The following is a 57671-nucleotide window of genomic DNA, read 5'->3' as shown; positions in this document are numbered from 1 at the left end:
AGCCCTCGGCATCGAAGGCCCGCTGCACGGTGCCCTGCATCCGCACGTGGTCCTGCGGCGCGATGTCGTGGGCGCACACGAACACCTGCTGCAGCGCGTCGGGGATAAACGGCAGGCCCACCACGCTGCCGTGGTTCTCGCTGACGGCCTCGGTGACCTTGTCCCAGTCCCAGCCGCCGTCCTTCTGAACGCCGTCGGGGGCGGGGTAGGTTTCCAGCAGCTCCACGAACAGCGGGGCCAGCAGCGCCCGGTACTCGCTGCCGATCTTGCGCCAGATGAACGGCGAGAACACCGGCTCGATGCCGCTCGACACGCCCATCAGCATGGAGGTCGTACCGGTGGGGGCCACGGTCAGCACCGCCACATTGCGCCGGGGCGCGTGCGGCATCCTGTCCTCGTTGCGCGCAAACACCGGGTAGACGCCGCGCTCCTCGCCCAGACGCTCGCTCTCGGCAATCGCCTCCTCGCGCAGCGCCGACATGATCTCCATGATGGTCTCGCGGCCCGCCTCGTTGTCGTAGCGCAGGCCCAGCTTGATCAGGGCGTCGGCCAGCCCCATCACGCCCAGACCCAGGCGGCGCAGGTCCTGGCTGGCCACCCGGTTGTCTTCCAGCGCAAAGACATTCACGTCCAGCACGTCATCCAGAAAGCGGACGCAGGTGCGGACGTCGGCGCGGAAGGTGGCGTAGTCGAAGCTGCTGTTGTGAACGTAGGCCGCAAGGTTGATGGCCCCCAGGTCACAGGGTTCCCCGATGGTGAGGGGAATCTCGCCGCAGGGATTGGTGCTGCGAATCTCGTAGCGCTCGCCCAGGTTCTTCAGGGCTGAAAATTCGTTCACGCGGTCATTGAAGATCAGGCCGGGTTCGCCGGTGCTCCAGGCGTGCTGCGCGATCTGGTCCCACAGCCACGCGGCGGGAATGCCGCTCTGGGCACTCTTGCCTTTGCCCAGGGTATAGGTGGGGACGCCACGCGCGCCATCCTCAGCGCGGTCTGGCAACTCGGGGAACTGGCCGTCAAACGCCCCCTCCTGCGGGGCCAGGTAGTACTTGCCCGGCACCTCCTGCGCGTTCATGGCCCACACCCCGCCCGCCTGCAGGGTATCCCAGAACTTCTCGGTGATCAGGATGGAGATGTTGAAGGTGGAGATGTCGCCCTCGGACGCCTCGCGGTCCAGGTCCTTGGCGGTCAGGAAGTCCAGCACGTCGGCGTGCGCGATGGAGATGGTGGCCATGCCTGCGCCGCGCCGCGTGCCGCCCTGCCGGACCACGCGCAGCACCGGCGCGTACACGAAGCGCAGCGTATTGATCGGCCCCGCCTCCTCGGCCCCCCGGTTGGCCCACTCCAGGAAGTTGTCGAAGATCTCCATCAGGAAGCTGACCGGGCCGCTGCTGGTGCCGCCTGAACCCTTGATCGGCGCACCCTCGGCGCGCATTTCGGACAGGTCCAGACGCGGTTCCAGGCCCAGCTTGGCGTCCTCGGCCACCTTGCGGGCCGCGTCCACGATGCCGCCCATGTCGTCGGGGACGCTCTGCACGCCTTCGGGCAGCGCGCGCACGATCTGCACGCCGTTCTGCCGGGCCAAGGCCACCAGTTCCGGCGCAATCGCCTGACCGTAGACCACCCGCGTCCAGTTGCGCACTGCCACCGGCTGCTTGTCGCCGTCCGGCTGGGTGGGCGGGCGCATCAGGCCCTCGATGAAGTCGGTCACGTCGGGGTGGCTGGCCGCCATGTAGACCCAGCCGCGCACGCCTGCGTCGGGTCGGCTGCCCTCGGCGCGGGCGCGGTACACGTCCAGGTTCACGCCGTTGCCGCCGCCCACCTTGGTCACCAGCGCCAGTTTCCTGGCCACTTCCATCACGCCCTCGAACGAGGCCGGCTCATGCTCGGTGGCCCCCTGCACAAAGCAGTTCAGGACATTGCCGTGCTGCGTGCCCGCGCCGGCCAGCACGCGCCCGCCGGGGCAGAACTTCTTGTCGGCCATCAGGTCGTAGTATTTCTGCGCCCAGGACAGCCGCGCCTCGGGGGCCTCCGCACCCGCCACCCAGGTCGCGATTCGCCGGAACATGCCGCCGATGTCGCCGTCGCCGGACTGCAGGTACTGGCGCTTGGCGATGTGCTGGGCATTGTCGTCGAAGGTGGTCAGCGGCTGGGCAGGCAACAGTTGGGTGGGCAGGGTGGTCATGGCAGAACTCCTTGAAAGGGGGGCGGGGGGCGCGGGGCGGTCAGGCCTGAACGGCAACAAAGAGCCCCACCTCCGGGTCAGGGCGGCAGGTGGACGGGAAGGTGGAACCTCAGGTGAGTACGCGGTGGCCGGCTAGGGGTTGACTGTACCACTGCCCCCCGGTAGGTACAAGGGCTTGTACCTGTGTTCCAAATATTGTACAAGATGCGGCGTTTACGGTGTGCCGCAAACAGGGGCACACCGCCGCCTCCGCTGCCAGGATACAGCCAATTTCATGTGATCAGAGGCCAGAATGTCGGGGGTCAGCCTCCCGGCCGGCCGGCTGTCCTAGCCGTGTTCCTCAGCCTTGGCGTCCCGCTCCATCAGGCTGGCGACGCCCGTATCCGCCGTCCACTCGCCCGAGGCCACCCGCGCCACCGCCCGCACGATGGGCAGGTCATGGCCGTGCGCCGTGGCCCAGGCGTCCAGCAGGCCCGCCGTCCGCAGCCCCTCCACCACCTGCCCGCCCGGCGCAGGGTTCTGGCCACGCGCGATGGCCTCGCCTGCCGCGCGGTTGCGGCTGTGGCGGCTGGTGGCGGTGGCAACCAGGTCGCCCAGCCCGCTCAGGCCGTACACGGTGTCCTCCTGCGCGCCCAGGGCCAGCAGGTAACGACGCATCTCGCGCAGGCCCCGGGTGATTAGGGCGGCCTTGGCGTTGTCGCCCAGCTCCAGGCCGTCCACCAGCCCGGCAGCCAGGGCCATCACGTTCTTGAGAACGCCGCCCAGTTCCACGCCCACCTCGTCGCGGCTGGTGTACACGCGCAGGGCCGGGGACATCAGCGCCGCCTGCACCGCCAGGGCCAGGGCCGGGTCCGCGCTGGCCACCACCGTGGCCGCCGGCAGGCCGCGCCCGATCTCCTCGGCGTGGTTGGGGCCGCTCAGCACCGCCACCCGCGCAAAACCCAGTTCGCGGGCCAGATGCGTCAGCTGCCCGCCGTCCGGCGCGAGGCCCTTGGCGCACAGCACCACGCCCAGCCCACGCGGCAGCCCCTCCAGCAGCGGCGGTACGCCCACGCTGGGCACCACCACCAGGGCAAACTCGGCCCCGCTGACTGCCTCCTCCAGACTCGCCGTGACGCGCAGGCTGTCCGGCAGCGTCACGCCCGGCAGGTAGTCGGCATTCACGCGGGTCTGTTTCAGCTCGGCCACCAGCGCAGGTCGCCGCGCCCACAGCGTCACGTCCCGTCCGTTTCGCGCCGCCCCTACCGCCAGCGCCGTGCCCCAGCCGCCCGCCCCCAGCACCGGCAGGGCGCTCATGCCGGTGCTCCGTCCTCGCCCGCCGCCCACGCAAACACCCACACGCGCGGCACGTCCGGCATGGGCGGGGCGTAGTCCGGGTACTCCACGATCTCCCAGCGCCCGAAGCCCGCGGCCCGCAGCAGCTCTTCCAGATCGGCCGGGTCGTAGCCGCGCTCGCGGTGGGTTTCCACGAACTCGCGCAGCTCGCCGTCCTCTTCTATGCGGCAGAACGCCTGCACCACGCCCAGGTCTGCCGCCGCGTCGTGGTGGTGGGACCAGTGGTAATGCACCTCGCCGCCGCCCGGCAGCGGGGCCAGCCCCTCGATGGCGTCCCCTTCCCACAGCTCACGCACGCCCAGCCGGGTGTTCACGTCGAAGGCCAGCAGGCCGCCGGGCTTCAGGTGTGCCCGCGCCCGCGACAGGGCCGCCGTCAGATCTTTGGCGGTCAGCAGGTTGTTCAGGCTGTCGAAGACGCAGGTGATCAGGTCAAAACGCCCCGGCAGGGCGAAACTTCTCAGGTCGCCCGCCACGAAGGCCACGTCCGGCAGCCGGGACCGGGCCTCGCGCAGCATGTCCTCGCTGAAGTCCAGGCCGGTAACGTGCAGGCCCGCCGCCGCCAGCTCGCGCGTGAAGCCGCCGGTGCCGCAGGCTAGGTCCAGCGCCGCCGCCCCTTCCAGGGTCAGGCCGCCGTCACGCGCGTAGGTCAGCACGAAGTCGGCCCAGTGGTCGTACTCCACGTCGGCCATGATCGCGTCGTACACGGCGGCGAGGGCGGTAAACGGCGGGCGCTGCATGGGCCGGAGTATAGGCCGGACCTGCGCCGCGCATGCCCCTGCACCTCAAGGGTTCGTCAGCTTTCCCATCCAGATGCGTCTCCCATGAACCTCGCATGAGCCGAGCGGGAAGGCTTTCACCGTAGTCCTGCCGGGCCGTTACCGCTACGGTAGAAAGGTCAAGTCTGTAACACCCGCCCCTATTCACGGAGGTTCCCCCATGAACAAGCTTCTGCTGCCTCTAGCCCTCGGCACCCTCACCCTCAGCGCCTGCACCCTGGCCGGCAACCCCACCAAGAAGGACGTGACCGGGCAGTTGCGCGGCTTCTCGGCCAACCAGAACCTAGGGCTGGCCCTGGTGGGCTTCAACGACGGCAAGTACACCGCCGACGGCACCGAGAGCCAGCTGATCGACAAGTTCCTGACCGGCGGCTTTGTGCTGGACCTGCCCAGCAACGTGCCCTTCGGCACCTACCGCGTCATCGTGTTCCGCGACGCCAATAACAACAACCGCTACGACGCGGGCGACACCGTCCTGAGCAAGGACAACGGCAAGCGTCTGGCGCTGGCCCAGAACGACAACCAGTTCTTCGCCGGTACCAGGAAGGGCTGGAACCTCGTCAGCCCCGACGGCACCGTGCAGACCCTGGTACTGAACAACTACGATCTCGAAGCCCAGTAAACGTTTTTCAGTGAGTCAGAGCAGGGGGAGGCCACGCGCCTCCCTCTTTTTATGCCGTCAGCAGCCGTTCCAGGGCGTGCCGACGCGCCTCCAGCTCCGGCTCCGGCACCGCCGGCCCGCCCGGTTGGGCGTCCACGCCTCCCAGCGGCACCCAGCTGACGCAGCCCAGCAGATCAGGCGTCTCCTCCAGCACCAGCGGCGTGGGCAGGGGCCGCACCCGCAGCAGCAGCGCGTGAATCCACGGGCGGTTGCGGTAGTGGAAGCGGCGTTCGATGGCCCCGGCGTTCAGCCCTTGCAGCGGCTCCAGGCGCAGCGCCGCCTCCAGGGACGTCACCTTGTGCACGGCCACCACCTCGGCCAGGGCGGGCAGCACAATCTGGCCGGGGGCGGGGTCGGAGCGCAGCAGCGCCTGATGCTCCGGCTGGAGTTCCTGCGGGTTCTGGTGCAGGAAGGTGGGATACAGCAGGAACCGGCGGTGTTCCACCTCGAAGCCGTCGTGCGTTTCCATGATGCCGCCCTTGCGCAGCAGCAGTGACACGCGGCCCGTGGCGAGCAGCTGGCACTGCGCGTCCCATTCCTTGAGGGCGCTGAGGGGGGTGCGAGTGTGGGGCAGGGTCATGGACAGAGGGTAACGCGGACGCCAGGGAGAAATGCCCGCGCGCCCGGGCGGTCCTACTCGTCTTCCTCGTCGGGCAGCGGCAGGCGGACGCGGAAGGTGGCGCCGCCGCCGGGCGTGTCGATCACGTCGATGGTGCCCCCGTGCGAGGTCACGACCTGCTGGGCGATGGTCAGGCCCAGGCCCGCCGACCCGGCCTCCTTGCCCCGGAAGAACTTGTCGAAGATGCGCGGCTTGATGGCGTCCGGAACGCCGGGGCCACGGTCGACCACCCGGACCTCGACCTCGCCGGGTCGCAGGCTGCTTTCCAGATGCACCAGCTCCGGCGAGCCGCTGACCCGGATGGCGTTGGTCACCAGATTCATGAACACCTGGCTCAGGCGCACCGGGTCGCCCACGATCTCGGTGTCGGTGTTGCCCTGGTCGGCGCGCACGCCGTAGTCGCGGCCCACCTGCGCGATGACCTTGCCCAGGTTCATGAAGTGCATCTCGATGCCCTGCACCAGCTCCCCGCGCGACAGCTGCAACAGGTCATTGACCAGCCGGGTCATATTCTCGGCGACCCGCTGGGCATCCAGCAGCGTCTGGGAGCCGCCCGCCTCGCGCTCGGCGCGGCGCAGGTAGCCGTGCAACGCGGTGAGCGGGGTCCGCAACTCGTGGCTGGTCTCGGCCAGGAAGGTCTTTTGCATGTTCAGCGCCTCTTCCAGCTGCCGGGCCTGCACCTCCAGGCGCTGACTCTGGCGCTCGGCGGTGTTGCGCAGCCGCTCGACCTCGATCAATCGGGCCTGGAGGTCACGGTTGAGACTCAGGACCTCCTGCTCGGCGCGCTCCCGGCTGGAGCGGGCCTCGACCTCGGCCACCGCGCGGCGGATGGTGGGGGCCAGCCGGTCCAGGCGCTGCTTGAGAATGTAGTCGGTGACGCCCTGGCGCAGGGTGTCCACCGCCACCTCCTCGCCCAGCGCCCCGGTCACGATGATGAACGGCACCCGGGGCAGGTGGGTGCTGGCGGCGCGGTAGGCGCTCAGGCCGTCGTAGCTGGGCAGCGCGTAGTCGCTGAGGATCAGGTGGGGGGGGTTCTGCGTGATGGCGGCCAGGAATCCGGCCTCGTCCTCGACCCGGCTGACCTGCAGGGGCCACGGCAGCTCGCCGTCCAGGTGCATCACCACCAGCTCGTGGTCCAGCTCGCTGTCTTCCAGGTGCAGCACGTTCAGGGTCTCGCCGGGACCGGGAAAGCGGTAGCTGCCGCGCGGGACTGTGGCTGCTTCAGCCACCAGCGCGGGGTCTGCCTTTGCTGCACTGGCGATTTCCGGCCCAGCTGCATCCGGCCCAGTCACATTCAGCGCAGTGGTGTCCAGTGCGGCCATCTCCGGCCCGGTCAGGTCCGCGCCGGTCACGCCTGCTCCGCGGCGGTCTCGGGGGTGGGCGGCGCGGGCGGCCCGTCCAGCGGCAGGGTGATCCAGAACGAGGCCCACTCGCCGGGCCGGGCATCGGCCCCCACCCGGCCACCGTGACGGGTCACGATACGGCGGACGTTGGCGAGGCCGATGCCAATGCCCTCGAATTCATCGGCGCGGTGCAGACGTTGAAACACACCGAACAGTTTATCCAGGTATTCGGGATTAAAGCCCACGCCGTTGTCATGGACCGTTAACGTCACGTTCTGGGCGTCGGTCTGCACGCTCACGTCGATGACGGCGCGTTCACGGGTGCGGGTGTACTTGATGGCGTTGCTCAGCAGGTTGGTGACCACCAGTCCCAGCAGCGCGGGGTCACCCGGCACGTGCGGCAGGGTATCGGGCAGCGCGAGGGCGATGCTGCGGCCTTCACGGTCCGGTTCCAGCCCCTCCCAGCCCGCCTTGAACAGGGCGCGCAGGTCCACGTTCTCGCGGCGCATCTCCTGGCGCCCCATGCGTGAGAACTCCAGCAGATCGTCGATCAGCTGGCTCATGCGCCCCGCCGAGTCGGTGATGATGCTCAGGTAGCGCTGGCCCTTGGCGCTCAGCCCGGACGCGCCGCCCCCCTCCTGCACGCTGCGTGCCTGCTGGCTCAGCAGTTCCTTGCCCAGCAGGTCGCCAAAGCCCACGATGTGCCGCAGCGGCGTGCGCAGGTCGTGCGAGACGCTGTAGCTGAACGCCTCCAGCTCGCGGTTGGCGTGCTCCAGTTCCTCGGTGCGCCGCTGCACGCGGTCTTCCAGCGACAGGTTGAGGGCCTGCAACTCACGCTGGGCCAGCGCCACCCGCTGCTGCAACGCGTCGTGGTCCAGCGCGGCGGCAAAGCGCACGCTGATCTCCTGCGCCAGGTCGTGGTCGCGGCCAGTAAGTTCCTGGCGGTAGAACAGCCCCAGCACGCCGCACAGTCGCCCGCCTGCGCCCAGCAGCGGATACAGCAGCGCCCCGGTGGCGTTCACCGCATGCAGCAGCGGGTGCGAGGAGAGAAACAGCGGGTCCTCGCTGCTGATCACCTGTTCCAGCAGGCCGCCGAGAAAGGTCCGCATGTGCCCGGTCTGCCACGCCCGATGCAGCGAGGACGACGCCAGCAGTTCCGGCTGTCCGTCCTGAACGGACCACAGCGCCGCGCCCTCCGCGAAGCGCACCGTCATGCGGCCCAGGGCAGCCCGGTACATTGAGGCCCGGCCGGACGCGCCCAGCGCTGGAAGCGGCACGGACAGGGAGGACTGGGGCTGGGCGGTCTGGGTCTGGGAGGGCGACTGTGCGGCGTGCTGGGCCTGGACCTCAGGGCGGCGGGCAGCCAGATCCTCGGAAACGTCGGCCAGCAGGCGGGCCGCGGTTTCCTCGTAGACCGAGTCGTCCACGTCGGTGCTGGTGCCAACCCACTCGATCACCCGGCGCCGGGAGCCCTGGCCGTCCGGCTGGGCCGATGGGTCCAGCACCGGCAGGCCGCGCGTGACGAAGGTGCGGTACTGGCCTCCCGCCGACAGCAACCGGTGCTCGGCCTCGAAGGGCCGCCCGCTGCGGATGGCCGCCGACCAGCGCCGCTGGTAGTCGGCACGGTCGTCCGGGTGCAACAGGCCCAGGAACCCGTCGGAGGCCCGCTCCAGCCCCACGTACTCCTCCCAGCGCCGGTTGAAGGTGAGCGACTCGCCCTGGGGGTCGCTGCGCCACACGATCTGCGGCAGGCCCTCCAGCACGCTGCGGTAGCGTTCCTCATTGTGCCGTGCACGCCGCTCGGCGGTCAGGCGGTCATGAATGTCGGTGGCCGAGGTGACCCACTCCATGCTCTGTCCCTGGCCGGCAGCGGGGTCCTCCCCGGTGCGGATGGGCGACAGGCGCAGGGTAAACCAGCGTTCTACGCCGTCGCCCACCCGCAACTGCACCTCGGTCCGGGCGGTGTACTGCCCCACATCGCCGTGCTCGCGGACCTTACGCCACAGCCGCTCGAAGGCGGCGCGTCCCTCGGGCCTCATGCGGGCGCTCAGGTCGTCACTGCCCAGCAGTTCGCGGTGCTGGGTGTTGACGTAGGTGATCTGGCCCGCGTCGTCACTCACCTGCAGCACGTGTGGAATGGCGTCCAGTACGCCGCGGTAACGGCGTTCACCGCGCTGCAGCGCCTGCTCGGCGGCGATCCGCTCGCTGACGTCACGGATGACCTCCAGCAGCCCCAGTTGCTCGCCGCTGGCGTCCTGCACCACGCTGCGCTGGGCCTCGCCGGAAAACACGCTGCCGTCGGCGCGGCGGTACGGCGTGGTAAGCGCCTGGAAGGTCTGGCGTTCTTCCAGGCGCGTGTCCAGGTGCAGTGCCGAGAGGGGAAACCCGATCAGGGCCGAGGCCGGGTGGCCGAACTGCCGCTCCAGGGCACGGTTGACCAGCCGGATCTGCCCCTGCGTGTCGGTAAAGGCGGCGGCGTCCTGCATGGAGTGGAAGATGGCCTCGAACTCGGCGCGGGCCTGTTCCTGCCGCGCCCGCGCCTGCCCCAGCGACATGTTCAGCGCCTCGGCGCGCCTGCGGGCCTGCACCTGTGCCCCCACCAGCAGGTAGGCCAGCCCGGCGACCAGCAGCCCGGCCAGCATCACCAGCACCGGCACGCCCGCAGCGGCGTCCCGGCCAAAACTGCTCGGGGCGGTGTAGGCCACGGTCCAGGACTGCCCGGCCAGCTGCAGCGTCGCCTGATCCTGAAAGTACCCCGTTCCGCTGCCGCTGGGCTGCGTCAGCGTCTCTCCGGCCAGCCTGACGCCGACCAGCAGACGAGAGTCCAGCCCCGGCGGTCCCAGGTCGCTCAGGAACTGGTCCGCGCGCACCGCCATGTACACGAAGCCCTGCGGCTCGGCGGCCTGTCCACCTGCCGGGCCAGCCGGCCACACCGGCAGCATCAGCAGGAAGCCCCGCAGGGGCACGCCGCTTTCGTCCTTTTGCACCAGCGACACCCGGCCGCTGGCCTGCACGTCGGCCTCCGCCCGGGCCAGGTCCAGCGCGGCGCGGCGCACGGGTTCGCTGTACAGGTCAAAGCCCAACGCGGCCAGATTCTCGGCGTTGGGGGGCGCGATCACCGAGATCGGCACGCGGGGCCCCGCCGCCAGGGTGCCGCGCACTGCGTAGTCCGGGCGGACCGTCTGTCGCAGCCGCGCGGTCAGCGCCGCCGCATTGCCGTCCGGCAGCCAGGTGCCGAAGCCCAGCGCCTGCACACCGGGGTAGCGCCGTGCCAGATCGATGCCGTCCACGAAGCGGATAAATTCAGTCTCGTCCAGCAGGTCAGGGTGTACCTGCCAGGCTGCCCGCGCCGTGCGCAGCAGGCGGTCATAGTCGTTGACCCGGTCCTTGAGGGCCAGGGTATAGGCCAGGGTCTCGCGCTCGAAGCGGTCGCGCTGCTGCGCCTGCACGAAGCTGGAAATCACCAGTGAGGCTGTGAGCGACAGCAGCAGAATCAGCCCCAGCACCAGCAGCGGCGCTCGCCGCGAGAAGGGGGCGGGGGTCACGCCGGGGCGGGGCGGGGCGGAGGCGCTCAAGGGGCGTCCGCCGCAGCGTGCAGCGCCTCCAGAAACACCCGGACCGGCACGTCCGCCCCGGTCCATGCGGCAAAGGCCAGCCGCGCCTGGTGCGCCAGCATGCCCAGTCCGTTCTCGGCGCGCAGGCCCGCCCGCCGGGCGTCCCGCAGCAGACGGGTCTCGGCGGGCTGGTACACCATGTCGTAGACCAGGGCGCGGGGGTCCAGCGCCGGGAAGGTGGACAGGGGCGAGTCGTGCGGCGCGTCCAGCCCGGCGCTGCTGGCGTTCACCAGCAGGGTCACGGCGGCCCATGGCGCGGTCTCCGGCCACGCGGCCCGCCCGCCCAGTTCGGCGGCCAGCGCCTGGGCGCGGGCGTGGGTCCGGTTGACAATCAGCACCTCGCGGCCCGCCTGCCGTAGCGCGTACACCGCCGCCCGCGCCGCGCCGCCCGCGCCCAGCACCACGCTCAGGCCGCCGGTGGGGGCGTCGGCGTCGGCCAGTGCGGCCAGCAGACCGGGGGCGTCGGTGTTGTCGCCCCGCAGCTGGCCGTCCATGTGGACGATGGTGTTCACCGCCCCGATGGCCCGCGCCGCCGGGGTCAGGCTCTCCAGCAGGGCCACCGCAGATTCCTTGTGCGGCAGGCTCAGGTTGGCGCCCAGCACGCCAGGACGGCGCAGGTCCGCCACCGCCTGCGCCAGATCGGCGGCCCCGACGCGCCGGGCCGTGTAGTTCCCGTTCAGGCCGGCGTGGACAAAGGCGGCCCGGTGCATCTGCGGCGACAGCGAGTGCGCTGCCGGATCAGCAAATAGATAAGCGTGCTGGGCAGCAGCGTCGGGACAATCCGGCACGTTCACAGCTTTCAGTTTAGCCGCGCGCCATGACTGAACCGCCGCGCCGCAAACAGTGCGGCTTGAGGGTTTCCTCACATCTCCGTCAACTGGTCTGCCTGCCGTGGGCCGCTGACCTGGGACGGCAGGAGCTTTTGCGGCGCCGCGGGTTGGCAGGTGGCGGCCAGGACACTGTACCGGGGTCTGAGGCGGGCCGAATGTGCTGCAGGCCACGCCAGACCCGGCCCGCACTGCCGACAATGGGGGCATCCGAATGACCCTTCCTCTTTTCCCGCCTGCCGAAGCCGTCTTCGGGGGAGGGTGCGCCGTGCGTGAGCGCCACGCCGGCCCGTGTTGATCCAACCACAGGAGACGAGTGACTGACCAGCCACAGCCAGACCAGATTTCAGCCGCCCAGATTCCGGCAGACCAGAGGCCAGCCGGCCAGACCCTTCCCGCTGCGGCCAGCGCTGCGGTCACCCTGCAAGACCAGCGTGAAGCCCTGGCCCTGCTGGGCACGGGCGACGCGAACCTGCGCCGCATGCGCGAACTGACCCGCGCCAAGCTGGTGGCCCGCGGCGAGACCGTGACCATCACCGGCACTGAATCCGAGGTCCAGCAGGCCGAGCGCATGGTCCGCGACGCGCTGGACGTGGTGCGCGCCGGCGGAGAGCTGACCCCCGAGAGCCTGCTGCGGTCTGCCCGCATGAGCGGCGAGGGCCGCAGCCTGGCCGCCGAGACCCAGATGACCGGGCTGAGCCTGCCGCGCGGCCTCAAGCCCAAGACGCCGGGGCAGAAACTGTACCTGGAGCAGATCGCGGGCAGCGACATCACCTTCGGCGTCGGCCCGGCCGGGACCGGCAAGACCTACATGGCCGTGGCCATGGCGATTCAGGCGCTGAAGACCAAGGCGGTCAAGCGCATCATCCTGACCCGCCCGGCGGTGGAGGCCGGGGAGAAACTGGGCTTCTTGCCCGGCGACCTGCAGGCCAAGATCGATCCCTACCTGCGCCCGCTGTACGACGCCCTGCAGGACATGCTGGACCAGGACAAGTTCGAGGCCTACCTGACCAGCGGGGTGATCGAGATTGCGCCGCTGGCCTTCATGCGCGGGCGGACCCTGAACGACGCCTTTATCATTCTGGACGAGGCGCAGAACACCACCGGCGAGCAGATGAAGATGTTCCTGACCCGCATGGGCTTTTCCAGCAAGGTGGTGATCACCGGGGACGTCACCCAGATCGATCTGCCGCGCCACATCACCAGCGGGCTGGCGGTGGCCAAGCGCGTGCTGAGCCAGATCGAGGGCATCGCGTGGCACGAATTTACCGATGCGGACGTGGTTCGCCACCCACTGGTGGGCAAGATCATCCGGGCCTACGAGCAGGCCGAGAACGCCGAGGACGACAAACGCTCGGCCCGCCGGGGCGAGTTTGCCAGTATTCCGGAAGGCGAGGGCGATCCGCAGCCATAGCGCTGGGCAGGGGCTTATGGGGCGGGGCAGTGCAGATGGACGCGCTGCCCCGCCTCTTTGCGGCCCGCCTGCACTACCCTGGTGCGTGTGATCGACCTTCTGGCCCGCAAGACCCCGCCCCCTGGCCTGCGCCCCGCCGTGCGTGCGGGCCTGGAAGCGGCGATGGCCCACTTTGGTGTGCAGGAGCGTGAGGTGACACTGGTGCTGGTGGGCGACCGGACCATTCGCGCCCTGAAGCACGAACACTGGGGCGAGGACGCCGCCACCGACGTCCTGAGCTTTCCCACCTGGGAACCGGGCGATCCTTTCATGCCGCCGCACCTGGGCGACATCGTGATCAGCCTGGACACGGCGGCCCGGCAGGCGCTGGCGCGCGGTCACAGCCTGACCCGCGAGGTCACCCTGCTGGCCAGCCACGGCCTGACGCATCTGGTGGGCCATGACCACCCCCACGCCGACGGTCTGGGCTATGAGGAGGGGGCCACCGGGCCTGAATGGGCCACCTTCCACGCGGCGTGGCAGGCCGCCGAGGCCGCGCTGCCCGCCGGCACCTGACAGCGTGCGCTCGGACGGCTCGGCCCTGAACCCCCGGCGCTGGTGGCGTTCGGCAGGCTTCGCGTGGACTGGCGTGCGGCACGCCTACCGCTCGCAGGCCAACTTCCGTATCGAGGTCTGGGCCGGTGCGGCGGCGCTGGCCCTGGCGGCGGCGCTGCGCGTTCCACTGGCTCCGGTTGCCCTGGCCTGCGCCCTGGTGCTGGCGCTGGAACTGGTGAACACCGCCGTGGAGGCGGTGGTGGACCTGACCAGTCCTGACCCGCACCCGCTGGCGAGAGTGGCCAAGGACGCCGCCGCCGGGGCGGTGCTGGTGGCCGCCGCCGGGGCGCTGGTGGTGGGGCTGGTGACGCTGGCCCCGCCGCTGTGGCGCTGGGTCACGGGGACGGGGTGAGCAGCGGCAGCTCCGTTCAGCGGCCCAGCCCACTGGATCGCCGCTCTCACCCGCAGCCCGTCCGGTCTGGAATCATGGCGTCATGACCTCTTCCTCCCCGGCCCAGACCGTCACCCTGCGGGGCCGCCGGCCGCGTGACCTGCCGGTGCTGCGGCGCTGGCTGGCCGACCCGCAGGCCGAGTGGCGTCACTGGGACGCGCCGTACTTTCACGCGGCGTCCACCACCGCCTCGCTGCAGGCCTACGTGGAGCGGCTGGAAACCGAGCCCACCCGCTCCGATGAACGCGTGATCGCCTTGGACGGCCAGTGTGTGGGCATGGTCAACCGCAGCCAGGAGGAACCGGCGGGCGGCGGCTGGTGGGACCTGGGCATCCTGATCTACGATCCGGCGCACTGGAACCACGGCATCGGCACGCGGGCGCTGCGGCTGTGGGTCACGGCCACCTTCGACGAGACCGACGCCCACGTCCTGACCTTCACCACCTGGGGCGGCAACACCCGCATGATCCATGCGGCGCGGCGGCTGGGCTTTCTGGAGGCCGCCCGCATCCGCGAGGCCCGCCTGGTGGCCGGGGTGCGCTACGACAGCGTGCGGCTGGACCTGCTGCGCCGCGAGTGGACGTCCGCCCAGCCGGGCAGGGTAGAGCCGCTGCCCCTTTCATGAGTGAGCGCAAGGACAGACCGCCGCTGAACCCGCCGGGTTTTTTGGCAACGCAGGACCTCAAGGACCGGGGCTGGACGCCCACGCTGATCGCGCGCTTCCTGGGCGAGCATGACGGGACCCGGCCCAACGGCCTGCGGATGGGCCGCCGCCGCCTGCCCCCCGTCAAGCTGTACGCCGAGGCCCGCGTGATGGAAGTAGAGCGCGACGACACCTTTCTGGCGGCCCAGGCCCGCGCCGCCGACGCCCGCGAACGCGCCGAGCGCAACCGCGCCGTCCGCGAGGCCAGACGAGCCGCCCTGCTGGAAGCGGCGGCGGGGTCCTATACCCCCGGCATCCTCCCCGAACCGCTACGCAAAGGTGCGGTCAGGAAGGCCCGCGGGCCGTATCTGGCGGGCTTGGACGCGGCGCTGGACCGCCTGAGGCGCGAGATTCCAAAACTGACCGCGCGCGAGGAGGCCCGGCTGGCCGAACTGCTGCGCGAACGGCTGGACGAGGCGCTGGCCGCCGCCTACCCGTGGTACCCCTCCCCGCACCCAGCCCCGCCGGAGCAGGTGGCCGAATCATCGCCCAGCAAGGGCAAGGCCAGGGCCAGCGACTGGCGTGAGTGGGACTGGGACTGAGGCCGCGGGGCGCCGGACAGGGCCTCGAACCTCAGAGGCTGCCCGGGCTGCCAGACGCCCCACCGTCAGGGGTGGGGTCTGTTCAGCAGGCGGGGTCCCCAGGCTCAGGCAGGGCCGGGCTTCAGTCCGCCCGCTGCCGCTGGGTCGTCGGCAGCCACGGGCGACGCCCCGGGCAGTTCCAGCGCGGGCAGGCTGCCTCCCGCCAGGACGGTCTGCACGTCCTCGCCGCTGAGGCTCTCGCGGGCCATCAGCTCGTCGGTCAGGCGGTGCAGGACGTGAACGTGCTCGGTCAGTAGCTGTACGGCCCGCTCGAACTGGCCGTTCAGGATGCGGCCCAGCTCGTGGTCGATCTGCTGGGCAGTGTGATCGCTGTACACGCCCTGCTGCGGCCCGTATCCCAGATACGCGCTGCTTTCCTGCGCCAGCGCCAGCTGGCCCACCTCGCTCATGCCCCACTCGGTGACCATGCGCCGGGCGATGCCCGTGGCCTGCTGAAAGTCATTGGCCGCGCCGGTGGTGACCTGTCCGGTGGCCACCTGCTCGGCGGCGTGTCCGGCCAGCGCCACGCAGATGCGGTCCAGCAGGGCAGTGGTGGTGTGGTGCATGCGGTCTTCGGGGGTGTACAGCGCCGAGCCCAGACTGCGCCCACGCGGCACGATGGTCAGCTTGTGTGCCTTGTCCGCGTGGGGGAGGAGCTGGGCGGCCAGGGCGTGGCCCACCTCATGGTAGGCCGTGACCTTGCGGTCCGCCTCACGCACCACCAGACTGCGCCGCTCCGGACCCATCAGCACCCGGTCTCTGGCCTCGTCCACATCCCGCCCGGTGATGCGGTTGCGCCCCTGCCGGGCCGCCTGCAGGGCGGCCTCGTTCAGCAGGTTCTCCAGATCCGCCCCCACCATGCCCGCCGTGCGCCGGGCAATCACCCCCAGGTCCACGCTGACGTCCAGCGGCTTCTTGCGCGCGTGGATTCTCAGGATGTGTTCGCGCCCGCGCACGTCGGGGGCGTCCACCACCACCTGACGGTCAAAGCGTCCCGGACGCAGCAGCGCGGCGTCCAGCACGTCCGGGCGGTTGGTGGCGGCCAGGATGATCACCTCCTGGCCGCTGGAAAAGCCGTCCATCTCGACGAGCAGCTGGTTGAGGGTCTGCTCGCGCTCGTCGTTGCCGCCCTGCATGCTGACCCCGCGCTTGCGGCCCACGGCGTCGATCTCGTCGATAAAGACGATGCAGGGGGCACTCTTGCGCGCCTGCTCGAACAGGTCCCGGACGCGGGCGGCGCCGACGCCGACGAACATCTCGACGAAGTCCGAGCCGCTGATGGAGAAGTACGGCACCTTGGCTTCCCCGGCGACGGCCTTGGCCAGCAGGGTCTTGCCGCTGCCGGGAGGACCGACGAGGAGAACACCGTGGGGAATGCGGGCGCCGAGCTGGTGGTACTTCTCGGGCTGGCGCAGGAAGTCGACGACTTCCTGCAGGTCCTGCTTGGCCTCGTCGCAGCCCGCGACGTCGGTGAAGTTCAGCTTGATCTGCCCCTCGGCAATCACCGCTGCCTTCGATTTGCCAAAGGCCCCGGCGGCGTCGGTGCCCGGGTTCTGGCGGCTGCGCATCAGCAGGATCACCAGACCCACGATCAGGGCCAGGGTCAGCAGCACGCTCAGGACGCCGAACACGCTAAGGCGGGACGGAGCGGCGTAGGCCACGGTCACGCCCCGGGCCTGCAGGCTGCCCAGTTCGATCAGTGGGTCGCTGACCAGGGTGCGGGTCCGGTAGGGCTGGGCGTCCTGCAACTGCCCGCTGATCAGCGCGGTGCCGTTCTGGAACGTGATGTTCGCGCTCTGGACCTGGCCGCCGCGCACGCTGGCGGCAAAGTCGGTCAGGGTCATTTCATTGGCGTTGCCGCGCGGCAGGGTCAGGCTGACCACCACCATCACCAGCAGCGCGCCGCCCAGCAGCCCCCAGCCCCAGGGCCTCTTCATGCGGGCCTTTCACCGGCGGCTGCACGGGCGTTTCTTGCGCGCTGCGACATGTGCCCAGTCTATGCCGCAGGGACCCCAAAAGTTTGGAATGAATGCGGACATTGCGGGGTGCCGGTGAGGGGCGCGGCCACCTGCGTCTCCGCTGTCCTGCGGCCAGGGCTTCCAGCCATGCAGAATCCACTGGAACGCCCGTCCCCCCCGCCCACCCCATGTCGGAAGCGTTGGTGAAGTGCCGGGGGGACAATCCGCACAGAACCGGGTCAGGTGCGGCGGGCATACTCCCCCGGTGCACGTTGCCTCCTCCCTCCTTCCGCTGTTGCTTCAAGGCTTCTGGCCCCGCCTGGGCCGTTCGAAACGCCCCCTCCTTCTCGGCGCCGTGCTGTCCACCCTGGGCGGTCTCACGCTGGCCGCCACCGTCACGGCCGGGTCGGTGCAGTTGACCTTCACGGTGGACGCCCCGGACCTGAACGTGAACGGCGACGCGGCCCGCTGGCTGGCCTCGCCCCGGCTGGTCGGCGGACGCACGCTGCTGCCGCTGCGCGAGACGGCCGCGCTGCTGGGCCGCCCGCTTCAGACCGGCGCCGGGGGGCAGGTGAGTCTGGGCCGCGTGGTGGTGGCCGGCGACGGCAGCGTTTTGCTGGACGGGCAACCGCAGCCCGCCGGGGCGGGGCTGGTGATCGACGGCACGCTGTACCTCAGCGCCCGCGTGCTGGCCGACGCCCTGGAGGCCAACCTGAGCGCGGCCGACGACACCGGCCGCACCCTGACCCTGACCGCCCTGCGCCACGGCGGAAATCCGCTGGCCCCGCAGGCGCGATTCTCCACCGACAAGAACGTGTACGCGCCCGGCGAGCGCGTGGTGTACACCGAGTACGCCTATGACCCTGACGGCGCCGACATCACTTCCCGCAAGTGGAGCAACCGCGAGGACGCCTTTTTCCAGCCGGGCACCTACACGGTGGGCCTGAACGTCACCAACAGCCGTGGGCTGCAGAGCAAGCCGTTCACGCGCACCATCACGGTGCAGGGCGCGCCGCTGGACAGCCCGCTGACCTACGCCCTCAAGTACGCCGCGCCTGGTGACCGCTTCCCCGACGCGCAAGTGCTGAACTACCCCTCGGCGGCGGTTCTGCCGGTGGCCGGCACCACGTTCCCGCTGATCTTCAGTGACAGCCCTGAGGTGCCCACCCAGAGCGGCGTGCTGTACCAGGACACGCTGGAAGGGCCTGTGAGGCTGCTGGGTTACCACCTGAACGGCCTGGGCAAGCCCGCGCGCCTGTATGTGCTGGCCCGCAACACCGAGGCACGCCCGGTGGAGGTCCGCACGCTGCGGCAGGGCGAGACCGCCCCCACCCGCATTGAGGGGCTGCTGGGGCAGGTCACGCTGCTGGACTACTTTGCCAGCACCGGCGGCCCGACGCTGACCCTGGCCCCCGGTCAGGCCGCCGCCGTGTACGCCAGCCCCACCCTCAGCCCGGGCAGCGGCGCCAACATGATGCAGGACCTGACCGCCTCTGGCCGCGTCGAGCTGACCTTCCTGATGCTGGAAGACGGGCTGCCGCCCAGCGCCCAGGTCTCGCAGCAGTTGCCCTACCTGAAGCCGGACGGCAAGCACGTGCGCGGCACCTTTCCGGACGCGGTGCGCCGCCTGCGCGTCAACCTGGGCACGCTGCCGGCCCGTATCGTGATCGGAGACGGTCAGCTGGACCCGGCCATCACCGGCACCGACAGGCTGACCGGACAGCCGGTGCGCCTGAGCGGCAATTACGGCGTGCTGTACGATCTGGAGGTCAACGGCGCGGCCGGGACAGCCGTGGCCCTCAGCCCCCGCGGGGGCCTATACCGGGGGGCCATGAACGTGCAGGACGGCCCCCTGAGCCAGACCATCAAGCTGCCCAGAAGCGGCAACGCCATCAAGCCGGAGGAACCCGTGATGCTGTGGCGGGCCGGCTCGGACCGGCTGAACATCGACTTCATTCCGGCCAGCGGCAGCAACCTGCCCATCAGTCTGGTGTTCTACCGCGCCCCGAACACCGGCACGCAGGGTGCGGGCAACGGCCTCAAGACCTACCAGCCCTGACACGCCCATAAAAAAGGCCGGCGGAGGAGCGTGTCTCCCGCTGGCCTTTTCACGGACGGCAGTGGCCGGTTACAGCTTGATCTCGCCCTCGTCCTCGCCGTCCCAGTAGTGCACGCGGGTGGCGTCCACCTGGATCATCACGATGTCCGGGGTGTCGATGCCGTTCTTGAACCACTTGTCCAGGTCCGGGGACCAGTGCTGTTGCATCTTGGCCCTGTCGCGGCTGAGGGTGGCCTTGCCCTCCACCGCCACCGAGAAGCCCTTCTGGCCCATAAAAGCCAGCGAGACCTTCGGGTCCGCCTCGATCTCGCCCACGGTGTGCGCGGCCTCGTAGGTGAAATAGTACGAGGTGCCGTCGTACTCCACCTGTCCGTTGTTGCTCATGGGCCGCCCGGCGATGTTGCCCCCCTTGCTGTGGGTGGAGAGCATGGCAATGTCGATCTTGCGCATCTGGTCCGACAGGTCAGCCAACTTTTTTTCAGCCATGTGACCAGTCTGAAAGGGAAAACGGCGTTCAACCCGCCACTTGGGTGAACGCCGTTTTACGTTGGCTGGCTCAGGCCTCGGCGTCCTCGCCCTTCTGGCCGCGCTTGTACGGCCCCTTCTCCTTCCACTTCAGGCGCACCGGAATGCCGGCCAGCGCCAGATCCTCGCGGATGCGGTTTTGCAGGAAACCCTCGTACGCGCGGGTGACGAAGGTGGCGCGGTTACAGAAGATGGCAAACGTGGGCGGCGCGGTCTCCACCTGGGTCATGAAGTACATCCGCAGCTTCTTGCCGTGGAAGTTCGGCACGGCCTGACGCATCTGCCAGACTTCCAGCCAGCGGTTGAGTTCGCTGGTCGGCACGCGGCTCTGCCACTTGTCGTGCAGCTTCATGGCCTCGGCCAGCATGTCGTGGATGCCGTAGTCGTTGATGGCGCTGGTGTACACGCGCGGCGCGTAGGAAATATGGTGCAGCTTCTGGTTCAGGTCCTTCTCGGTGCTTTTCAGGTCCGCGTCCGGAATCAGGTCCCACTTGTTGACCACCACGATCACCGGTTTGCCGCTGTCGTAGGCCAGGTTGGCGAGTTTCAGCTCGTGGTCGCCCAGTTCGTCCGCGTTGACCACCAGCCAGATCAGGTCACTGCGGGCAATGGCCGCCTGGCTGCGCTGGATGGCGTAGTCCTCGATGGCGGTGGGGGGCTTCTTTCGAATCCCGGCGGTGTCCACCAGCACGAAACGCTGCCCGCCGTAATCCCACTCCACGTCCAGGCTATCGCGGGTGGTGCCCGGCTGATCGGCCACGATGGCGCGGTCAGACTGCACAATCGCGTTGAGCAGGCTGGACTTGCCGACGTTGGGCCGCCCAATCAGCGAAATCCGGATGGGCGCGATTTCCGGCACGTCCTCGTCATCCTCCGGCAGGTAGGTCATCACGCGGTCCATCAGCTCGTCCAGGCCGCGGGCGTGCTCGGCGCTGATCGGCACCGGATCGCCGAAGCCCAGGCCCCACAGCTCGGCGAGGTAGATCTCGTGCTTCTGGCTGTCGATCTTGTTGGCCACCACGATGACGGGGGTGCCCAGGCGGCGCAGCCAGTCGGCCACCTCGTAGTCGGCGGCAGACAGGCCCTCGCGCGGGTCCAGCACGAAGATCACGGCCTGCGCGCCTTCCATGGCCCACTCGGCCTTCTGACGGATGGCGGCCTCCCACTCGTCGCCGCTCCACAGGCCGCCGGTGTCCACCAGCGTGATGCGGTGGTTCTGGTGCAGCATCATACCTTCCTTGGCGTCGCGGGTCACGCCGGGAAAGTCGGCCACCACGGCCTCGCGCCGCCCCACCAGACGGTTGAACAGACTTGATTTGCCGACGTTGGGTCGGCCCACAATGGCAATTTTATGCATTTTTCTAACGCTCCTTCGGTTTCGGTCAGCCCCGGCGTCAGGGGCTTTCCCGCCGATCCCCGCCCTGTGGTTCTCGCCGACGTGGCGAACAGGTGCGGAGTACAAGAGGTACAGTTTACCAGCTCTATGGCACAGCGAACAAGCGTGGAAAGCACTATTTCGGACCTACCTTGTCCGTGGCTGGTGTGCGGGTTCCGGCTAATGACCGCCCCCTGCCCCCGGACGGGTGGACCCTTCCTCAGAAGCCTCAGCCCTGCGGGTGGGGGACCCGGTCCAGGGTCAGGAAACTCAGGGCATGCGGGTTGCGTTCGTCCGCCGCCCGCTCGCGCCGCGCCGTTTCCGTCCACTCTCCGGGCAGTTCGGGAAAGAACGTGTCACCTCCGATCTCCGCGTGAACCACGGTCAGTTCCACCCGGTCCGCCTGGGGCAGATACAGACGGTAAATGTCCTCGCCGCCGATGATCATGACGTCAGCGGTGTCGCCTGCTGCCGCCAGCGCTTCCTCTGGCGAGTGGACAACGACGCAGCCGGGGGCCTGAAACGCTGGATTGCGCGTCAGAACAATGTTGAGTCGGTCGGGCAGCGGTTTCCCAATCGAGTCGTAGACCTTGCGGCCCATAATCACGGGTTTGCCCACGGTCAGCCGCTTGAAGTGCGCCAGATCGGCGGGCAGCCGCCACGGCAGGTCACCGTCCCGGCCGATCACGCGGTTTTCCGCCATCGCCACAACGAAGGTCAGACGTGGGTGTCTCAGGTGGGCCAGGGTCAAGTGGGGCAGGGTCAAACCGCCACCACCCCCTTGATGTGTGGGTGGGGGTCATAGCCCGTGAGTTTGAAATCCCCGTATCTGAACTGTAGCAGGTCTTTCACCTCCGGGTTCAGGTGCATGGTGGGCAGGGGTCTGGGATCGCGCGACAGTTGCTCGCGGGCCTGTTCCAGGTGATTGCTGTACAGGTGACAGTCGCCGCCGGTCCACACGAACTCACCCGGTTCCAGGCCGCACACCTGCGCAATCATCAGGGTCAGCAGCGCGTAGGACGCGATGTTGAACGGCACACCCAGAAACACGTCGGCGCTGCGCTGGTACAGCTGGCAGCTCAGGCGGCCGTCCGCCACGTAGAACTGGAACAGCGCGTGGCAGGGCGGCAGGGCCATCTGCTCGATCTCGCCCACGTTCCACGCGCTGACGATCAAGCGGCGGGAATTGGGATTCGTCTTGATCTGCTGCACCACCTGCCGGATCTGGTCAATTTGCCGCCCGTCCGCGGTGGGCCAGCTGCGCCACTGCACGCCGTAGACCGGGCCAAGTTCGCCGTCCGCGCCTGCCCATTCGTCCCAGATCTTCACGCCGTGGTCCTGCAGATACCCGACGTTGCTGCTGCCGGACAGGAACCACAGCAGCTCGTGGATCACCGACTTCAGGTGAATCTTCTTGGTGGTGACCAGCGGAAACCCCTGGGTGAGGTCAAAGCGCAGCTGCGCGCCAAAAATGCTGCGGGTGCCGGTGCCGGTGCGGTCCGTCTTGACCGCCCCGTGGTCCAGAATCTGCCGCATCAGGTCGAGGTAGGGCTGCATGGCCACAGTGTAGGCAAAGGGAGGGGGAGGGAGTGGAAAGGCAGGGAGGGGTCAGGCCGCCTGCTGGCCCTATGCTGTCGGGCATGGCCCGCAACAAACCCGATCCCAGCTGGTACGCCCCGCCCAAAGCCGCCGACCCCTGCGTGTTGTGTGGCCGCGAGGCCCCCAACATGACCGATCACCATCTGGTGCCCAAATCGCAGGGGCGGCGCCAGGGTGTCAGGCTGGGCGACATTCCCACGGTGCGGATGTGCGCGGCCTGCCAGGGCTACCTGCAAAAGACCTTCAGCAATGGACAGCTGGCCGGCGAGCTGAACACCGTCGAGGCCCTGCTGGCCAATGAGGAGGTTCAGCGTTTTGTCGCCTGGGTCCGCAAGCAACCGCTGACCAAGGGCGTGCGCGTCCACTGAGCGCCGCCCAGACTCTAAAGGGCGCGGCAAGCCGTGGCCCGGCCTGAGCGTGGACCCGGCCCCGTAGACTGCCGGGGTGAATTCCGTCAAAACCGCCTTCAAACGGGCGCTGCCTGCCGTGGAGCGCGCGGTCCTGGTGGCGGACCGGGCCATCAGCGGCTACGTGCAGCCGCGCCGGGCGCGGGGCAAGCTGATCTTGCAGCCCTACGTGGGCTGGGGTACCCCGCACGGCGTCGAACTCACGGGACGCGTGCTGCTGCCGCGCATCGTGTCGCCCCCCACCACCGGGGACCGGCGCTGGCGCAACTTTGTCAACAGCATGCGCCGCCTGTTCTCGCGCGAGGTGGGCGGGGTGCAGGTCAACGGTGTGCTGGACGGTGTCAGTGCCAGCGTCCTGAGCGACGATGGGGGCTATTTCACCCTGTCGTTCACGCCCCTGGGGCCGCTGCCCGGCGGCTGGCACGAGGCGGCCCTGAGCATCGAGGGCAAGGAGGGCCAGACCCGCGCCCGCGTGCAGGTGATCGATAACGCCCGCTTCGGGGTGATCAGTGACCTCGACGACACCGTGATTCAGTCGGACGTGACCAGCCTGCCGCGCATGCTGATGACCGCCCTGACCGGCAACGCGCGTACCCGCTCGCCGTTTCCCGGCGTGGGGGCGCTGTACCGCGCCCTGGTGCGTGAGGGCGAGGTCCACAACCCGATCTTTTACGTGTCCAGCAGCCCCTGGAATTTCTTCGACCTGCTGTGGCAGTTTCTGGACTACCGCCGGATTCCGCTGGGGCCGCTGTTCCTGCGCAACTGGGGCATGGGTCTGCTGGCCGGGCACGGGGGCCACAAACTTGAGATCATCACCCGCCTGTTCGAACGCTTTCCGCACCTGAACTTTGTGCTGATCGGGGACAGCGGCGAGCAGGACGCCCTGATCTATTCCGAGGTGGTTCGCAGGTACGCGGGCCGGGTTCTGGCGGTGTACATCCGTGACCTGACCGGCGTCTTCCAGGACGAGACGGTCCTCAAGCTGCGCGGAGAGCTGGCCCGGACCGGCGTCGATCTGGTGCTGGCCGCCGACAGTCTGAACGCGGCCGGGCACGCTATGGCGATGGGGCTGATCACCCCCGGCGAGTACCGGGGCGTGCTGGTCAGCGTCACCGGTCCCACCGAGCGCTGAGTCCGGCGGGGCGGAATACAGGCGTGGGGGCCGTCAGCCGCTACCCTGGGGGTGTGACCTTCCTGCACCTGCTCTCCGAACTGACCCCCGCACAGGCCGACGTTGTGGACCGTGCCGCCGCCGCCATTCGCCAGCACGCCCCGGCCTGTGAGGCGGCCCAGGACGTGACGCCGGAGGCCGCCGGGGCGCTGTCGGCCTCCGGCTACACCCGTCTGGCGGTTCCTGAAAGCCGGGGCGGATTGGGGGCCGGCCTCGCCCAGTTCGCGCGGGCACAGCTGGCGCTGGGCACGGCCGACGCCAGCCTCGCCCTGGTGCTGGCAATGCACGGCCATGTGACGGGCGCGGCGTTTCAGGGACGGACGCTGCCCGAACCGCTGCTGCACGCCGTGGCCGTGGCTGGGGAGCGCGGCGAGCTGCTCAATGCCCTGGCCAGCGAACCCGAGCTGGGCAGTCCCTCGCGCGGCGGCCTGCCGCAGACCCGCGCCGTGCCGGAAGGGACGGACTTTGGGGGCGGCGGCTGGCGAGTTACGGGCCGCAAAACGTGGTCTACCGGGGTGCGTGCCCTGCGCTGGGCGCTTGTCACCGCCGCCACGCCGGACGGGCAGGTGGGCCGCTACTGGGTGGACATGACCGGTCCTGGCGTGCGCATTGAACCCACCTGGCAGGGGGCGCTGGCCCTGCGCGGTAGCGGCAGCCACGACGTGGTGTTCACGGACGCGCCGGCGGGCCTGCACGCGCCGCCCGCGCCCGGCCAGCCGGCCAGCAGCGCGTGGTTCTGGACGGCGATTGCGGCCACCTACCTGGGCGTGGGTTTCGCCGCACTGGACGCCGTCAGTGATTACGCCCGTGTGCGTGTGCCCACCGCGCTGGGCGCCCCCATTGCCACCCTGCCACGCATTCAGGAGAACGTGGGCCGCATCGCCACTTCCTTGCAGGCCGCGCGGGCGCTGCTGCTGGAGGCCGCCGCCCGCTGGGACGCCGATCCCGGCGCGACTGCTGTGCCGGGCATCGGCGCAGCCAAGGCGCACGCGACGAACGCGGCAGTCCACGCCACCGATCTGGCCTCGCGTACGGCGGGGGGGGCGGCCCTGAACGCCGCGCTGCCGCTGGAAAAGCTGCTGCGGGATGCCCGCGCGGGCCTGACCCACCCGCCCACCGACGACACGGCCTACACGGCGCTGGGGCGGCGACTGCTGGAGGAATGAACGGTTGCCTGCGCCGGGATGATCTTGTCATCACCCCCATTCCACAACACGAAAAGCCCCCACCTGTAACGGGTGGGGGCTTTTCATGTTGGCCTTCAGCTTTCGCCTTCAGCCTGCTGCACTGAACTGTTAGCTCAGTTGGTGTAGGTGACGTTCTCGTTCACTACGCCGGGGCGGGTGTCGTCGTAGCTGCGATCCCCGGTTACGGAGTCGCTGCTGTTGTTGCTCTCGCCGTACTTCTCCAGCGTGCGGTCGTCGGCCACCTGCATGTCGCGGACGGTCAGCAGGCCGGTGCCGGCCGGAATCAGCTTGCCCAGGATGACGTTTTCCTTCAGGCCGATCAGGTCGTCGACCTGGCCCTTCATGCTGGCCTCGGTCAGCACGTGGGTGGTGTGCTGGAACGACGCCGCGCTCAGCCAGCTCTTGGTGGTCAGGCTGCTCTTGGTGATGCCCAGCAGGACCGGCTTCCAGGAGCTGGGGGTGGCGTCCTCGGCCAGCGCGTTGTTGGCGCCGTCCACTTCCCAGCGCTCCACAACCTGACCTTCCAGGAGGTCTGTGCTGCCGCCGTCCACGATTTCCACGTAGCGCAGCATCTGGCGGATGATCACCTCGATGTGCTTGTCGTGGACCTTCACGCCCTGGCTGCGGTACACGCGCTGCACCTCGTCCACCAGATACTTCTGGGCGGACTCGTTGTCCTTGTGCTCCAGCAGGTCGTGCGGGTTGACGGCGCCGCGCGTCAGCTGCTGGCCGGCCTCGACGTGCACGCCGTCCTTGATCTCGGGCAGCAGGCGGGTGGCGCGCGAGACCTTGTGCAGCTTGCCGCTGAACTGGGCGTCGTCGGCCTCCACCTTGATCAGGTAGCGCTCGTCTTCCTCGGTGATGTGAATGACGCCGGTGGTGTCGGCGATCAGGGCCGGCACCTTGGGCTTGCGGGCCTCGAACAGCTCGATCACGCGGGGCAGACCCATGGTGATGTCGCCGCTGCCGGCCACGCCGCCGGTGTGGAAGGTCCGCATGGTGAGCTGCGTGCCGGGCTCGCCGATGGACTCGGCCGCCACGACGCCCACGGCCTCGCCCATGCTGACCGGCTTGGCCTGCGACAGGTCGTAGCCGTAGCACTTCTGGCACACGCCGCTCTTGACCCGGCAGTTCAAAGGAGTGCGGACGAAGATGTCCTGCAGGACCTTGGCATCCCTGGTGATGGCCTTGACGTCCTCGAGGGACAGCATCTCGCCCTCGCGGATGGTGCTGCCGTCGCTGAGTTCGACGTCGGCGGTCAGGGTGCGGCCGTAGATGCTGGTCTCGATCTCGCTGGCCTTGCGCGCGCGCCACTCGCCGCTTCGCTCGTCGGTGGCGCCCAGGCTGATGGTGCTGTAGTCGGTGGTGCCGCAGTCCACGTCGCGCACAACCACTTCGTGGGCCACGTCCACCAGCTTGCGGGTCAGGTACCCGGAGTCGGCGGTACGCAGCGCCGTGTCGGCCCCACCCTTACGCGCGCCGTGGGTGCTGATGAAGTACTCCAGCACGGTCAGGCCCTCGCGGAAGCTGGCGCGGATCGGCACTTCAATGGTGCTGCCGTCGGGGCGGGCCATCAGGCCGCGCATCCCGGCCAGCTGCGTGATCTGCTGGGCGTTACCACGCGCGCCGGACTGGCTCATGATCCACAGCGGGTTGAACGGGTAGTTCTGGCTGAAGTTGTCGAACATGGCGTTCTTGACCTCATCCTTGGTCTCGTTCCACAGCTGCACAACCTGCTTGTAGCGCTCCTCTTCGGTCATGAAGCCGAACTCGTAGTTCTGCTCGATTTCCGCCACCTGCTCGTCGGCGCGGGCCAGGATCTCGCCCTTGCTGGGCGGAATCACGATGTCGTCGATGCCGATGGTGATGCCCGAGGAGGTGGACAGCTTGAAGCCGCTGTCTTTCAGCGCGTCCAGCAGGCCGGCGGTGGCCTCGATCCCGAGGTGCTTGAAGCAGGCCATCACCATGTCCTTGAGGTGGTCCTTCTCGTAGGCGGTGTTCAGGTCCACCAGGGTGTCGACCAGGGCGGCCTGGGTGCCCAGCGCCTCCTGCACCAGCCGGCGGAACATCACGCGCCCGGCGCTGGTCTCGTAGATGGTGCCGTTCAGGCGGATGCGGACGTGGTCCTGGTAGTCCAGACCGCCGCGCTCGACGGCCATGATGGCCTCGTCGGGGCTGGAGAAGTTGTACTTCAGGCGGCCGGGGCTGGTGGCCACGCCACGCACCGTGATCGGGCTGTTAAGGGCCACCTTGTCGTCCTCGAGGGCCTGCAACGCGGCGTTCTCGTCGGCGAAGTCGGTGCCCGCGCCCAGGTTGTCGTGCCGGAGCTGGGTCAGCGTGAAGATCCCCAGGATGATGTCGCGGCTGGGTTTGACGTTCGGCTCGCCGTTGGCCGGGGACAGCAGGTTGTGCGAGGCCAGCATCTGGATGCGGGCTTCGGCCTGCGCCTGGGCACTCAGCGGGACGTGAATCGCCATCTGGTCGCCGTCGAAGTCGGCGTTGAAGGCTTCACAGACCAGCGGGTGCAGCTGGATGGACTGCCCTTCCACGAGAACCGGCTCGAAGGCCTGGATGCCCAGACGGTGCAGGGTGGGCGCGCGGTTAAGCAGCACCACCTTGTCCTCAATCACCTCTTCCAGCGCGTCCCACACGCTGTCGCGGGTATCGCGGTAGCGCTCGAGCATCTTGCGGGCCTGCTTGATGTTAGTGACTTCACCCTTCTCTTCAAGCACCTTGAACAGGAACGGCTTGAACAGTTCCAGCGCCATGCGCTTGGGCACACCACACTGGTGCAGCTTGAGCTGCGGGCCCACCACAATCACCGAGCGGCCGGAGTAGTCCACGCGCTTGCCCAGCAGGTTCTGGCGGAAGCGGCCCTGCTTGCCGCCCAGCAGGTCGGTCAGCGAGCGCAGGCTGCGGTCAGATCCAGGGTTGGTCACGGGGCTGCCGCGCCGTCCGTTGTCGATCAGGGCGTCCACCGCTTCCTGCAGCATGCGCTTCTCGTTGCGGATGATCATGTCGGGCGCGCCCTGGCCGATCAGCTTCTTGAGGCGGTTGTTGCGGTTGATCAGGCGGCGGTACAGGTCGTTCAGGTCCGATGTGGCGAAGCGTCCGCCGTCCACCTGCACCATCGGGCGCAGATCCGGCGGCATCACCGGCACGGTGTTGAGAATCATCCACGAGGGGTGGTTGCCGCTGCGCTTGAAGGCGCGCGTGACTTCCAGCCGCTTGCGGGACTTGGCGCGCTTGTGGCGCGAGGAGTCCTTCATCGCCTCGTTCAGCTCGGCTTCCAGCACGTCCAGATCGATATCGTCGAGCAGTTCCTTGACAGCCTCGGCGCCCATCTTGGCCTCGAAGTCGTAGGACTCGATGACGCGCACCTGCTTGCGCACCAGATCAATCTCGATGCGGCCCGAGATCTCGGAACGCAGGTTGCCGCCGTCGGCCAGCTCGTCGCCAGGCTCCACGCGGTCGCCGATCACGACCAGCGGCTCGTCCTCGTAGGGGTAGACCTTGGCCTTGGAGACGATGATGCTGGCCGGCGCGTGCAGGGTGATGGTCCCGTTGGCCTCGGCAGTGATTTCCTCGTCCTTGTCGATGGCCCCGACGACCTTCTGCCCGGCCTCGACCTCGCTGCCGTCGCCCACCAGCACGTGCATGGTGGGGTTGATCGGGTACTCGGCGCGGCGGGTCCAGTGCGCGGTGACGGTGGCGTCGCCCTTCTTGGGCAACTTGACTGCGCTCAGGCGGCTGTCGCGGCTGACGCGCAGGCGCTGGCCGGACTTGGCTTCGGCCAGCGTGGCCCCGGCGTCGACGATCTCGCCGTGTGCCACCTGAACGTCCATGCCGTGCGGCACGTACACGCGGGCCAGCACCTCACCCAGGGGGGTCTCGGTCTCGATGTCCTCGCCGTTCTCGTCCTGCTCGGCGGGGGCGGCGTCCACGCTCTGGCGGATCACCACCATCACGGAGTCCTCGCCCATCTCGCTCAGGAAGGCGGTGCCGGCCACCGGCGCGGTGATCTGCACGTCCCGCTCCAGTTCGGCCAGGATCTCACCGGCGCGGAAGGTCTCCTGGTCCACCAGCACGTCGGACGGCAGAGGCAGCGTGGCCTCCACTTCCTCGCGGTAGGCGATCTCGGCGCGGCGGGGAAAGCGGAACTGCGCCAGCCCGTCCATCTTGGCCACCACGTTGCCGCCCAGGGTCTGCCCGCGCGTCACGTACTCGCCGTCACGCACCACGGCTTCCTGGCCGCCGGGAATGGTGTAGGTTTCCTGCCGCCCGAAGCGCAGTTCACGGTACTCATCGTCGGTCAGCAGTTCGCCGCGCTTGAGGGGCCGCCCGTCCTTCTGGGCGTTGCGCGGACCGGTGACCAGGAAGGAGGAAAAGTACAGCACCTTCTCCAGCTGTCCGGCGCTCAGGTCCAGCAGCGTGCCGATCTTGCTGGGGCTGTCCTTGACGTACCAGATGTGCGCGGCGGGCGTCGCCAGATCGATGTGGCCCATGCGGTAGCGGCGCACCTTGCTGGACGTGACTTCCACGCCGCAGCGCTCGCAGACCTTGCCCTCGTAACGCTGGCGCTTGTACTTGCCACAGGCGCACTCGTAGTCCTTCTGTGGCCCGAAGATGCGCTCGTCGAACAGACCCTCGCGCTCGGGCTTCAGGGTGCGGTAGTTGATGGTCTCGGGCTTTTCAACCTCGCCGAAGCTCCACTCGCGGACTTTTTCCGGGCTGGCAATGGCGATACGGACTTTGCTGAAATCTTTCATTGAAACTCCTTGGGAGTTCTTGTTGAACCGTCGGACTGCTGGGCGGTCTGGCCGTCAGAGGCTCGGGGAAGAGGCGCTGTGGCGGTCAGACCGGTGGACCTTGGGGGCAGCGCATCAGCGCTTGGGCATCATTCCTTCGAAGATGTCCACGGGGCGGTCTCCGGCGTCCAGCACTTCCACGTCCAGGCCCAGCGAGTGAAGCTCCTTGACCAGCACCTTGAAGCTTTCGGGGATGGTGCTGCCCGAGACTTCCTCGCCCTTGACGATGCTCTGGTACGCGGCGTCGCGCCCGTCGATGTCGTCGGACTTGATGGTCAGCATTTCCTGCAGGGTGTGCGCCGCGCCGTAGGCTTCCAGCGCCCACACTTCCATCTCGCCGAAGCGCTGGCCGCCGAACTGCGCCTTGCCGCCCAGCGGCTGCTGGGTGATCAGGCTGTAGGGGCCGGTGGAGCGGGCGTGCAGCTTGTCTTCCACCATGTGGTACAGCTTCATGACGTACATGGTGCCCACCACCACGGGGCCGCTGATCGGCTCGCCGCTGCGGCCGTCGAACAGGATGCTCTTGCCGGTGCGGGCCAGCTGCATCTGCGCGGCCTCGTAGTCGTCACTGGCCTTGTTGATCACGCCCAGCTTGCCGGCGCGGTCCAGCACGTCCTGCTCGCGCTTGTCCAGCTCGAAGCCGTCGTCCTTGCGGCCCTGCAGGCGTTCAGCCGCCGCGACCTCCAGCATTTCCTTGATGGTGGCTTCCGTGACCGAGTCGAACACCGGGGTCTCGAACTTCTGGCCAGTCAGACGCGCGACTTCACCCAGGTGGGTTTCCAGAATCTGGCCCAGGTTCATGCGCGAGGGCACGCCCAGCGGGTTGAACACCAGATCGACGGGGGTGCCGTCTTCCAGGTAGGGCATGTCCTCGGGGGCCATGATCTTGGACACGACGCCCTTGTTCCCGTGGCGGTTGGCCACCTTGTCACCCACCTGCAGCTGACGCTTCTGGGCCACGTACACGCGGACCATCTCGCGCACGCCAGGCTTGAGGTCCACGCCCTCGTCGCCGCGGCGGAAGCGCACGGTCTTCACCACGATGCCGCCCTGACCGGACTGCACGCGCAGCGAGGTGTCCTTCACCTCACGGGCCTTCTCCCCGAAGATCGAGCGCAGCAGACGCTCTTCCGGGGTGGGCTCGGACTCGCCCTTGAAGCTGGTCTTGCCCACCAGGATGTCGCCGGGCTTGACTTCTGCGCCGACGCGCACGATGCCGTCCTCGTCGAGGTCGCGCAGGGCAGCCTCGGAAAGACCGGGAATGTCGCGGGTGATCTTTTCCGGCCCCAGCTTGGTGTCGCGGGCGTCGACCTCGTCTTTCTCGATGTGGACGGAGGTGTAGAAGTCCTTGCGAATCAGGCCCTCGTTGATGCAGATGGCATCCTCGAAGTTGTAGCCGTCGAAGGGCATGATCGCGATGGTGATGTTCTGCCCCAGCGCCAGGCGGCCCCGGTCACTGGCCGGGCCGTCGGCGATAACCTGTCCGGCCTTGACCTCGTCGCCCAGGCTGACAATCGGGTGCTGGTCCAGGTTGGTGCCCTGGTTGCTGCGGGTGAAGCGCACCAGTTCGAAGGTGCGGACGTTGCCCGTGACCATGCCGGCAGCGGCGGAGTCCTCGGCCAGCGTGATCTGGATGGCGCGGGCGTCCACGTAGGTCACGCGGCCGGTCACGTCGCTGACGACGCTGGTGCCGGAATCGGTCACCACACGGCTTTCCACGCCGGTGCCCACGGCGGGGCTATCGGCGCGGACCAGCGGCACGGCCTGCGACTGCATGTTGGATCCCATCAGCGCGCGGTTGGCATCGTCGTGCTCCAGGAAGGGAATCAGACTGGTGTTGATCGAGACGATCTGCTTGGGCGAGACGTCCATGTAGTCGACTTCTTCGGGGGTGTACCACAGCGGGTCACCCTTACGGCGGGCCAGCACGCGCTCGTCGGCAAAGGTGTTGTCGGCGTTCAGCGGGCTGTTGGCCTGCGCCACGGTGTACCTGTCCTCGATGTCGGCGGTCATGTACTCCACCGTCTCGCTGACGTTGCCGTCCTTGACGCGGCGGTACGGCGCCTCGATAAAGCCCAGCGGGTTGACCTTGGCGTACGAGGCCAGGGACGAGATCAGGCCGATGTTGGCGCCTTCCGGCGTCTCGATCGGACAGATGCGGCCGTAGTGCGTGCGGTGCACGTCACGCACGTCGAAGCCGGCGCGCTCGCGGGTCAACCCGCCTGGCCCCAGTGCGGAGATACGGCGCTTGTGGCGCAAATCCGAGAGCGGGTTGGTCTGGTCCTTGAACTGGCTCAGCTGGCTGCGCCCGAAGAACTCGCGCATGGCCGCCACGATGGGGCGGTTATTGACCAGCTTGGTGGGGGTGGCGGCGTCGGGGTTGCCCAGCAGCATGCGCTCGCGCACGCCACGCGCCATGCGGCCCATGCCCACGCGCAGCTGGTCGGCCAGCAGCTCGCCCACCGTCCGCACGCGGCGGTTGCCCAGGTGGTCGATGTCGTCCTCGCCCACCGGCACGTCGTGCATCTTGCCGTCGGGCCCCATCATGGACACGGTTTCGTGGCCGTGGTGCAGCGCCATCAGGTAGCGAATGGTGTCCACCAGCCCGGCGTCGCTGAACTTGCCGTCGGCGAAGGTCAGCAGGGTGTATTCCTCGCGGTCCAGGCCCAGCTTGCGGTTCATCTTGAAGCGGCCCGGCTTGCCCAGGTCGTAGCGGCGCGGGTCGGCCAGCAGGCCGTACAGGTACTGGGTGGCCTTGTCACGCTTGGGCGGGTCGCCGGGGCGCAGCACCGTGAACAGACGCAGCAGCGCCTCGTCGGCGCCCATGCCCGCGCTCTTGTCCTCGGGCAGTTCAGTGCCCGGGTCAAACTCGCTGAACAGCGTCTTGAGGCTGGCGTCGTCGTAGCCCAGCACACGCAGCAGCATCGCCACCGGGAACTTGCGCTTGTTGACCTTCATTTCCAGAATGCCGCCCGCGAATTCCAGCTCGATCCAGGGACCGCGCTTGGGCATCGGGATGATTGCGCCGGTGTACAGCTTCTTGATGCCCTTGTAGCTGGACGTGAAGTACACGCCGGGGCTGCGGTGGATCTGCGAGATCACCACGCGGTCCGCGCCGTTGATCACGAACGAGCCGTCCTCGGTCATCAGCGGCAGGTCGCCCAGGAACACCTGGTCTTCCTTGATCAGGCCGCTGTCCTTGTGGATCAGCTGCAGCTTGGCGTACATCGGGGCCTGGTAGGTCAGGTCCTTCTCGCGGCACTCTTCAGGGGTGTAGGGCGGGTCGCCCAGGCGGTATTCCAGGTAGTCCAGGACCAGGCCGGTTGAGCGACCTTTCTCGGTCTCGTCGATTGGGAAGACTTCCTTGAACGCGCTCTGCAGGCCCACGTTGTCGCGCTTGTCCGGCGCACGGTCTGCCTGGAGAAAGGCGCGGAAGGAGTTGACCTGGATTTCGGTCAGGTTGGGAAGCGGGATGACCTCGCTGATCTCGCCGAACCGCTCGATACGGGACTCTTTACCGATAAAACTCATGCACACCTCGCGCGCACCCTGCTGTGTTGCTCACGGCCTTTTCGGGGCAGAAAAAGGCGCCTGTCATGCGGCGTACCGCAGATTGAAACCAGAAGACGGAAGTGGAAACGTGAAGACGGGAACCCAGAAATGGCGCAATCAGGACCCGCAACCTTCCCGGCTGCGTTCCTGTTGTGGGGTGTTAATTTTGAAAACTGGAGAGTACCAATTCGCTCCTGCCAGACCCATCCTGGTTGGCCACAGGAGAGTATAGCCGCGCCCCGCCTCGGCTGTCAAGGGCCGGGGAGTTGTCTGGGCCACGCTGCGGCACAGGCTCTGGAAAGTCTCTGAAGGGGGTTTTATCAAACGCGGCGGGGCCTCGGCAAGGGGGAGGGGTGGTGGCGGTGCGGGCGATGTCAGGTCGCCTGGGCGGCGTCGGTGGCCGCGCCGCAGCCTGCCGCCGCGCAGCTTTGCCCCGGCCCGCAAATGCTCTAGGCTGGTCCAAATGGATTTTAATCTGCCCGATGACCTGCGCGAGGTGCAGGCAACCATCCGTGACTTCATGCTGGGCCGTGTGGAGCCGCGTGCCCACGAGATTGAGGACAGCAACAGCGTGCCGCCGGAGCTGTTCAAGGAAGCGGCGGGGCTGGGCCTGTTCGGCCTGAGCATCCCCGAGGAGTACGGCGGCGTGGGCCTAGGCATGCTGGGCCGCTGCGCCGCGTACGAGGCGCTGGGGCAGGGGCACATGGGCTTCGGCGGCGTCATCAGCGCGCACGCCTCAATCGGCACGTCGGGCCTGGTCAAGCTGGGCACCGAGGAGCAGAAGCAGCGTTTCCTGCCGCGCATGGCGTCCGGCGAGTGCGTGGCGGGCTTTGCCATCACCGAACCCAGCAGCGGCTCGGACGCCGCGAACATCCGCACCCGCGCCGTGAAAAAAGACGATGTGTACGTGCTGAACGGCACCAAGCACTACATCTCCAACGCGCCGATTGCCGGGCTGCTGACCGTGATCGCCATCACCGATCCGGCCAAGGGCACCCGCGGCATGAGCGCGTTTCTGGTGGAGCCGCAGACCACCCCTGGCGTGCGGGTGGGCAAGATCGATGAGAAAATGGGCCAGAAGGGGGCGCTGTCGGCCGAAGTCATCTTCGAGGACGCCGAGGTTCCGGCGGCCAACCTGCTGGGGCCCGAACACATGGGTTACCGCGAGGCGCTGGGCATCCTGACGGCCGGGCGGGTGGGCATCGCCGCGCGCAGCACCGGGGCCATGCAGCGCCTGCTGGACCTGAGCGTGGCGCACGCCAAGGCCCGCGAGCAGTTCGGGCAGCCCATCGCCGAGTTCCAGGCGGTGCAGTTCATGCTGGCCGAGATGGAAATCGCCATCCAGACCAGCCGGGTACTGTGGCAGAAGGTGGCCTGGATGGTTGACGAGGGCCAGGACGTGCGCCGCATGGCCTCGGTGGCGAAGTACCACGCCACCGAGGCGCTCTCACAGGTGGCCGACAAGGCCGTGCAGGTGGCCGGGGGCATGGGCTACATGAAAGACAGCCCGGTGGAGCGCTACTACCGCGATCAGCGTCTGCTGCGCATCTACGAGGGCACCAGCGAGATCCAGAAGATCATCATTGCCAGGGATCTGCTGGCGTAGGCCTGGAGGCCAGCCGAGGCGGACATCTGCTTTGCTGGGCGCCGGTTCTGCCTTACGCTGGCCCGATGACGCCCCGGTTTGTCCGCCCCGCTCCCCTCCTGCCCGGTTCGCGGGTGGCTGCCCTGAGCCTGTCGGGCGGCTTCGTCACCGAGGTGATGGGCCGCTACCGCGCCGGGGTGCGGCAGGTGGCCGACGAGTTTGGCTGGGAAGTGGTGAATGCCCCCAACGCTCTGCGCGGCGCGGAATATCTGGACGCCCACCCGCAGGCCCGTGCCGACGATCTGCACTGGTCGCTGGAGAATTCGGCCATAGACGGCCTGCTCAGCATCATTGGAGGCGACGACAGCGTGCGGCTGCTGCCTTTCCTCGATCTGGAGCTGATCCGCGCCCATCCCAAACCGTTCCTGGGCTTCAGTGACAGCACGGTCACGCTGCTGGCCTTCTTGCGGGCCGGGGTGATGGCCTACCACGGCCCCGCGCTGCTGACCGATCTGGCCGAGAACGGCGGGCTGCACCCCTTCACGGTGCAGGGCCTTCGCCGCGTGCTGGTGGACCCGACGCGGTCCTTTGACCTCGCGCCTGCCCCCGAATGGACCGAGCATTCCACCGAATGGGCCGACGAAACCTTGCAGGAGGTGCGTCGTCCTTTCACGCCTGGCAACGGCTGGCAGTGGTTGCAGGGGGACGCTCCGGCGCAGGGTCACCTGATGGGCGGCTGCCTGGAGGTGTTGGACATGCTGAACGGCACGCCCGGCTGGCCCGCGCCGGAGCTGTGGGACGGGGCAGTGCTGGCGCTGGAAACCAGCGAGGACGTGCCCGCGCCGCGTCAGGTGGGCTACTGGTTGCGCAATTACGCTGCGCAGGGCATCCTGATCCGCGCCGCCGGAGTGATGCTGGCCCGCCCACGGGGTTACACGCCGGAGCTGGTGCAGGACCTGTACGGCTGGGTCCGCCGCGTCCTGCGCGAGGCGGGACGTGAAGACCTGCCGGTGGTGGCCAACGTGGATTTCGGCCACACCAGTCCGCAACTGACACTGCCTTTCGGTGCGGAGGTGCAGCTGGACCCGGCGGCGGGGCGCGTCACTCTCTTGCCCTGAATCCTCAGTCGCCCAGCGCCAGCTCTGCCGGCTGCCCACTCGGCACGTCCAGGCCCAGCATGGCGTACACGGAAGCTGCCCAGCCCGCGTCGTCCAGCGTGCGCCAGTGGTGCGCCCACTGCCAGCGGCGGTAGGCGTCGGCGGCGCGGGTCATGTGCGCCTCGTCGGCGGTGGCGTCGGCCAGCGGGTTGGCGGGCGGCGCGCTGAGGTGGTGGCGGGTCAGCGCGCCCTCCAGCTCAGACAGGGTCTTCGGCCCCAGCGCGAATGCCACCCGGTTTCCACTGGCCGCGCCGCCCGCCCTCAGCCAGCGGCGCAGATCGTCCTCGGCCGGCAGGGCGTACAGGATCAGCTCGCCGCCGGACCAGTCCTCGCCCGCCTCCAGCAGCTGCACGCCCGGCACGTTGTCACGCAGGTACGCGGCCACCGCCGGGGTGGCGTGGGCGCTGGCTCCGGCGCCCAGACGCTGCATGGCGTCTTTGGGGTTCAGCCGGGGGAGGTCCAGCCCCGCCTGGATGGTCACATCCAGCGCCACCCCGGCAGGCGGGCGTAACGCCTGGGCGTGGTATTCCAGCCGGGTCTGCCCGCGCCACTCGCTTAGCACCAGTCCGGTGGCCAGGTCACGTTCGCCGGGCGTGGCGCCGTGCTCGCCGTACTTGATGCCGCGCAGCGCCCCGACGCGGAACTGCAGGCTGTCGCCGCGTTTTCCCACCAGCCGGGTCTCGGTCAACTCGTCGCGCACATGCCACAGCGGAGGCGCGTGTCCCTCGCCGAACGGCTCGAAGGCACTGGCGCCGTCCACCAGTTCGTGGGTGGCCCCCAGCGTGGGCAGCGCCGCGTCCAGCCGCACGCGCGGGACAGGAACGGGGAACTGCCGCACGTAGGCGTGGATGCGCTCGCGGAAGGCGCCGAACTGCGCCTCGTCTAGCGAGAACCCCGCCGCTCCGGGGTGCCCGCCGTACCGCTTCAGCAGGTCCTCGCTGTACCGCAACCCCTCTACCGCACTGATGCCCGGCGTGCTGCGCACCGAGCCCTTGCCCTGGGCCACGATAAACACCGGCTTGTGGTACGTCTCCACCAGTTTGCTGGCCACAATGCCCATCACGCCCGCATGCCAGTCGGGGTGGGTGACCACCAGCGCGGGATCGCCGGGGTCCGCGACCTGCAGCGCCTGCGCGAACATCTCGTCCTGCAGTTTGCGGCGCTCACCGTTGCGGATTTCCAGGTACTCGGCCAGGCGTCCGGCCTCGTGGGGGCTGGCGGTGGTCAGCAGCTCCAGCGCGATGTCGGCCTCGCCCAGCCGCCCGGCAGCATTGATGCGCGGGGCCAGCACAAAGGCCACGTCGCGCGCCGTGGGCCGCCGCACTCGCCCGGAATCCAGCAGGGCGCGCAGGCCCGGCAGTTCGGTGGTCTCCAGCGCCTCCAGTCCGGCGCGCACCAGGGCGCGGTTCTCGCCGATCAGCGGCGCCACGTCGGCCACGGTGCCCAGTGTCGCCAGCGCGCTCAGCGCTCTGGGCTCAGTCAGCCCCAGCTCGGCGTGGATGGCCCACAGCAGGTGGTAGGCCACGCCCGCGCCGGTCAGGTTGTGCAGGGCCGCGTCGTACCCGTCGGTCAGGCGGGGATGCACCACCAGCGCCGCCGGGAAGCGGGGTCCCGGCGAGTGGTGGTCGGTGACGATGACCTCGGTGCCCAGCGCCAGCAGCGCGGCCACCTCGTCCACATTGCTGACGCCGCAGTCCACCGTGACCAGCAGGTCGCAGTTCTCGGCATGCTCGGTCACCTTGTCGGGGTGGACGCCGTAGCCTTCGTTCAGGCGGTGGGGAATAAAACCGTGGACATTCGCGCCCAGCGCCCGCAGCCCCAGCACCAGCACGGCGGTGGCGCTGACGCCATCGGCGTCGTAGTCGCCATGGATACGGATGCGCTTCTTGCTCTGGACCGCCCCCACGATGTGCCGGGCCGCCTCGCGCAGCGCCGGGTTGGGTGTCAGGGCCAGGGGCGGGTCCAGCAGCGCCGGAGTCAGGCCGCGCCCGTGCAGCACCTGCGCCAGCGGCGGCGACACCCGCCACTGACGCATCACCGCCAGCAGTTCCTCGCGGCTGGCGGGTGGGGCCAGCAGCCACTGGGCGGCGGGAATGGCGGGGGAGGGGATCCCCTTCATTGCGGGGCCTGCGGTGTGGTGACGGTTCTGCCGGTCATGCGGAGCGGCCCTCGGCAGGCTCTGGCAACCCGGACACCACCGGAGCCAGGGCCCCCAGCCGGGCTTGCAGGGTGGCAGTCAGCCGCTCCTCCACGGCCCGGCGCTCGCGGCGTTCCTGACGGCGGCGGCGGCGCTCCCGCCAGACCGGAGGCAGCAGCAGCAGCGCCGCGTAGGCCGCGCCGATCAGGGTAAAGACCGTGACTGTCACCCCAACCGACAGCGACAGCTCTCCCCGGCCCAGCGGCAGCGGCAGGCGCACCAGGGCTGTGTTTTCCAGCGTGACCAGAACCAGGTATGCCGCGATGGCCAGCAGCAACAGCACCTGGACAAACGAGATGAGGCGCATGGCCGCAGTGTAGCGCTGCTGGGCGGCAGTCAATGGAAATTGGCGCTGGGATAGGCGGCAGCGGGATGGGGCTGGACCTTCCCTGGTTGCTGCCTGAACAGAGGTCAAAAAAAGCCGCCCCGAATGGGGGGCGGACTTTACAGCTCAGGTGTTGAGGTTTAGAAGTAGAACTTCAGGCCGGCCTTGACGGCGCCGCTAAAGCCCTTGGTGTTGGCTGCTGCAGTGGCGTCGTTGCCCGGGGTGGTGCGAACGTCGCTCAGGCCCGTGCCGTAGCCCTTGTTGCTCAGGTAGTAGCGGCCGTTACCTTCCACGAACGCGGCGATGCTATCGGTGACGCGGTAGTCCACACCCACCAGCGCATTGACGTAGGTGTCGGTCGCGTTGGCCGTACCGACGCGCGCCTTGCTGCTGCTCAGGCCCAGACCCGCGCCCACGTAAGGGGTCAGGTTGCCCGAACCGATGTTATAGGTTGCGTTCACGTCGGCGTGAATGGCGTTGTAGCCGGGCTGGTACTGGGCCGACACCCGCGCACCGACCGGGCCGATCACATTGGTCGAACCGATCATGGCGCCAGCGGTCACGCAGAGGTTGATGTCCGCATTGCCCTTCTGGGCCTTATTCACACAGTTGCTAGTCTTGTCGACGAAATTGGCACCGCCGCTAATGCCGGCGTACAGCGTCTTGGCGCTGGCCATGCTCAGGTCGGTGGTGGGCTCGCCAATCACGACAGTGGTGCTGGGAGCAGGCGTGGCAGTGGGGGCGGGCGCGGGAGTAACCGTGGTGGTCGTTCCAGCAGGGCCAGCGGGGCCAGCAGGGCCAGCGGGGCCAGCAGGACCGGCAGGGCCAGCAGGACCGGCGGGAATGTTCTGCACGGCGGCTTCCAGCGCGTCGATGCGGGCGGTCAGCGCGGCGGTATCGGCACCAGCGGCGGCGTTGCCCATCTCGTTGATCTTGGCTTCCAGCGCGTCGATCCGGGCCTGCTGCTCAGCGTTCAGCTGCTCCAGGTCCGTCACGCGGCCCGCGATGGAGGCCAGCTCGGTGCTGACTTCCTGCATGCCATTGGCAATGACGGTCATGTCGTCCTGGCTCATGTCACAGGTGCTGAGGGCGCCGGTCTGCAGAAGACGGTAGAAAATCAGGGCAGCCTGGTAGCGGGTCAGGTTCTCGTTGCCGCGGAAGGTGCCGTCGGGGAAGCCCTGGATCAGTCCGCACTCGACAATCCGGTCCACGGCGTCCTTGGCCCAGTGACCGGCGGGAACGTCGGTCAGGGTCACAGGAACAGGGCTGGTGGCGGGCGCGGCAGTCTGCGCGCCGGCAACGCCGAGGCTCAGGGCAAGGGTGGAAATCAGAATAAGGGATTTACGCATGTGATGTTCTCCTAGAATGGTGGACAGGACCAACTGCTGAATGCTGAATACAGAGTTTTTCCTCCTGTTTCCTAATGCCACCGTAGAAGGCAGACGTGAGCGCTTTGTGAATTCGGCCACCCTTCCCTTTGGGCTTTTCATGAATTGGGTACGCCAGCTTGAACAAGCTTCAACAAATGAGCAGGCGATAAGTCGATAACTCCCCTGTCCAGAGGGAAGCAAGCCCGTATGAAAGGGCGCTTCAGGCATCGCCGGGTCTACCTTGCACGGCAACCTGATGGATCTTCATGAGTCCGGAGTCATTTGCCCTTTTCCTGGGTGGGCGTCTTATTCAGGTGCCACCACTCCAGGTCCCTGAACCCGTTCACTGAACAAACCGGTCCCGGGGATGCAGATGCGGGGCAAAACCAGAAGCTGTCCGCCATACCTTCTGGGCCGGCACATGTCAAAGTGGAGCCATGACGCAGCTGGATGAACTGGAATTCGAGAATGTGCAGATTGATCGCCACGGCCCGATTGCGGTCCTGACCGTCAACCGTCCCCGGGCGTTGAATGCCCTGAATGCCGAGACCCTGGGTGAGATCAGCGCGGCAGTTGACATGATCGTGGAGGACGCCGAGGTGGGGGCCCTGATCATCACCGGGGGCGGGGACCGGGCGTTTGCAGCTGGCGCGGACATCACCGAATTCAAGGCCCTGGACGGCGTGTATGCGGGCCGTGAGCTGTCGCTGGCTGGGCAGGACGTGATGCACCAGATTGCCACGCTGCCCATACCGGTGATCGCCGCCATCAACGGCTTCGCGCTGGGTGCCGGGCTGGAACTGGCCCTGGCCTGCGACATCCGGGTGGCGTCCACCCGCGCAAAGCTGGGGATGCCGGAGGTGACGCTGGGTCTGCTGCCGGGTTTTGGCGGCACGCAGCGCCTGTCGCGTCTGATCGGGGCGGGCCGCGCCCTGGACCTGATGCTGACTGCCCGGCAGGTGGAGGCAGAAGAGGCGCTGACCATGGGTCTGGTCAACTACGTGGCTGACGATGCCCTGAGCAAGGCGCGCGAGGTGGCCGAGGCCGTGTTGAAAAATGCTCCGATTGCCCTGTCGCTGGTCAAGGAGGCGGTGCGCCGGGGCCTGGACACCACCCTGGACGCCGGGCTGGAGGTGGAAGCAGACCTGTTTGGCCTGCTGGTCGCCACCAAGGACTTTGGCGAGGGCGTGGACGCCTTCCTGAACAAACGCCACGCGGAATTCCAGGGTGAGTGACGGCACGCGGCCCAACCAGCGGTTGTCGAGGCGGGCCGATCAGAAGTTCAAGCTGAGCGTGCAGGCCGGCACGGCGCAGGAGGTGGAAGGCGTCCACCACGGCCCGCCCCCCGCCACCCCGGCGGGCGAGCCCACCAGCCGCGTCGTGGAGTTCACCACGCCGCGCTCCAAGCTGATCGCCGAGGCCGACGCCGCCATCCGGGACGATCTGGAACACTTTCCGCGGGCGCTGGCCGCGTACGCGGCGCTGGCCAGTGACCCCGAGGCCCTGGCCCACTGGGACATGGCGAATTACATCACCATGCGCAAGCTGGGCTACAACGATCACGGGCGGGTGCATGCCTTCATCACCGGGGCCGCCAGCCTGGCCATCACCGAACTGCTGCTGGAGGGCGGGGTGAGGCCCGACATCATGGACTCCGGGGTGGGCGACGCCGACGATGTGTACCTGACGGTGATCCTGGGCACCATGCTGCACGACATCGGCAACCAGATTCACCGCGTCTCGCACGAGCAGCACGGCGTGGCGCTGGCGCTGCCGATCTTGGACCGGATCATGGGGCCGCTATACCCGGACCCGTTCAAGCGTGCCAAGGTGCGCTCGTTCATTCTGGGGTCCATCAACTCCCATGATCTGAATCCGCCGCCGCTAACGCTGGAAGGCGGGATTACCGCCGTTGCCGACGGCACCGACATCACCAAGGGGCGCGGGCGCAAGGCTTTTTCCTTGGGCAGCGTGGACATCCACTCGATCAGTGCGCTGGCGGTGGATGAGGTCGTGATCGAGCGCGGCCGCAACGTTCCGGTGCTGATCAGCGTGACCATGAACAATTCCGGCGGCATCTTTCAGGTGGAAGAGATTCTGGCCCCCAAGGTCATCCGCACCCCCATGCGCCGCTACGTGGAGTTGCGCGCCGCCACCCGGCCCGAGGGCGAGGAGCAGATCCTGTCGCGCGTGCGGCTGGACGGGGATCATTTTGTGATGGATCTGGAAAGCGGGCAGCAGGTGGCTGTCGAGGTAGAAGACAGCCAGAAACGCGCCCAGGAGGCCGTGGCGGCAGCGCTCGACATCGGGGTGGACAGCCGCTAGCGAGCGTTGCCCAGAGCGCAGAGAGATAGGGCAAATCCGGCGCATGGAACAGGGCTGTCCGGTCTTCTCTCCCTTTCCTGTGCTCGTGGGTGACCTACTGCTTGTCACCGGGCAGCGGGCGCTCGCGGGCCGGGCCGCCGTCCACCCCGCCGCTGCGGGCCTTGCCCTCGCCGCCGTGCTCCTCGCCGCCCAGGTCGCCGCCGGTCAGATTGTTGGGGTCGCCCTGCCGGACCTCACCGTCCCAGTCGCCCTGGATGCCGTCCATGAAGCCGGGCTGATCGTTGGGGTTGCTGCGGTTGGCCCGGGTGTCCCCGCGCAGCACGTCCTCGGCCACCATCTTGTCCTGCAGGATTTCGCGGTCCACGCCCCCGTCCTGCACCTCGCCCTTGATTTCGCGGTCATCGTCGTAACGGGTCATGGGGGTATCCTAGGCGTGCGGCGTCCCCCGGCGCTGAAGTGGCCCTTTACACAACCCTGATAGCCGCACAATCCCGACGGCCGCACAACACTGATGGCGGGGTTTGCCCGGCACACCGTATACTGGAAGTTCTATGACCCAGGAACGCATCACCATGACCCAGCGCGGGTACGACAAGCTGGCCGAGACCCTGCACCACCTGAAGACTGTTCGCCGCGAGCAGATCTCGGAGTACATGGGCACCGCCATCGCTGACGGGGACCTGCGTGAGAGCGCGGCCTACGATGAGGCGCGCATGCAGCAGAGCGAGAATGAGGCCCGCATCGTCGAGATCGAGAACCAGCTGGAACGTGCCCTGATCATCGAGGGAGACGCCAGCAAGGGCGCGGGCCTGGGCGCGAAGATCCGGGTCCGGGACGAGAAGGGCAACGAGCGCCACTTTGAACTGGTGGGCACCTATGAGGTGGACGTGCCGCAGGGCCGTGTGAGCGACGCCAGTCCCTTCGGGCAGGCGCTGGCCGGCAAGCGCGAGGGTGACATCATCACCGTGCAGCTGCCCAAGGGGACGGCCAAGTTCGAGGTGCTGTCGGTAGAGTACGACTGAAGCCCTGGCGCTGGGGCCTCAGGCCAGCACCAGATCCAGCGTCGCCACCCGCAAGTCCCCCTCGCCCGTGTGGTGAATGCCCGCCGGGCCAGGCACAAGCGTGAGGGGCCACGCAAAGTCCGGGCCGTCCACCAGCACCGTGTGGTACTCGCCGTTCTCGCCGCAGGCATCGGCCCCCAGCCCCTCGATCTCGGCCACCAGCGCGGCGTCCAGCGTCCTGCCCAGCAACTGTGCGGGCAGGGCGTCTTCCCTGACGGCGACGATCACTGCCCGGAACCCCAGGCCCAGCAGCCCGTCCACCAGCGCGCGGCGGGGTTCGAGCCACAGCGGCAGGCTGGCCCGCACCCCCGCCGCCGCGCAGACCTTCTCCTCCCAGTCGCGGTGGGCGGCCAGATCGATGTCACCGAAGACAGCAGACGTCGCGCCGTCCGCCCTCGCCCCGGCCAGCAGCGCCGTGAACCCGGCCTCGTAGGTGGCCCACCCGGCCCGCGCCGTGCGCAGCGGCACGCCCAGCGCCGCCGCCTGGGCCGCCAGCACCTCCGGGCGCAGGCCGTGCGAGCGCGAACGCTCCCCGGACTCGTCCAGCATGTTGATGACGGCAAGAGGAACGCCGCCTGCTGCCTTGGCGCGGTGAAAGGCCAGGGCGCTGTCCTTGCCCCCGCTCCACGAGGTCACGAAGCGCTCTCCCTTCACGGGCGCGGTTTCAGGGCCGGAATCCGCAGGCCGCCGCGCCCGTCCCAGCCCTTGAAGGCGTAGAAGCGGCCCGGCTCTCCGGTCTTGAGAAAGTCGCTGAGGGGTTCGCGCATGGGGGGGGACTCCAGTTTCTCCAGCGCCTCCTCGGGGGTGCAGAAGCGGGCCTCGACGATGAAGCCGTCGGGGTCGGCCGGGTTCAGCAGGCCGTCCCAGGTGGCCTCGAAGGCCACGGCGATGGCGCGTTCGCCCCGGCGCTCGTCCTCGATGTGCACGGTGTAGGCCATGTGCAGGATGCCGGTCAGCCGCAGGCCGGTTTCCTCGAAGATCTCGCGGTACAGCGCCTCGGGCAGCGTCTCGCCGTTCTCCACGACGCCGCCGGGCAGGGTGTGGCGCACGCGCCCGTGGCCCTGCCAGTCGTTGCCCACCAGCAGCACCCGCCCAAAGCGGTCCCGCAGGATGCCCGCCGCCACCAGCAGGTCACGCCGCGCCATGCTGCCCACTTCGGCCCGGCCCTGCGGCCTCGTCCTGACCGGCCATGTCCAGCAGCTGCCGCTCCCGCTCGGCGCGGGCCAGACCACCCACCACGGGGGCCAGCGCGCCGTTGATCACGCCGTCCAGCGGGTGGTTCTTGTCGTCGCCCTCCAGCCGGTGGTCGGTAACGCGGTTTTGCGGGTAGTTGTAGGTGCGGATCTTCTCGCTGCGGTCCCCGCTGCCCACCTGCGAGGCGCGTTCGCTGCGTTCCTGCGCGTCGCGGGCGGCGCGTTCGCGTTCGGCCAGCCGCGAGGCCAGCACAATCAGGGCCTTCTCGCGGTTCTTGATCTGCGAGCGCCCGTCCTGACACACCACCATGATCTCGTCGGGTGTGCCGGCGCGGTACACGGCCCGCACGGCGCTGTCGGTGGTGTTCACGCCCTGGCCGCCCGCACCCTGCGAACGGTACACGTCGATGCGCACTTCCGAAAGGTCCAGATGCACCTCGTCTTGTTCGGCTTCCGGCAGCACGGCCACGGTCACCGTGCTGGTGTGGATCCGGCCCGCCGACTCGGTGGCCGGCACGCGCTGGACGCGGTGGACGCCCCGTTCCCACTTGAAGGCGCGGAAGGCGGCGTCGCCCGTCACCTCCGCCACGACCTTGCTGGCCCCGCCCAGATCGCTCTCGTTGGCGTCCAGCACATTCAGCTTGAGGTTCAGGCCCTCGGCGTAGCGGGTGTACATCCGCAGCAGATCGGTCACGAACAGCCCGGCCTCCGCGCCGCCCGCGCCGGCCCGCAGTTCCAGAATCACGTCCTTGGCGTCGTCGGGATCGGTGGGCAGCAGCAGCACCTCCAGCTCGGCCTCGATCTCGGCCAGCCGCGTGCCGATGCTCTCGATTTCCCCGGCGGCCAGCTCCTTCATGTCGGGGTCGGCGAGCAATTCCCTGGCCCCGGCCAGATCGCTCTCCAGGCTGTCGCGTTCGCGCAGCAACGTGACCAGGGGCAGCAGTTCGCGGTGGCGGCGGGTCAGTTTGCCGTACTCGCGGCCGTCGGCCAGCGCCGCCGGGTCACCCAGACGGCGCTCCACCAGCCCGAATTCGGACTGGAGTTCCTGAAGGCGCGAACTCACGGCGCATACACGGCCCACGGCGCGAGACAGCGCGGCGGACTCCCGGCGGACGAGGCGTTCGTCAGCGGACGGACTCTTGACACAGGCAACATGCGGCGCAGTTTAGCGTCAGGGTGCAGGGCTGACCTGGAGGGAGGTCACAGGGCGGTCCCCCACCACACCTAACCCGGCCCCGTCCACAGGCTGCGCCCCGCGTTAGGGTTGGCCCTATGAGAACTGTCACCGTAGGCGTCCTGGGCAGCGGCACTGTCGGCCAGGATGTCCTGAACCTGATCCAGCGGCGCGAAAGCATGTTTGGCGATATGGGCGTCAGGATCGAGATCGCGGGTGTGCTGGTGCGCGACCTGGGCAAGGTGCGCCACGTCCCGCCGGGCACCCGCGTGACCACCGATCCCGCCTTCCTGCAGGAGTGCGGCATGGTCATCGAGGTGATGGGCGGCGTGGACCGCCCGCTGGAGATGCTGCTGCCGTACCTGCGCTCGGGGCGTCCCGTGATCACCGCCAACAAGGCGCTGCTGGCCGAGCGCTGGGACGTGCTGCGCGACTACGCGCTGGCCGGAAGCCTCTACTACGAGGCCAGCGTGATGGCCGGCACCCCGGTGATCGGCCCGATGAGCACCGTGCTGCGTGCCAGCACCTTCACCCGCCTGCAGGCCGTGTTGAACGGCACGTGCCTGTACATCCTGGGCCAGATGGAGCGGGGCAAGGACTACGCCGACGCGCTGGCCGGGGCGCAGGCATTGGGCTACGCCGAGACGCCGCCCACGCTGGACGTCGGCGGCTTCGACACCGCGCACAAGCTGGCGGTGCTGGCACGGTTCTGCGCCGACGGCAATTTCCCGTACAGCGCCGTGACGGTGCAGGGCATCGAGCACATCACCCCGCAGGACATCCAGGCGGCCCGCGCCGCCGGCGAGTGCATCAGGCTGGTGGCCGAACTGGAGCGGCAGGAGGGCGGCTGGCGGGCCACCGTCGCGCCGCAGCGCCTGCCGGACAGCCACCCGCTGTGTACCGCCGGGGCGGGCCGCAACGCCCTGGTCTACGAGGGCGAGGAATGCGGCACGCTGGTCTTCGCCGGGGGCGGCGCGGGCGGCATGATCACGGCCAGCGCCATGGTGGGCGATCTGCTGGACTGGGTACTGGGCTTTCCGGGGCATGTGCCGCTGCACTGAGGCCCCTCCCCTCGCCCCGGTGCCGGCCCTGCCCTCTCCGCCACTCAGAGCCGGAGGCGGCCACGGACAGGTAGCTGACGGCGGTTCAAGGTGCCGGCCGTAACAGCACAGGCTGTGCCTGGTGGCCCATTTCCCCGGACCACACCGACGGCCCAGCCCAGTTCCGAGAATCCCGATGATTCTGTCCCACGGCACCCTGGCCGCCTCCGAAGCCCATGCCGACGCCATTCGCAGATTTGCTGCGCCAGATTGCCCAAGCCATCCGGCAGACGGTCCACGCCTCACCGAACGCGCGTCACCCGCCGCCCGTTTTCCTCATCTGCCAGATGCTCCAGCCGCAGGATCGGCGCGGCTGGGTAGTCGGCGTACAGCCCCTCGCCCCACTCCACGACGCTCAGGCGGCTGCCCTCAATCAGGTCTTCCAGGTCCAGCTCGTACAGCTCCTGCACGTCGCGCACGCGGTAAGCGTCCACGTGCAGGACCCGGCCTGCCGGGGTGGGGTAGACGTGCATCAGGGCGTAGGTGGGACTGGTGACCGCCCCTGCAAAGCCCAGCGCGCCGATCAGCCCGGCGGTCAGCGTGGTCTTGCCCGCGCCCAGTTCGCCCTCCAGAAACAGCACGGAGGCGGGCGGCAGGGCCGCAGCGAGGGCCGCGCCGAAACGGCCCTGCTCCTCGGGGCCGCGCAGCAGATAGGAGTGACCGGGGTCAAGCGGAAGCGCAGGCATCGCCGCCGATGCTAGCGCCGGGTCCGGGTCACCCGCCACAACCCCTCGGTGTCCTGCTGCGCCTGCCAAAGGTGCTGGGCGGCGTGCATGGTCAGCTCGGTGATCCCCATGTCCTCGGCCAGCGTGATCATGTTGGTCAGCGGCACGGTGATTTCATCCCTGGGGCCGCTCAGGAGCATGCAACCCTGAAGTTCCCAGACCTCGGTGGGCGGCGCGGCCTGGCCCTCATCCTCTCTGCCGAACTCAAAGACATCCAGCAGCCCGCTCAGGGCGTCGTCGCCGAAGGTGGCGGTGACCTCCTGGGCAGCGCGGTACTCGGCCTGGGCCTCGGCCAGCAGGGTCACGGCGTCGTCCAGGGTCTGGGCGTAACGGGCGCGGGCCGCCGCACTCATCGGCCCCAGGCGGCGCTGGGCCCGCAGGGTGTCGGCCAGACGTCCCAGGCGCTGGGTGGTCTCGCCGGCCAGACCGCGCATGGCGTCGTATTCCGCCACGATGCGGTCCGCCCGACCGTCGAAGTCCTCGCGTTCCTGGGCAGCGGCGCCCATGTGACGTTCCACCACGGCCCACAGGGCGTCCAGATTCACCGGCTGCCCCTGTGCCAGCGCGGCCCGCGCCTGCGTGAGCAGCGGGACCAGTTCGGGGGCGGCGCCGGGCAGATCACGGGCGGTCCGCTCGATATCGAGCAGTTCGCGGCCCAGGCCCAGCCCCGCCGCGCCTTCCGGACTGGCCTGCAGCACGTCCAGCAGGGTCTTCAGCACGCGCAGTTCGTCGCTGGCCAGCGAACCGGCCTGCAGCAGGCGGCGGGCCGCGTCCAGCGACACGCGCACGTCCGCGTCTGCCGGATGATCGGCCAGCCCGCGCTCCAGGTGGTCCAGCTCCGCGCGTTGCGTGCCCAGCACCTCGGCCAGCACGCCGCGCAGCGTATCTCCCCAGGCCTGCACCGCCGCGTCGGTGAGCAGGTTGTCTCCGTTTCCCGCCCGCAGGGCGGCGAAGTGTTCGCGCAGGTCGAGGCGGACGGTCAGCAGCGGGGCGAACTCGCGCTCGGCGGCGTCCAGGGACTGCTGGGCGTGTTCGCGCTCCAGCTCCATCACGCGGGCCTGCGCGTCGGCGGCCCCGGCCCCGTCGGCCGTGCCCAGGCCCTTCACCACCGAGGACTCCAGCAGCTTGCGCAGGCTGTAGGTCAGGGTGCGGGCGCGGTCCACCTCACCGGGCAGCAGGGTGCCCTGTCCCTGGGCCTCGTCGATCTGGTTGATCAGGGTGTCGAGGCGGCGGACCTCGCGGTTGCCCAGGCCCTGCACCCGCGTGTAGACGTCGCGCAGCTCGGCCAGATCCTGCGCCTGCACCACCAGCCCTTCTTGCAGGCGGCGGTCCATCTGCGTGATCAGGTCGCGGCCCTCCTGCACCAGCGCCGCGACGTCACGGTTCTCCTGCTGTTCCTGGCGGGCCACGCCCAGCACGCCGCGCAGGCGCTGGGTCTCGGGCCAGTCGAAGTACAGCGCGAAGCGGCGGGCGTGATCTTCCAGCTCGTCCAGCGCGGCGTCGTTGAGCGGCATGCGCTCCTGGGTGGCCCGCGACAGTTCGGCCAGCACCTCGGAAACCCGGCGCTTGGCCAGCGGCGCTGGAATGCTCAGCTGCAGCCGCTTGAAGACCTCGCGCTTCAGGACGTCTTCCAGGGTAGGGGGGTCCATGCTGTCGGCGGTGATGCCGCGCACGGCGGCGGCGTCCTGCAGAATGCGTTCCAGCGCCCGCGGCGAGATCAGGTCGCCCAGCATCTTGACCGGCAGCTGGTGCAGGCCTGCCGTCATGGTCGGAACACTGCGGTCAGGGCCAGCCGTTCAGGCAAGCCTGACCCTGTGCGCGGCCCCCGGCGCATCACAGGTCCTCGTCCCAGTCCAGGCCCTGGGCGGTCGCTGGCTCGGTTTGCGGCGCGGCGCGGCGGCCCAGCAGGCCGAACTGCTGACACAGCCCCCGGAAGCCGTAGATACTCAGGGCAATGGCCAGCGCCGCTGACAGGGCCCACAGCGGCAGTCCGTAGGCGTTCTGGGTCAGCGTGAAGTTGCTGGCCGCGCCCAGCACGCCGATGCCGGTCAGATCGCCGAGGGCCGCCAGCAGGCCGAACAGCCCCTCCAGAAAAACGGGCAGCAGCAGCAGGGCCAGCCCCACGGCGATGGCGCGCCAGTACGTGTTGCGCCCGCCGAAGGCCAGGCTCAGCAGGTACAGCGGCACCACCCCCAGCGCCGCGAGCAGCGCGAAGACCAACACCCGCAGCCAGCCCCCGAAACCGCTGGCCACCCCATCAGACACCTGGTCCAGCGTGCTGACCGGTTCTCCGGCGGCGCGGCGTTCCAGGGTGGTCAGGGTGGAGATCAGGCCCTGGACATCGTCCGGGCGCAGCGCGGTGCGCGTCTGGGCCGCGGCCAGATCGAACACCAGCGCGTCGTAGCCCGGTGTGCTGCGCAGAGGGGCAGGCGCGGTGGCCAGCGCCGTTCCCGCCTGCCCAAGCTGCTCGCGGGCCAGTGCGGGATCACCGTGGCCGGCGGCGGTGAGCGCCCGGCCCAGGGCGGCGTAGACCTCGCCCGCCGTGGCTGGACGCGCCGGCGTGCTGGCCGCAGGCGTGGGGGCGGGGGCCGGCGTCACGGCCCCGGCGTTCGGCCCTATGTCTGATTCCGTCGCTCCGGCTGCTGGCGTGGGTGGAGGTTTGACCACCTGATCGCCTGGCACTGAGGCCAGCGTCTTCAGGAACTGGGTGTTGCCGCGCCGCAGATCGGTGAGCGAGGCCTCCAGCGCCCCCACGTCGCCCTCCGTCAGCTGACGCAGCGCGTCACCGAACTGCGAGACCTTGAGACTCTCTGCCCCTGAGGCGTCCTGAACGGCGGTGAACCAGGACATGCCACGGGCCAGATTGACGTAGGAGGTGGGGGACTGCGTCGGCCGGGCAGCAGTCAGCGCCGCGCCGATTTCCCTCGCCGCCTCGCGCTGCAGCCGCCAGGCCACCCTGGACAGGTTGCCGTTCGCGCCATCCGCGCCAAGGGCCTGCGCTGGGGCACCACTCAGGCCGAACTCGTCGGCCAGCAGTCGAAGCTGCGCCGCGCCATTGGACGGCGCGCGCGCCAGCAGACTCAGGGTCTGGTCGTACAGCGCCTTGCGCATCAACCCGCGGGCCAGCAGCACCTGGGCTTCCAGTTCGGCGGGGCTGCGGGCCAGCGAACCGCGCGCGCGTTCCAGCGAACCCTGCAGGCCAGCCACCAGTTGCCGGTTCTGCAGGGTGGGGGCCAGCTGCTCCAGCGCCCCAGCGGCGGCGTCCAGGCGGGTCAGGGCCTCTGCCGCCGAGGTAGTGCGGGCAGTCACGGCGCCGTCCAGGCTGGACGCCAGCGCCTGGTAGGCCTTCAGATCCTGCGCCCCGGCCGAGCCCGCGCCCAGCAGGCCTGCCATCAGCAGCCAGCGTCCCAGTCCATGGCGGTTCATGCGGCCACCTGCAGGCCCTGCAACTCCACCAGCATCCGGCCCACGTTGGCCTGGGGCCCCACCACCACGGCCACACAGTACGGGCCCAGCGGCCGCATACAGATCGTGCATCCGCCCAGATCTGCCGACATCAGCCGCAGGGTCCGGCCGCCCAGCAGCAGCGCCGTGGCGGCTACCACCCCGCCCAGCCCGCCGGCCCCGGTCATGGACCGGCTCTGCAACACCTCGCCGCTGGCCCGGCACAGCATGACGCCCTGCACGCCCGAGAGACGGGCCAGCTCGCGCAGCAGTTCCTCCTGGCCTGCCGGGCCGCTCAGGTCGTAGGCGCGTCCCTGGCCCACCGGCATGTACTCGGGGTCGTCGAATTCGAAATCGTCGGCGCCCAGGGTCAGGTGGTCCAGCGACAGCCCGCTGGCGTCCGAGCGGTCGTCCCACGCGGCGAAGGGGGCCACCTGGGTCATCAGGGTGGGCGCTTTGGGGTACTCCGCCGCCACCAGCCGGGCCAGCGCCAGCAGCTCCTGGCGGGCGCGCGCCTCGGGCAGCACCATCGAGAGCCTTGCCAGCAGCGGCCCGGACAGAATGCGCTGCATGTCCTGGGCCGTCACGGTTTCGGGCTGCAGGCGCTGGTCGCGCAGCAGCGATTGCAGCATGGTCTCTGCCGCTCTGGCCGAGACGACACCCGACAGAGCATGAACAGTCATGGAATACACAGCGTTGTTCATCAAGGAACCTCTAGGGGAAGTGTAGGCAAATCCGGCTTACATTTTTCTCTCAGCCCTGTTCGTCACGTCTGACGCCCAGCGTCCCCTTTGCTATACTCCCTGCCGGTTCCGTCTGGCCCCTGACAGGCCGGTCCTGCCCCCCATACAGTCTTTGCGGCCGGCCCGCGCCACCGGCACTCGTAGCTCAGTTGGATAGAGCGGCCCCCTCCTAAGGGGCAGGCCACTGGTTCGAATCCAGTCGAGTGCACCACGCCCAGGACGACAAAATCCCCCTTTTTCGAGGGGGATTTTATCGTGACGTGACAGACGCGTGACAAACCGCCCCTCTTTCGCTCCGTTGAGATCATCAGCCAAATCGAAGCCGGCCTGTCTCGCTGAGAGAGACAGGCCGGCTGTTGGTTGGCAGGGGACTTGATGACTCAATCCTTGGTGTCCCCGGGATTCTTGATCAGTTCGCTCAGGTTCAGGGCCCAGCGTTTATGTTCATCAGCGAACACGGTGCGGTAGAAATCGGCCGTGGTGCTGGGACGGGCGTGCCCCAGCTTCTGGCTGACGACTTCTACAGGCGCGCCAGCACGCAGCATCAACGATGCATATGTGTGGCGCAGCACGTGATTGTTGATGACCTTCTCAATGCCTGCCTCAGTGCCAAGGCGCTTGAGGTGGCGCAGCAGAACGTCGGGATAGAGCCGGGTTCCGCAACGTGCCGTGAACACGTAACCGCTGTTCTGCCAGGGCCGGGCACGTGACTTGGCCTTCGCATGGCCCTGCATGGGTCCAGGGAGCAGGGTGTCACGTTCCTTGACCTGGATCGCCCGCTGACGGTGAAGGCAGTCCATTGCCTCCGCGGTCAACTTCAGCGGGCGCACGCTCAGCGGACTTTTGGTCGCGTCCACATCCGCCTTTCCGTTCACGACAACCACGCCCTCCTTGATTCGGACCGTGCCCTTGTCCAGGTCGACGTGCTCCCACTTCAACCCGCAGATTTCCGCGCGCCGCAGCCCCGTGTGCAGGAAGAATTCAAAAATAACGCCCCAGCGGTCTTGCCGCAGGACCGGCAGCAGCCGGTCCACCTCTTCAGCCGTCAGGGCCTTGTCAACGACACCGTCACCAGGCTGACGGCGCGGCAGGGTCGGCCGGATCCTGGACGCCGGGTTCCTGATGATCAGGTCCAGCCGCAGGGCGTGCTCCAGCGCCGCGTGCAGGATGTTGTGCACCTGACGCTGGGTGTCCCCGAGGCCCTTCGTGGTCAACGCGTTGTACAGCCCCTGCAGGTGGAGCGCCGAGAGCTTCTGCAACGGGATCTGACCGATCTGGGGGTTGATGTGCAACTCGATCAGTCGGCTGTAGTTGTGCACGGTCTTCCGCGCCAGTCCGGGCCGCTTGGTCTCCAGCCAGGTGTTCAAGTACTCCGCCATCGTCACTCGGCTGGGTTCTGGAAGATTGCCCTTTTGATAATCGGCATTCACCAGATCGATTGCCTGCTGGGCCTCCGCGCGGGTGGACGCAGTGCCCGTCCTGGTATACGGGGTGCCGTCGGGTCGGCGCAGCATAGTGCGCCAGCGGTACCTCCCGCTGGGCAACCGGTCAATGCTGCCCCGCCCATTTTCCTTCTTTGTCGCTTTTGCCTTCTTGCGGGGCATGGTGCCCTCCTTCGGTCTGGAACGCGATACGTTGGCCACGCCTGAAGCAGGTGTCTGATTGTCGTCGTGACGCACCACCTATGCTGCACCACTGGTCCTGTGGCGCCTTCCATAAAATCATGCTCGTCATGTTCCCTGGCTGCCCGCGGTATCGCTCTGGATTTGCGCTGGGCGCATCATTTTTCTGTATCGGCTGCAGTGCATTTCAGACGACCTCGGGGCCTTTGCGTATCTCGCCAGATTACGCGCATGCGTTCTTTCAAAGCTGTTCCGTGCCTCGTCTGCCGTCCTGTCCACGCGCCCTGCAAGGCACCCTGTCCCGAGGCCACTTCCGCCTCGTGTCTCCCCATTGTCCAGATGGACCAGGTCTGGAACCTGGCATGCGGACTCTGAAGCGATCAGGCCACCATTCCCGAAGCGTACGTGCCGCGCACTTGTCAATGAGGCCCGTCCCAGGGGGCGCACACCCTTTGTGGAAGCCAAGGACGCTGCTGTCCGCGTTTTCGTTCAGCAGGCGTCACGTTACCTGGACGAAAGGCCATGTCCACTCCGGGTGTGCGGTGAGCCTACCCGGCGCGTACCGGTTGGCAGCCACAGGCTGGAGGTGGACGTCTATCGGAGATGCATAGCCGGAGGTAGAACTGCTGATCACAGCTCGTGCGCTCTCACGAGAACGCGTTCTGAGTTGGTGGTGATGTTCGGGGCGGATATGGGACCTTGGATCTTCAATGAATTCCCTGAACCTCCATTCCCTATCGACCCTCCAGATGGCCACGGCCACCACCATCCGTGGCGGCGGATCGCCGGCCTCCGCGCTGTTCGACCTGCTGGACAATGGTTCCCGCGCGGCTCCAGACAGCGTCCGGGAGGTGCTCGCCTTCGCTCAGCAGGCCCTGGGACCCACCTTTGATCTGCCGGCCCGCCTGCAGCGCGCGGCCGCCGAACTCGACGCTGCGGTGCAGCGCGCGGACCAGGTCCAGCTGCACGTGCTCGATCACCACGCCCTGTTCCTCGCCCACCAGACGGTGGCCCGGATCACGCGCCACGTGCTCGACGACGTGGAGTGGCAGGCGCTGGTGCGGGGGGGCGGGGACGCGGTAGCTGAGCCCAATCCTCCTTACGAGGCCCTGCTGCGGCATGCGGGCGTCCTGGAGGCGGCGGCTCTGCTCACCCGCGAGTCGCTTGCCCTGGCCGGCCGGGCCTTCGGTGCCGCCGTCAGCCATGGTCCAGAGGGGACCTACGCGATACCTGAGGCGACGTTGATGGAACGTGATCTCGAACATGACACCGTCGCCGACCTGGACCTGCGTCTGGCGCTGGTGCTGCTGGGCGAGGAGGTGCCCATGACCCCGGACCGGCTGCTGGAGTGGTGCAGGGCCCATCGTCCGGGCGTGCTGGGCTACGGGCAGCAGGTGGCGCAGGCCCTTTGGGGGATGGGAGAGGGTCTGGTCCCGTGCTGCGAACGGGTCAGCGCCCTGCTGCGCGAGACGCTCCGGGCCAGCGGGGCGGTGATGCTCTCGCTGGACACACCGACCACACCGACGCCGCGCTGCGCCGTGTCCGGACTGGCCGTGCAGCTGGTGCTGCAGTCCTTGTCAGACAAAGAATTCCAGGCGGGGCTGAAGGCGGGATGGGTGGTGACTTCCTGAGGGGTCACGCCCGGGTCCGGCGCGTCCCGGTTGGCCGCCACAGGCTGGAGGTGGACGTTCATCGGAGACGCGCAGCCGCTTCTCATCTTCAGGGCACGAGGCGGCGGCGGCGGCTGGTGGACTGTGGCTGGAGCGGCGACACTTCCCACATGTCGAGTTACCGAGACGACGGAGCCGAGCTCCTGCTGCCTGCCACCCATTCCGCGCCCGGTACGCCCACGCCGGGGGGCCGCCGGGCGCCCCTGACCACAGGGATCGGCCCCCAAGACGTGTCGGGGAAGGTCGCGGTCGTGACGGGGGCGGGCAATGCCATCGGCGCCGCGACGGCGCTCGCGCTCGCGGCGCAGGGCGTGGCCGTGGTGCTCGTCGCGCGGCAGGAAGCGCATGTGCACGCCCTCGCGCAGCAGGTGCGGTTGGCCGGGGGACGCGCCGAGGTGGTGGCCGCGGACGTGACGGACGAGGCCCAGGCCCGGTTCGCCGTGAACCGTGCCGCCCACGCGTTCGGCCGGATCGACATCCTGGTGAACAACGCGGGATTGACCCTGCTCGGTCCGGCCACCGACACGACCGACTGGCGCGGCATGCTCGGCGGCGACGTGCTGGGGATGGTGCGGACCACCCAAGCGGCGCTGCCCTTCATGGCCACTTGGGGCATCGGGCGCATCGTGACCATTTCCTCGGTGACCCGAGAGGCCCTCGAGCTGGAGCTGTCCGCCACATCGGGCGCCGGGGACTTCGGTGACCAGATGCGCCGCCACGCCTGGAGGGACAGCGTCCGTTTCACGACCATGGGGCCGGACATGACCACGCCAGTCCCCTGTGTGGCCGCCCGGCACCGCACCCAGCCCATGAGCTGCCTGCGCCCTGAGGCCATTGCCCAGGCCGTGAGTTCCGTCGTTCGCCTGACCGACTTGATTTCCCTGAACAGCCTGCAGTTGCTGTCGCCCGCCCAGGTGGCCTACCTGGACCAGCAAAGATAGAGAACCCGCCCAGCCCACTCCATTCCCCTTCCACGCTCTATAGGGCTCAAAAGGCCTCACACGGGCGTGATGGTCAGGATGCGCGGCTGCCAGCTGCTCAGGGCCGCCGTGCGTGCCTGGTACGGGGGCGCGTCCAGCCACGCGTCGATGTCCTTGGTCAGCAGCAGGGCCGGCATGCGGTCATGCACCTCCCCCAGATCTGGTGTCGGGGGCCGGGTCACGATGGTGCAGCTCTCCAGCAGCCCGTCCGGCGTCACGGTACGGTTCCACAGCCCGGCCACCAGCAGCGGCTTGTCGTCCTTGCGGGAAATCCTGACCCGGGTCTTGACCCCTGCGCGCACCGGCCACTCCCAGAAGCCCGCCAGCGGAATCACGCAGCGCTGGCTCTGGAAGGCGGCCCGGAACATCGGCTTATCCTCCAGGCTCTCCACGCGGGCGTTGAACGTGGCGTACCGCCTGGCCTCGTCCAGCGACATGCGCGCAGGCACCAGGCCCCAGCGCCCGTAGGGCGCGTCAAAGCCCCCGGTAGCGCGCCGCACGAAGCGGATCGGATCGGTTGGGCACACCTCGTCGCGCTTGACCTCCGGCTCCCAGCCCAGCGGCCCGAACAGCTCGCCCAGCGTCCGCCAAGCCGGGGGGCCAAAATTGTCGTCAGCCCGTCCGCACATCAGCTCACACCGTTCAGCTGCAGCCACGCCAGGCTGAAGAACGCAGCGTTGATGCGCGGCGTCAGGTCACGGCGCGCCAGGCGCAGCTCGGCCCGGTCCCACAGCCCGCAGTAATGGGCGATGGGGGAGCGCAGGGGCGTGGTGGCCATCCTGAGGGTCAGTACGCCACCGTATTCCTCGCCCAGACAGCGGCGCAGCTCGGTAAGGCCCTCGGGCACCGCGCTCCAGTCGGCGGGCACCACCAGGAGCAGCACAGGCTGAGGGGCGTTCATGGCCGCAGGCTAGGCCTGCAAGTGTCATGGCACTGTGACCGACTGGGCAGGGTCCGTGCCCCAGGCCGCCCACGTGCGCTCGACGAGACCGGGTGGGCCATGGGGTGCAAAGAAGAAGGCGGCCCCTGGGCCGCCTTGATTTCTTCAATCAAGCGTGGAAATCGCCGCCCGTCAAGGCTATGCAGGCTGTCCGAACCTTACGGCCGGTTACGGAAGATCAATTGGCGAGAACCTTAGCTTCTTCTTGCGCTATCGCCGTTCTAATATTTTCTCGCAGCCCAAGCATTTTGCCGATTGAATCCCAGATCACCTCTGATTTGTGCTCGTAGTAGCGATGAACCAGAACTGGAATGAACCCCTCGGACAGGACCACGGGCCAAGTCACTTCGCCCCGGTCAGCGGCTACGCTGACCAGACC

Annotated in this window: 47 protein-coding genes and 1 tRNA gene (1 of these 48 running past the window's edge); 19 read left to right on the top strand and 29 right to left on the bottom strand. The window is 68.6% G+C overall.

Translation table 11 applies throughout. The annotated features are described in order from the left end of the window. The 3 genes from IEY31_RS07060 to IEY31_RS07050 all read right to left on the bottom strand — a co-directional run. Positions 1–2182: the 5' portion of an adenosylcobalamin-dependent ribonucleoside-diphosphate reductase gene (locus IEY31_RS07060; protein WP_188970397.1), read on the bottom strand. Its footprint begins 866 nt before the window's first position; the window shows 2182 of its 3048 coding nt (coding positions 1–2182); the start codon lies at positions 2180–2182; its stop codon lies off the left edge, out of view. Between the two features lie 327 nt (positions 2183–2509). Then, positions 2510–3478 (bottom strand): NAD(P)H-dependent glycerol-3-phosphate dehydrogenase, encoded by a 969-nt coding sequence (locus IEY31_RS07055; RefSeq protein ID WP_188970396.1) that lies wholly within the window; start codon positions 3476–3478, stop codon positions 2510–2512. Continuing rightward, positions 3475–4254 (bottom strand): class I SAM-dependent DNA methyltransferase, encoded by a 780-nt coding sequence (locus IEY31_RS07050; RefSeq protein WP_188970395.1) that lies wholly within the window; start codon positions 4252–4254, stop codon positions 3475–3477. The genes IEY31_RS07055 and IEY31_RS07050 overlap by 4 nt, the downstream gene beginning before the upstream one ends. Positions 4255–4453: 199 nt before the next feature. Here IEY31_RS07050 and IEY31_RS07045 point away from each other — a divergent pair, with 199 nt between their 5' ends. Continuing rightward, the gene (locus tag IEY31_RS07045; protein WP_188970394.1) at positions 4454–4915 is read left to right on the top strand and encodes a hypothetical protein; all 462 of its coding nucleotides are present in this window, start codon (positions 4454–4456) and stop codon (positions 4913–4915) included. A gap of 49 nt (positions 4916–4964) precedes the next feature. On the opposite strand, the gene IEY31_RS07040 is transcribed toward IEY31_RS07045, so the two are convergent. The 4 genes from IEY31_RS07040 to aroE are packed head-to-tail and all read right to left on the bottom strand — an operon-like array spanning position 4965 to position 11324. Next, on the bottom strand, positions 4965–5534 hold the full coding sequence (locus IEY31_RS07040; RefSeq protein ID WP_188970393.1) for a DUF1802 family protein: 570 nt from the start codon (positions 5532–5534) through the stop codon (positions 4965–4967). A gap of 53 nt (positions 5535–5587) precedes the next feature. Then, entirely contained in the window at positions 5588–6925 is a 1338-nt protein-coding gene (locus tag IEY31_RS07035) for a hybrid sensor histidine kinase/response regulator (RefSeq protein ID WP_268238930.1), read from the bottom strand. After that, positions 6922–10491, bottom strand: a complete 3570-nt coding sequence (locus IEY31_RS07030; protein WP_229723387.1) for a CHASE domain-containing protein — start codon at positions 10489–10491, stop codon at positions 6922–6924. The genes IEY31_RS07035 and IEY31_RS07030 overlap by 4 nt, the downstream gene beginning before the upstream one ends. Beyond that, positions 10488–11324: a shikimate dehydrogenase gene (gene aroE / locus IEY31_RS07025; protein ID WP_229723386.1), complete on the bottom strand. Its 837-nt coding sequence runs from the start codon at positions 11322–11324 to the stop codon at positions 10488–10490. Before aroE ends, IEY31_RS07030 begins: the two co-directional genes overlap by 4 nt. Before the next feature lie 454 nt (positions 11325–11778). Between aroE and IEY31_RS07020 the strand changes: the two genes are divergently transcribed. The 5 genes from IEY31_RS07020 to IEY31_RS07000 all read left to right on the top strand — a co-directional run bounded on the left by IEY31_RS07020 (position 11779) and on the right by IEY31_RS07000 (position 15001). Continuing rightward, a complete protein-coding gene (locus tag IEY31_RS07020; protein WP_229723407.1) occupies positions 11779–12771 on the top strand; it encodes a PhoH family protein in 993 nt (330 codons plus the stop codon). An 87-nt stretch (positions 12772–12858) separates the two neighbouring features. Next, positions 12859–13326 carry an rRNA maturation RNase YbeY gene (ybeY, locus tag IEY31_RS07015; protein WP_188970390.1) on the top strand — a complete coding sequence of 156 codons (468 nt, stop codon included), beginning with the start codon at positions 12859–12861 and terminating at the stop codon, positions 13324–13326. A gap of 4 nt (positions 13327–13330) precedes the next feature. Further along, positions 13331–13717, top strand: a complete 387-nt coding sequence (locus tag IEY31_RS07010) for a diacylglycerol kinase (RefSeq protein ID WP_188970389.1) — start codon at positions 13331–13333, stop codon at positions 13715–13717. A gap of 82 nt (positions 13718–13799) precedes the next feature. Further along, on the top strand, positions 13800–14381 hold the full coding sequence (locus IEY31_RS07005; RefSeq protein ID WP_188970387.1) for a GNAT family N-acetyltransferase: 582 nt from the start codon (positions 13800–13802) through the stop codon (positions 14379–14381). Beyond that, positions 14378–15001 (top strand): hypothetical protein, encoded by a 624-nt coding sequence (locus IEY31_RS07000; RefSeq protein WP_188970385.1) that lies wholly within the window; start codon positions 14378–14380, stop codon positions 14999–15001. The genes IEY31_RS07005 and IEY31_RS07000 overlap by 4 nt, the downstream gene beginning before the upstream one ends. 104 nt (positions 15002–15105) lie before the next feature. On the opposite strand, the gene ftsH is transcribed toward IEY31_RS07000, so the two are convergent. After that, entirely contained in the window at positions 15106–16977 is a 1872-nt protein-coding gene (gene ftsH / locus IEY31_RS06995) for an ATP-dependent zinc metalloprotease FtsH (protein WP_188970383.1), read from the bottom strand. Positions 16978–17353: 376 nt separating this feature from the next. On the opposite strand from ftsH, the gene IEY31_RS06990 reads away from it, so the two are divergent. Beyond that, on the top strand, positions 17354–19057 hold the full coding sequence (locus IEY31_RS06990) for a copper amine oxidase N-terminal domain-containing protein (RefSeq protein WP_373289129.1): 1704 nt from the start codon (positions 17354–17356) through the stop codon (positions 19055–19057). A 69-nt stretch (positions 19058–19126) separates the two neighbouring features. Here IEY31_RS06990 and IEY31_RS06985 read toward each other — a convergent pair whose 3' ends face one another. From IEY31_RS06985 to IEY31_RS06970, 4 genes are all read right to left on the bottom strand, one after another. Further along, positions 19127–19543: a pyridoxamine 5'-phosphate oxidase family protein gene (locus tag IEY31_RS06985; RefSeq protein ID WP_188970381.1), complete on the bottom strand. Its 417-nt coding sequence runs from the start codon at positions 19541–19543 to the stop codon at positions 19127–19129. Between the two features lie 70 nt (positions 19544–19613). Continuing rightward, positions 19614–20939, bottom strand: coding sequence for a ribosome biogenesis GTPase Der (gene der, locus IEY31_RS06980; protein ID WP_188970379.1), 1326 nt, complete (start codon positions 20937–20939; stop codon positions 19614–19616). Positions 20940–21186: 247 nt separating this feature from the next. Further along, on the bottom strand, positions 21187–21723 hold the full coding sequence (locus IEY31_RS06975; protein WP_229723385.1) for a dihydrofolate reductase: 537 nt from the start codon (positions 21721–21723) through the stop codon (positions 21187–21189). Next, on the bottom strand, positions 21720–22514 hold the full coding sequence (locus IEY31_RS06970; protein WP_188970377.1) for a thymidylate synthase: 795 nt from the start codon (positions 22512–22514) through the stop codon (positions 21720–21722). Before IEY31_RS06970 ends, IEY31_RS06975 begins: the two co-directional genes overlap by 4 nt. Before the next feature lie 83 nt (positions 22515–22597). Here IEY31_RS06970 and IEY31_RS06965 point away from each other — a divergent pair, with 83 nt between their 5' ends. The 3 genes from IEY31_RS06965 to IEY31_RS06955 all read left to right on the top strand — a co-directional run bounded on the left by IEY31_RS06965 (position 22598) and on the right by IEY31_RS06955 (position 25300). Continuing rightward, a complete protein-coding gene (locus tag IEY31_RS06965) occupies positions 22598–22924 on the top strand; it encodes an HNH endonuclease (protein WP_188970375.1) in 327 nt (108 codons plus the stop codon). Positions 22925–23000: 76 nt separating this feature from the next. Further along, positions 23001–24095, top strand: coding sequence for an App1 family protein (locus IEY31_RS06960; protein ID WP_188970374.1), 1095 nt, complete (start codon positions 23001–23003; stop codon positions 24093–24095). Between the two features lie 53 nt (positions 24096–24148). Beyond that, positions 24149–25300: an acyl-CoA dehydrogenase family protein gene (locus IEY31_RS06955; protein ID WP_229723384.1), complete on the top strand. Its 1152-nt coding sequence runs from the start codon at positions 24149–24151 to the stop codon at positions 25298–25300. A gap of 134 nt (positions 25301–25434) precedes the next feature. Here the strand turns inward: IEY31_RS06955 and IEY31_RS06950 are convergent, their stop codons facing one another. Together IEY31_RS06950 and rpoB are read right to left on the bottom strand one after the other, a co-directional pair. Further along, positions 25435–30090 carry a DNA-directed RNA polymerase subunit beta' gene (locus IEY31_RS06950; protein WP_188970372.1) on the bottom strand — a complete coding sequence of 1552 codons (4656 nt, stop codon included), beginning with the start codon at positions 30088–30090 and terminating at the stop codon, positions 25435–25437. 114 nt (positions 30091–30204) lie between these two features. Beyond that, entirely contained in the window at positions 30205–33660 is a 3456-nt protein-coding gene (rpoB, locus tag IEY31_RS06945; RefSeq protein WP_188970370.1) for a DNA-directed RNA polymerase subunit beta, read from the bottom strand. Between the two features lie 484 nt (positions 33661–34144). Here rpoB and IEY31_RS06940 point away from each other — a divergent pair, with 484 nt between their 5' ends. Continuing rightward, positions 34145–35287, top strand: coding sequence for an acyl-CoA dehydrogenase family protein (locus tag IEY31_RS06940; protein ID WP_188970369.1), 1143 nt, complete (start codon positions 34145–34147; stop codon positions 35285–35287). Between the two features lie 65 nt (positions 35288–35352). Further along, a complete protein-coding gene (locus IEY31_RS06935) occupies positions 35353–36384 on the top strand; it encodes a S66 family peptidase (RefSeq protein ID WP_188970367.1) in 1032 nt (343 codons plus the stop codon). Between the two features lie 4 nt (positions 36385–36388). On the opposite strand, the gene IEY31_RS06930 is transcribed toward IEY31_RS06935, so the two are convergent. From IEY31_RS06930 to IEY31_RS06920, 3 genes are all read right to left on the bottom strand, one after another. Then, the gene (locus tag IEY31_RS06930; RefSeq protein WP_229723383.1) at positions 36389–38542 is read right to left on the bottom strand and encodes a single-stranded-DNA-specific exonuclease RecJ; all 2154 of its coding nucleotides are present in this window, start codon (positions 38540–38542) and stop codon (positions 36389–36391) included. A 34-nt stretch (positions 38543–38576) separates the two neighbouring features. Next, entirely contained in the window at positions 38577–38927 is a 351-nt protein-coding gene (locus IEY31_RS06925; RefSeq protein ID WP_188970365.1) for a lipopolysaccharide assembly protein LapA domain-containing protein, read from the bottom strand. A 158-nt stretch (positions 38928–39085) separates the two neighbouring features. After that, the gene (locus tag IEY31_RS06920) at positions 39086–40294 is read right to left on the bottom strand and encodes an outer membrane protein (RefSeq protein WP_188970363.1); all 1209 of its coding nucleotides are present in this window, start codon (positions 40292–40294) and stop codon (positions 39086–39088) included. Between the two features lie 458 nt (positions 40295–40752). Here IEY31_RS06920 and IEY31_RS06915 point away from each other — a divergent pair, with 458 nt between their 5' ends. Further along, positions 40753–41550, top strand: coding sequence for an enoyl-CoA hydratase-related protein (locus IEY31_RS06915; RefSeq protein ID WP_188970361.1), 798 nt, complete (start codon positions 40753–40755; stop codon positions 41548–41550). Next, positions 41543–42640, top strand: coding sequence for a phosphohydrolase (locus tag IEY31_RS06910; RefSeq protein ID WP_229723382.1), 1098 nt, complete (start codon positions 41543–41545; stop codon positions 42638–42640). The genes IEY31_RS06915 and IEY31_RS06910 overlap by 8 nt, the downstream gene beginning before the upstream one ends. 94 nt (positions 42641–42734) lie before the next feature. Here IEY31_RS06910 and IEY31_RS06905 read toward each other — a convergent pair whose 3' ends face one another. Next, positions 42735–43058 (bottom strand): hypothetical protein, encoded by a 324-nt coding sequence (locus IEY31_RS06905; RefSeq protein WP_188970359.1) that lies wholly within the window; start codon positions 43056–43058, stop codon positions 42735–42737. A gap of 133 nt (positions 43059–43191) precedes the next feature. On the opposite strand from IEY31_RS06905, the gene IEY31_RS06900 reads away from it, so the two are divergent. Then, positions 43192–43662, top strand: coding sequence for a transcription elongation factor GreA (locus IEY31_RS06900; RefSeq protein WP_188970357.1), 471 nt, complete (start codon positions 43192–43194; stop codon positions 43660–43662). An 18-nt stretch (positions 43663–43680) separates the two neighbouring features. Here the strand turns inward: IEY31_RS06900 and IEY31_RS06895 are convergent, their stop codons facing one another. Genes IEY31_RS06895 through prfA form a run of 3 tightly spaced genes read right to left on the bottom strand, consistent with a single transcriptional unit; the run spans position 43681 to position 45957 of the window. After that, complete coding sequence (locus tag IEY31_RS06895) at positions 43681–44337, bottom strand: adenine nucleotide alpha hydrolase (RefSeq protein WP_229723381.1); 657 nt, start codon at positions 44335–44337, stop codon at positions 43681–43683. 14 nt (positions 44338–44351) lie between these two features. Next, entirely contained in the window at positions 44352–44846 is a 495-nt protein-coding gene (locus IEY31_RS06890; protein WP_029477923.1) for an NUDIX hydrolase, read from the bottom strand. Further along, entirely contained in the window at positions 44833–45957 is a 1125-nt protein-coding gene (gene prfA, locus IEY31_RS06885; protein WP_188970353.1) for a peptide chain release factor 1, read from the bottom strand. The genes IEY31_RS06890 and prfA overlap by 14 nt, the downstream gene beginning before the upstream one ends. A gap of 209 nt (positions 45958–46166) precedes the next feature. On the opposite strand from prfA, the gene IEY31_RS06880 reads away from it, so the two are divergent. Beyond that, positions 46167–47129: a homoserine dehydrogenase gene (locus IEY31_RS06880; protein ID WP_188970351.1), complete on the top strand. Its 963-nt coding sequence runs from the start codon at positions 46167–46169 to the stop codon at positions 47127–47129. Between the two features lie 281 nt (positions 47130–47410). Here the strand turns inward: IEY31_RS06880 and tsaE are convergent, their stop codons facing one another. The 4 genes from tsaE to IEY31_RS06860 all read right to left on the bottom strand — a co-directional run bounded on the left by tsaE (position 47411) and on the right by IEY31_RS06860 (position 52020). Then, entirely contained in the window at positions 47411–47854 is a 444-nt protein-coding gene (tsaE, locus tag IEY31_RS06875; RefSeq protein ID WP_188970349.1) for a tRNA (adenosine(37)-N6)-threonylcarbamoyltransferase complex ATPase subunit type 1 TsaE, read from the bottom strand. Positions 47855–47865: 11 nt separating this feature from the next. Then, entirely contained in the window at positions 47866–49659 is a 1794-nt protein-coding gene (locus IEY31_RS06870; protein WP_188970348.1) for a hypothetical protein, read from the bottom strand. A 67-nt stretch (positions 49660–49726) separates the two neighbouring features. Next, positions 49727–51319 (bottom strand): hypothetical protein, encoded by a 1593-nt coding sequence (locus IEY31_RS06865; protein WP_188970346.1) that lies wholly within the window; start codon positions 51317–51319, stop codon positions 49727–49729. Beyond that, positions 51316–52020 carry a roadblock/LC7 domain-containing protein gene (locus tag IEY31_RS06860; RefSeq protein ID WP_229723380.1) on the bottom strand — a complete coding sequence of 235 codons (705 nt, stop codon included), beginning with the start codon at positions 52018–52020 and terminating at the stop codon, positions 51316–51318. Before IEY31_RS06860 ends, IEY31_RS06865 begins: the two co-directional genes overlap by 4 nt. A gap of 194 nt (positions 52021–52214) precedes the next feature. Here IEY31_RS06860 and IEY31_RS06855 point away from each other — a divergent pair. After that, positions 52215–52291 (top strand) — tRNA-Arg (locus tag IEY31_RS06855). Between the two features lie 169 nt (positions 52292–52460). Here IEY31_RS06855 and IEY31_RS06850 read toward each other — a convergent pair. Next, a complete protein-coding gene (locus IEY31_RS06850) occupies positions 52461–53684 on the bottom strand; it encodes a tyrosine-type recombinase/integrase (protein ID WP_188970342.1) in 1224 nt (407 codons plus the stop codon). A gap of 767 nt (positions 53685–54451) precedes the next feature. Here IEY31_RS06850 and IEY31_RS06845 point away from each other — a divergent pair. Beyond that, positions 54452–55333, top strand: coding sequence for a hypothetical protein (locus IEY31_RS06845; protein ID WP_188970340.1), 882 nt, complete (start codon positions 54452–54454; stop codon positions 55331–55333). Between the two features lie 149 nt (positions 55334–55482). Further along, the gene (locus IEY31_RS06840; protein ID WP_188970338.1) at positions 55483–56313 is read left to right on the top strand and encodes an SDR family NAD(P)-dependent oxidoreductase; all 831 of its coding nucleotides are present in this window, start codon (positions 55483–55485) and stop codon (positions 56311–56313) included. 56 nt (positions 56314–56369) lie between these two features. On the opposite strand, the gene IEY31_RS06835 is transcribed toward IEY31_RS06840, so the two are convergent. The 3 genes from IEY31_RS06835 to IEY31_RS18630 all read right to left on the bottom strand — a co-directional run. Further along, positions 56370–56981: an SOS response-associated peptidase gene (locus IEY31_RS06835; RefSeq protein WP_188970336.1), complete on the bottom strand. Its 612-nt coding sequence runs from the start codon at positions 56979–56981 to the stop codon at positions 56370–56372. Then, complete coding sequence (locus IEY31_RS06830) at positions 56981–57253, bottom strand: hypothetical protein (protein WP_188970315.1); 273 nt, start codon at positions 57251–57253, stop codon at positions 56981–56983. Before IEY31_RS06830 ends, IEY31_RS06835 begins: the two co-directional genes overlap by 1 nt. A gap of 217 nt (positions 57254–57470) precedes the next feature. Beyond that, positions 57471–57671, bottom strand: a 201-nt coding sequence (locus IEY31_RS18630; protein WP_229723379.1) for a hypothetical protein, incomplete at its 5' end; no start/stop codon positions are given.

The sequence above is a fragment of the Deinococcus aerolatus genome (genome assembly GCF_014647055.1).
GTDB lineage: Bacteria > Deinococcota > Deinococci > Deinococcales > Deinococcaceae > Deinococcus > Deinococcus aerolatus.
Note: the sequence above shows the minus strand (reverse complement) of the source record. Positions and strands in the feature narration are given on the sequence as shown.

Coding starts and splice junctions, on each gene's coding strand:
- IEY31_RS07005 (WP_188970387.1), top strand. CDS start 13,800: ATGACCTCTTCCTCCCCGGCCCAGACCGTCACCCTGCGGGGCCGCCGG.
- IEY31_RS06870 (WP_188970348.1), bottom strand. CDS start 49,659: ATGACGGCAGGCCTGCACCAGCTGCCGGTCAAGATGCTGGGCGACCTG.
- IEY31_RS06830 (WP_188970315.1), bottom strand. CDS start 57,253: ATGAACGCCCCTCAGCCTGTGCTGCTCCTGGTGGTGCCCGCCGACTGG.
- IEY31_RS06965 (WP_188970375.1), top strand. CDS start 22,598: ATGGCCCGCAACAAACCCGATCCCAGCTGGTACGCCCCGCCCAAAGCC.
- IEY31_RS06930 (WP_229723383.1), bottom strand. CDS start 38,542: ATGAAGGGGATCCCCTCCCCCGCCATTCCCGCCGCCCAGTGGCTGCTG.
- IEY31_RS06840 (WP_188970338.1), top strand. CDS start 55,483: ATGTCGAGTTACCGAGACGACGGAGCCGAGCTCCTGCTGCCTGCCACC.
- IEY31_RS06970 (WP_188970377.1), bottom strand. CDS start 22,514: ATGCAGCCCTACCTCGACCTGATGCGGCAGATTCTGGACCACGGGGCG.
- IEY31_RS07045 (WP_188970394.1), top strand. CDS start 4,454: ATGAACAAGCTTCTGCTGCCTCTAGCCCTCGGCACCCTCACCCTCAGC.
- IEY31_RS06835 (WP_188970336.1), bottom strand. CDS start 56,981: ATGTGCGGACGGGCTGACGACAATTTTGGCCCCCCGGCTTGGCGGACG.
- IEY31_RS07000 (WP_188970385.1), top strand. CDS start 14,378: ATGAGTGAGCGCAAGGACAGACCGCCGCTGAACCCGCCGGGTTTTTTG.
- IEY31_RS06935 (WP_188970367.1), top strand. CDS start 35,353: ATGACGCCCCGGTTTGTCCGCCCCGCTCCCCTCCTGCCCGGTTCGCGG.
- IEY31_RS06860 (WP_229723380.1), bottom strand. CDS start 52,020: ATGACTGTTCATGCTCTGTCGGGTGTCGTCTCGGCCAGAGCGGCAGAG.
- IEY31_RS06865 (WP_188970346.1), bottom strand. CDS start 51,319: ATGAACCGCCATGGACTGGGACGCTGGCTGCTGATGGCAGGCCTGCTG.
- IEY31_RS06880 (WP_188970351.1), top strand. CDS start 46,167: ATGAGAACTGTCACCGTAGGCGTCCTGGGCAGCGGCACTGTCGGCCAG.
- IEY31_RS06925 (WP_188970365.1), bottom strand. CDS start 38,927: ATGCGCCTCATCTCGTTTGTCCAGGTGCTGTTGCTGCTGGCCATCGCG.
- IEY31_RS06940 (WP_188970369.1), top strand. CDS start 34,145: ATGGATTTTAATCTGCCCGATGACCTGCGCGAGGTGCAGGCAACCATC.
- IEY31_RS06900 (WP_188970357.1), top strand. CDS start 43,192: ATGACCCAGGAACGCATCACCATGACCCAGCGCGGGTACGACAAGCTG.
- IEY31_RS07040 (WP_188970393.1), bottom strand. CDS start 5,534: ATGACCCTGCCCCACACTCGCACCCCCCTCAGCGCCCTCAAGGAATGG.
- der (WP_188970379.1), bottom strand. CDS start 20,939: ATGCATAAAATTGCCATTGTGGGCCGACCCAACGTCGGCAAATCAAGT.
- IEY31_RS06890 (WP_029477923.1), bottom strand. CDS start 44,846: ATGGCGCGGCGTGACCTGCTGGTGGCGGCGGGCATCCTGCGGGACCGC.
- ftsH (WP_188970383.1), bottom strand. CDS start 16,977: ATGAAGAGGCCCTGGGGCTGGGGGCTGCTGGGCGGCGCGCTGCTGGTG.
- IEY31_RS07055 (WP_188970396.1), bottom strand. CDS start 3,478: ATGAGCGCCCTGCCGGTGCTGGGGGCGGGCGGCTGGGGCACGGCGCTG.
- IEY31_RS06850 (WP_188970342.1), bottom strand. CDS start 53,684: ATGCCCCGCAAGAAGGCAAAAGCGACAAAGAAGGAAAATGGGCGGGGC.
- IEY31_RS06985 (WP_188970381.1), bottom strand. CDS start 19,543: ATGGCTGAAAAAAAGTTGGCTGACCTGTCGGACCAGATGCGCAAGATC.
- IEY31_RS06915 (WP_188970361.1), top strand. CDS start 40,753: ATGACGCAGCTGGATGAACTGGAATTCGAGAATGTGCAGATTGATCGC.
- IEY31_RS06905 (WP_188970359.1), bottom strand. CDS start 43,058: ATGACCCGTTACGACGATGACCGCGAAATCAAGGGCGAGGTGCAGGAC.
- IEY31_RS06845 (WP_188970340.1), top strand. CDS start 54,452: ATGGCCACGGCCACCACCATCCGTGGCGGCGGATCGCCGGCCTCCGCG.
- IEY31_RS06920 (WP_188970363.1), bottom strand. CDS start 40,294: ATGCGTAAATCCCTTATTCTGATTTCCACCCTTGCCCTGAGCCTCGGC.
- rpoB (WP_188970370.1), bottom strand. CDS start 33,660: ATGAGTTTTATCGGTAAAGAGTCCCGTATCGAGCGGTTCGGCGAGATC.
- tsaE (WP_188970349.1), bottom strand. CDS start 47,854: ATGCCTGCGCTTCCGCTTGACCCCGGTCACTCCTATCTGCTGCGCGGC.
- IEY31_RS06950 (WP_188970372.1), bottom strand. CDS start 30,090: ATGAAAGATTTCAGCAAAGTCCGTATCGCCATTGCCAGCCCGGAAAAA.
- IEY31_RS07050 (WP_188970395.1), bottom strand. CDS start 4,254: ATGCAGCGCCCGCCGTTTACCGCCCTCGCCGCCGTGTACGACGCGATC.